The sequence below is a fragment of the Silanimonas lenta DSM 16282 genome (genome assembly GCF_000429065.1).
Lineage (GTDB): Bacteria > Pseudomonadota > Gammaproteobacteria > Xanthomonadales > Xanthomonadaceae > Silanimonas > Silanimonas lenta.
The window spans coordinates 1-57,671 of the sequence record NZ_AUBD01000010.1 but is presented as its reverse complement, the minus strand read 5'-3'; the positions used below and the strand labels follow the sequence as shown (position 1 = coordinate 57,671).

Below are 57,671 nucleotides of genomic sequence, written 5' to 3'. Positions count from 1 at the left end.
CGGCATGCCGCCCGGAGAGCGCCTGCTGGCGGTGCTGGACGAGCCCGTGCCGCCGGTGGGCCGCTTCCACGATGCCGGGCCCGTGGGGGCTCCCCCGGATCCGGTCTTCGTCGTCGGCTTCCCGCGTTCCGGCACCACCCTGCTCGAGCAGCTCCTGGATGCCCACGAGGCCCTCGCCTCTTTCGACGAGCAGCCCTTCCTGCACCGGCTCGTCACCGAGCTCGAGCGCGGAGGAGTGCCGTACCCGGCGGCGCTCGCCGGCCTCGACAGGGCGCTTGCCGGGCGGCTCCGCGGGCGCTACTTCACCGAGGTCGGCCGCAAGCTCGGTGAGGCCGGCGGGCGGCGGGCGGTCGACAAGAATCCGCTCAACCTCGTGCGCCTGCCGCTGGTAGCCGCGCTGTTCCCGCAGGCCCACGTCATCCTCGCGCTTCGCCATCCCTGCGACGTGGTGCTGAGCTGTTTCATGCAGAACTTCCGTTCGCCGGCCTTCGCAGTCACTTTCGCCACGCTGGAGTCCACGGCGGCGATGTACGCGAAGGTGATGGCGCACTGGCAGCGCAATGCCACGGCGCTCGGCCTGCCAGTCCACCTCCTGCGCTACGAGGCGCTGGTGGCCGACGTGGCCGGCGAGGGTCGGCGACTGTTCGATTTCCTCGGCCTGCCCTGGGACGACTCTCTGCTCGCCTTCACCGAGCGTGCCCGGGCGAAGGGCGCGATCAGCACGCCGAGCTACGCCCAGGTGGTACAGCCGGTGAACCGCCGGGCCGTGGGGCGCTGGCAGGCCTACCGCACTGCCTTCGAGTCCTCCGGGGCGTTGCGCCTGCTCGGGCCCTGGATCGAGGCCTTCGGCTACGAGGCATGAAAAAAGCCGCGCAGGTCGCCCCGCGCGGCTTCGGTGGGCATGGCCCCTGCGTCAGAAGCTGACGGTGGCGCTCGCCCAGTAGAAGCGGCCCACGGTGTCGTGGGTACGTTCGTCGATGTTGCCGTTGAGCGAGTTGTTCTGGTACAGGATCGCCGGCTGCTTGTCGAAGGCATTGTCGATACCGAGCATGAAGCGGGTGTTCCAGTCATCGACGCGGTAACCCACCTGGAAGTTGTGGTAGGTGTTGGCGCCGCGGAAGAACACGCAGCCCGCGTTGCCGACGACCGAGCGCCCGGCATTGTCGGCGCAGGGGCCGTCCTCGCGCAGGCTGCCGACCTTGAAGCCATGGACGTAGCGCTGGGTCCACTGCGCCTCCCAGTTGCCGATCGTCCAGTTCAGGGTGCCGAGTGCGCGCCAGCGGCTGTAGTTGCCGAGGCCGCCCTTCGAGGCGGGCAGGAAGGTGCCGGCGTTGAACTGCTGGTCCACCACCACGCCGTTGACGATCACCTTGACGTCGTACTGCGCCACATAGGTGGTGTCGAGGCTGTAGCGGAAGCTACCCCAGTCGGTGTCGAGCGCGTACTTGAAGCCGAGGTCGAAGCCGCGCGTGACCGTGGTGCCGGCATTCTGCTGGCGGTCCTGCACCAGGAACACGTCGCCGGTGGCCGGATTGCGGGTGAACAGGCTGCAGAAGGCCGCGTTGCCGGCGAAGCAGGCATCGAGGATCGGCTGGGTGCCGTAGGTCTGGATGGTGTCCTTCAGGCTCACGCGCCAGACGTCGAGGGTGGCGGAGAAGCCATCGAGCCATTCCGGTGAGTACACCGCGCCCCAGGTCACCACGTCGCCGGTCTCCGGCTTCAGGTTCTCGTTGCCGCCGAGCAGGGCGTTGGTCTGGCCCAGGCCCTGCTGGAAGGTGCCGGGCCCGCTGAGGCCGACGCAGGACAGCGGGCGGCCATTGCAGGGGTCGGAGTACACCGGGTTGGTGATGCGGATGCCGCCGTAGAGATCGGAGATGGTCGGCGCGCGGAACACCTCGGCATAGGTCCCGCGCAGCATCAGGTCGTCGATGACCCGCCACTCGAGACCGAGCTTGCTGTTGGTGGTGCTGCCGAAGCTGTCGTAGTCGGACCAGCGGGTGCCGAGGGTGGCGTTCAGGCGGCTGGCCAGCGGCAGCAGGAACTCGGCATAGAGTTCCTTCACCGTGGAGGCCCCCGAGGTGGGATTGGCGCAGCTCTCGGAGCTGATGCCGCAGCCGAAGGTGCTGCCGTCGCCCTGGATGAACTTGATCGCCGCCGGGCGGAAGGCGAAACGCTCCTTGCGGTATTCGGCACCGATGGCGGCGCCGACCGTGCCGGCCGGCAGCTCGAACAGATCACCGCTGAAATTCAGGCTCAGGCTGCGTTCGGTATTGGTGGTGGTGTCGTTCACCGGCACGCGCAGGGCTTCCAGCGCGGCGATCTGGGCCTGGCCTTCCGGGGTGGCCGGATCGGGCTGGTTGAAGAAGTTGATCGGCGTGCAGTTGGCGATCACGTTGCCGGGCGTGCCGCAGCGCGGCACGTTCTGGGCGTCGCGGAAGGACGGGCCAAGGGCGTTGGCGAGGCGGGCATAATCGATGTAGCCCACGTCCTCGTTGGTCTGCACCAGACGGCCGTAGCCCAGGGTGGCGTCCCAGCGCCAGGAGGTGTTGCCGATGGCCCCCTCGAGGCCGGCGTACATCTGCTTGAAATCGGTCTCGTACTCGTAGCTGCGGTCGCCGAGGCCGAGGATGCGGTAGCGGCCGTTCACGTCGGCGCCGAAGGGGTTGTAGATGCTCTGGCCCGACAGCGGGATGCCGTCGAAGTCGGAGAAGAAGGGCAGCGGGGCGATGATGCCGGCGGAGCGGGTGTTCTGGCCGAGGAAGGTGGCGAAGGCCGTCACCGTCTCGGTCAGGTCCAGCTTGCCGCTGAAGGCGAGGCCGGCGCGCTCCTGCGGCGTCATCACCACGTTGCCGGCGGCCTGGTAGTTGTAGGAATCGGTCTCGCCGCCGACGTAGCAGCGGAAGTCCGAGGGGCTGGTGCCCGAGGTGCCCTCGCGGCGGGTGACGTTGGCGAAGCCGTTGCCGTCGACGCAGGCACCGAGGCCGTTGGCAATGGCGACCGCGGCCGGCAGGGTGTAGCGGCCGCGCGGCGTGGAGCTGGAGCCCGCACGCGAGACCACGCCGGTCGAGAGGTAGAGGGCGAAGGCCGAGAAGTCGCGGTCGGCCGAGGAGATCTTCTCCTGCTTGTTGTAGTTCACCGAGAGGATCGCCGAGCCACGGTCGCCCGACCAGCCGAGCGTCGAGGAGGCGCCGGTGCGCTCGCCGTCGTCGCGCGAGGAGATGCCGTAGTTCACGGTGGCGGTGGCGCCCTCGAAGCCACGCTTGATGATGAAGTTCACCACGCCGCCGATGGCGTCGGAGCCATAGATCGCCGAGGCGCCGTCCTTCAGTACCTCGACGCGCTCGATCATCTCGACCGGGATCGAGTTGATGTCGTCATAGGTGACGCGGCGGCCGTCGAGCAGCAGCAGGGTGCGCTGTTCGCCGAGGCCGCGCAGCGAGACGGTGGAGGCGCCGTCGCCGCCGCCGTTGTTCACCGCCGGGTTGGTGGCGGCGCCGGCGATCGAGGGCGTGGACTGGATGAGGTTGCCGAGCGTGACGGCGCCGCTGCGCTCGATGGTGGCGCGGTCGAGCACCAGCACGGGGCTCGCGGTTTCGGCATCGACGCGGCGGATGCGGGTGCCCGTGACCTGGACGGCATCGAGGGTCTTGGCTTCGGTGCCCTCGGCGGGCGTGCTGCCCTGGGCGAGGGCCTGGCCGGCAAGGGCGGTGCTGCCGGCGAGGCCGAGCGCGAGGGCGCGGCGCACGCTGGCGGCGAGCGAGGTGGGAGCGGTCATGCAGGGGTCCTTCGGAAGTGGCGGGACGGGAAGGCGTCGTGGAGGGAACGTCAAAACACGGTCACGCCCAGATGAAGGCGCGATGACCGTCTTTGACATTTAATGGGTTCTTCACGCCCTGTCCAGTGCCTTCCGGGCGGGCGCGCCCGCCGTTCAGAGCGCGTAGCCGAACTGCTGGCGGAACTGCTCGGCGAACTCGGGATAGTCGAAGCGCTGGTTCTGAGGCCCTAGGTGCTCGATCTTCAGCGCCCCCATCAGGCTGGCGATGCGCCCGGTGGTGGCCAGATCGAGGCCGTTCATGAAGCCGAAGATCAGGCCGGCGCGGTAAGCGTCGCCGCAGCCGGTGGGGTCGACCACCCGCATGGCAGTGGCCGAGGGGATGTGGATCATGCCGTCCGGGGTGTGCACCTCGGAGCCCTTGGGGCCGCGGGTGATGAAGTAGGCCTTGACCTTCTTCGCGATCTCCTGCGCCGACCAGCCGGTGCGCTCCTGCAGCAGGCTCGACTCGTAGTCGTTCACCGTGACGTAGGTGGCCTGGTCGATCATCCGCCGCAGTTCCTCGCCGTTGTAGAGCGGCATGGCCTGGCCGGGATCGAAGATGAAGGGGATGCCGCACTCGGCGAACTCGGCGCAGTTCTGCAGCATGGCCTCGTAGCCGTCCGGCCCGACGATGCCGAAGCTCACCCCGGGCACGTCGCGGACGTGGTTCTCGTAGCTGCGCATCATCGCCCCCGGGTGGAAGGCGGTGATCTGGTTGTCGTCGAGGTCGGTGGTGATGAAGGCCTGGGCGGTGTAGAGGTCGGGGATCTCCTTCACGTAGGTGAGGGGGATGCCCTGTTCCTCGAAATGCGCCCGGTAGGGGCCGAAATCCTGGCCCACGGTGGCCATGGGCAGGGGCTTGCCGCCGAGCAGGTTCAGGTTGTAGGCGATGTTGCCGGCGCAGCCGCCGAACTCGCGGCGCATCCGCGGCACGAGGAAGGACACGTTCAGGATGTGCACCTTGTCCGGCAGGATGTGGTTCTTGAACTGGTCGGGGAACACCATGATGGTGTCGTAGGCCAGCGAACCGCAGATCAGGGCAGCACTCATTGCCGGGGATTCCTCGGGATGGGTCGGCCCGGGCTTGGCCGGGCGGGGCAGGGCAGGGGCCCCGGGCGGGCCCGGGGCGGCCGGCAAGGATACCGGGGGGGGCGGGGGCATGCATCCCGCCGGGCCCGGGGAAGGGGGGGAATTCCCCTGGCAGGACCGCCGCTTAACGGGCTTTTTCCTTGTGGGCCAGGGTGGCCGGTTGCTACCCTGCGGGGCTTGTTTCCCGCCCATTTCACGGCCCTTTCCCCGATGTTCAAGAAGCTCCGCGGTCTTTTCTCCAACGACCTGTCGATCGACCTCGGCACGGCCAACACCCTGATCTACGTCCGCGGACAGGGCATCGTCCTCAACGAACCCTCGGTGGTGGCGGTGCGCCAGGACCGCGGGGTGGGCTCCACCAAGTCGGTGGCGGCGGTGGGCGCGGAGGCCAAGCGCATGCTCGGCCGCACGCCGGGGAACATCACCACCATCCGGCCGATGAAGGACGGCGTGATCGCCGACTTCACCTACACCGAGGAGATGCTCAAGCACTTCATCCGCAAGGTGCACACCAGCCGCCTGCTGCGCCCCAGCCCGCGGGTGCTGATCTGCGTGCCCTGCGGCTCCACCCAGGTGGAGCGCCGCGCCATCAAGGAATCGGCACTGGAGGCCGGGGCGCGCGACGTGTACCTGATCGAGGAGCCGATGGCAGCCGCGATCGGCGCCGGCATCCCGGTGGGCGAGGCTTCGGGTTCGATGGTGATCGATATCGGCGGCGGCACCACCGAGGTGGCGGTGATCTCGCTCAACGGCATCGTCTACTCGCAGTCGGTGCGCATCGGCGGCGACCGCTTCGACGAGGGCATCATCAACTACGTGCGCCGCAACCACGGCACCCTGATCGGCGAGGCCACCGCCGAGCGGATCAAGATGGAGATCGGCTGTGCCTACCCGCAGAAGGAGCAGCGCTCGATGGAGGTCTCGGGCCGCAACCTGGCCGAGGGGGTGCCGCGCAACATCACCATCACCTCCTCCGAGATCCTCGAGGCCCTGCACGAGCCGCTCTCGGGCATCGTCACCGCGGTGAAGCAGGCCCTGGAGCAGACTCCGCCGGAACTCTGCGCCGACGTGGCCGAGCGCGGCATCGTGCTCACCGGCGGCGGCGCGCTGCTGAAGGATCTCGACAAGCTGCTCTCCGAGGAAACCGGCCTCTCGGTACACGTGGCCGACGACCCGCTCACCTGCGTGGCCCGCGGTGGTGGCCGGGCGCTCGAGCTGGTCGACATGAACGGCAACGAATTCTTCTCGGCGGAGTGAACCGCGCCAGCGGAAGCCCCGTTCCTGCGTGATCCAGTCCGGTTCGCCCCCGCCGAAACTCGCCGACGCGGCCGCGGGCACCCTGCCGCTGCTGGCCTCCATCGCGCTCTCGGCGGTGCTGATGGTGGTCGACCACCGCGGCGAGCTGTCGCCGCGGGTGCGTGCTGCCCTTTCGCTGGCGGTGGAGCCGGTCTGGCGGCTGGCCGCCCTTCCGGGAAGTCTCTGGCGCTGGGCCGACACCACCCTGGCGCGGCAGCAGGCCCTGGCCGAGGAGACGCGGCTGCTGCGCCGCGAGCTGCAGCTGCGCGATGCCCAGCTGGCGCGGCTGGAGGCGGTCTCGCGCGAGAACCAGCGCCTGCGCGACCTGCTCGGGGCCAAGGGCGACTTCCAGCTGGCGGTGCAGATGGCCGGCATCCTCGATGTCGACCTCGACCCGTGGCGGCAGCGCATCCGCCTCGACCGCGGCCGGGCCGAGGGCGTGGAGGAAGGCCAGGCGGTGATCGATGCCGGCGGCATGCTCGGGCAGGTGGTGGAGGTCTCCGAGCACGGCGCCACCGCCCTGCTGCTCACCGATGCCAGCCACTCGGTGCCGGTGCAGGTGGTGCGCACCGGGCTGCGCCTGGTGGCGGTGGGCACCGGCCGCAGCGACACGCTGCGGGTGCCGAACATCCCGCAGTCGGCGGATGTCCGGGTGGGCGACCTGCTGGTCACCTCGGGCATCGGCGGGCGCTTCCCGGCCGGGTTCGCCGTGGGCACGGTGCGCGCGGTGGGGCCCGATGACACCCGTCTCTTCCTCGTCGCCGAGGCCACGCCGGCGGCCCGCCTCGACCGCGGGCAGGAAGTGCTGCTGGTGATGCGCGGCGAGATCGATCCCACCGTCGGGCCGCCGGTCCCCGAGGCGCCGGCCACGCCGCCGCCGCCGGCCGCCACCGCGGAGCCATCGCGATGAACCGCGCGCCTCCGCTCTGGCTGCGCCTTGGCAGCCTGGCCCTCGGCCTCGTCTTCCTGGTGCTGGCCCTGCCCTGGCCGCTCGACCTGCTGCGCCCGCACCTGCTCGCCCTCGCCCTGGTCTACTGGAGCCTGGAAGCCCCGGGGCGTGGCGCCATGGCGCTCGCCTGGGGTGCCGGCCTGCTGGCCGACGTGCTGGGCGGCACCCTGCTCGGCGAGCAGGCCCTGCGCATGGCCGTGCTGGTGTTCCTGGTGCAGCGCTTCCGCGCCCAGCTGCGCTTCTTCCCGCTCTGGCAGCAGTCGGCCGCGGTGGGCCTGCTGCTGCTCAACGATCTCGCCCTGATGGCCCTGGTGCGCCTGGTCGCCGGGGCAGGGCTGCCTTCGCCCTTGCTGCTGCTCTCGCCGCTGGTGGCGATGCTCACCTGGCCCTGGTGGTTCCTGCTGCTCGATGCGCTCAGGCTGCGCCACCGCGAGCGGACCCTGCCGCGATGAGGCGTTTCGGCCGCCGTCCGGTGCGCGCGCCGGCCGCCGAGGCCGAGCAGTTCCGCAGGCGGGCACTGTGGGCGGCATTCGGCGTGCTGCTCGCCCTGCTGGCCCTGGCGGCCGGTTATGCCCACCTGCAGATCGTGCAGTACGAGAGCTTCGCCACCCGTTCGGAAAAGAACCGTATCCGGCTGGAGCCGATCGTGCCGGCGCGCGGGCTGGTCTATGACCGCAACGGCGTGCTGCTGGCCGACAACGCCCCGGCCTACCGCCTCGACGTGGTGCCGGAGCGGGTGTCCGACATGGCGGCCCTGCTCGAGGCCCTGCGCCAGCGCGTGGCGCTCTCCGAGGAGGAGATCCGGCGCTTCGAGCAGGCGCGCAAGGGCAGCCGCCGCTTCAAGCCGGTCACCCTGAAATACCGGCTCTCCGAGGAAGAGATCGCCCGCCTCGCGGTGGACCGCCACCGCTTTCCGGGTGTCGAGGTGGTGCCCTATCTCACCCGCCGCTATCCCTTCGGCGAGCTTGCCGCCCACATCGTCGGCTATGTGGGACGGATCGATGCCGACGACCTCGCCGCCATGGAGCAGCGCGGCGAGGGCCGCTTCGCCGCCCTGCCGCACATCGGCAAGACCGGGATCGAGCGTTACTACGAGGCCCGGCTGCGCGGCGACGTGGGCTACCAGGAAGTGGAGACCAATGCCGAGAACCGGCCGCTGCGGGTACTGCGCCGGCACGATGCCAAGCCGGGCCAGGATCTCCATCTCGGCATCGACATCCGCCTGCAGCAGGCCATGGTGGAGGCCTTCCAGGGGCAGCACGGGGCCGCGGTGGCGATCGATCCGGGCAGTGGCGAGATCCTCGCCATGGTCAGCCTGCCGAGCTACGACCCCAACCTGTTCGTGGGCGGCATCTCCTTCGCCGATTACAGGCGGCTCAACGAGGACGTGGCCCGGCCGCTGTTCAACCGCAATGTGCTGGGCGGCTTCCCGCCCGGCTCCACCCTCAAGCCCTTCATGGCGCTGGCCGGGCTGGAGCATGGCCTGATCACTCCGCAGAGCACGGTGTTCTCCAGCGGCGCCTACCGCCTGCCGGGGCAGGACCGCGAATACCGCGACTGGCGGCCCGGTGGCCACGGTACGGTGAACCTGCGCGAGTCGCTGGCGCAGTCGGTGAACACCTACTACTTCGACCTTGCGGTGAAGCTCGGCATCGACCGCATCAGCGAGGATTTCGCGCGCATGGGCTTTGGCCGGCCCACCGGCATCGATCTTGCTGGCGAGGCGGCGGGCATCCTGCCTTCGCGGGCCTGGAAGCAGGCGCGCTTCAAGCAGCCCTGGTTCCCCGGCGAGACGGTGATCGCCGGCATCGGCCAGGGCTACTGGGTGGTCACGCCGCTGCAGCTCGCCCAGGCCACGGCGATGCTGGCCGATGGCGGGCGGCTGCGGCGCCCGCACCTGCTGCGCGCCTCGCAGGCCGGCTTCGGCGCGCCCCGGCTGCCGGAACCGCAGCCGCCGCCGGTGCCGGTGGCAACCCAGGCGCGGCACGTCGAGGCGGTGAAGGACGGGCTCGTGGCCACCATGCACGGCCCCACCGGCACCGCCGCGCGGGCCGCTGCCGGGGCCCCTTACCGCATGGCCGGCAAGACCGGCACCGCGCAGCGGGTGAGCCGCCAGGGCACCGAGCGCCTCGATCCCAACAAGCTGCCCTACCACCTGCGCCACCAGGCCCTGTTCATCGGCTATGCCCCGGCCGAGCAGCCGACCATCGCGCTCGCCCTGGTCGTCGAGCACGGTGGCTCGGGCTCGGCCGCCGCCGCCCCGGTGGCGCGGCGCATCTTCGATGCCTGGATGCGGCTTTCAGGGGCGCTGGAGCCCTCCCCGGCGGTGCCGGAGGCCGGACCATGAACCTGCTCTTCCACTGGCTCCGGGCCTTCGCCTGGCGCTGGCTCGACAAGATCGACCTGCCGCTGCTGCTCGGCCTCCTCGGCATCATGGCCATCGCCCTCGTGGTGCAGGCCAGCGCCTGGGGCGATCCTGCGGCGGCGCTCAAGCACGGCGTCCGCTTCGCCCTCGGCCTCGTGGCCCTGGTGCTGCTCTCGCGGGTCTCGCCGGCCAGCCTGCGCGAATGGACGCCGCTCGCCTATCTCGCCAGCCTTGGCCTGCTCGGCCTCGTCTTCCTCTTCGGCACCGGGCGCAGCGCCAATCTCTGGCTCGACCTGAAGCTGTTCCACCTGCAGCCGGGCGAGCTGCTCAAGCTGAGCGTGCCGATGATGGTGGCCTGGTTCCTGCACCAGGCCGTGCTGCCGCCGCGCTGGGGCAGCCTCGCGGTGTGCGCGGCCATCATCGGCCTGCCTTTCGCCCTCACCGTGCTGCAGCCCGACCTCGGCACTGGCGTGCTGGTGGCGGCCTCCGGGGCCTTCGCCGTGTTCCTCGCCGGCATCGCCTGGTGGCGCATCGGCCTGTTCGCCGGCCTCGGGCTCGCCGCCCTGCCGATCGCCTGGCAGTTCCTGATGCCCTACCAGCGCGACCGCATCCTGGTCTTCCTCGACCCGGAGACCGACCCTTTGGGCGCGGGCTGGAACATCATCCAGTCGAAGATCGCCATCGGCTCCGGTGGCCTTGCCGGCAAGGGCTGGGGGCAGGGCACCCAGTCGCAGCTCAATTTCCTGCCCGAGCACACCACCGACTTCGCCTTCTCGGTCTTTGCCGAGGAGTTCGGCTGGCTTGGCGTGGCAGTGCTCTTCTCGCTCTACCTCTTCGTGGTGCTGCGTTCGCTCTGGCTGGCGACCCAGGCCCGCGACACCTATGCCCGCCTGCTGGCCGGGGCCCTGGCCCTGGCCTTCTCGGTCTACGTGGTGGTGAACGCGGGCATGGTGGCCGGCTTCCTGCCGGTGGTGGGCGTGCCCATGCCGCTGCTGAGCTATGGCGGCACTTCGGCGGTGAGCCTGCTGGCCGGGTTCGGCATCGTGATGGCGGCGGGCAGCTACCGGCGTAGCTGGGGCGGGTAGTCGGCGCGGGTTTCCATTGGCGGCGCCTGCCGCGTGCGGCGTCGGTTGTCACAGGCGAGCCTGCCTGCCTGCTGCGAGCAGACCCTCTCTGGAGCGCCGGCCTCGTGCGGACGGCGGTCGCGGGCGCCTCAGATTCCGCGTCCGGCTCCATATTCGGCGACGCAGGCCATCCTAGGCATCTCCCCACTGACCGCCATCCGCACGGGCGCGGCGCTGAGGGTTCCTCGCGGCGGGGTCAGGAAACGCATGGCTTCGCCGCAGCCATGCCGGAGCGCCGCGCCCGCGGGGAGTGCGCCCCCGTGAGCGAGGCAGGATGCCGAGCGTCCGCGAATACGGCGCTGGACGCAGAGTTTGAGCGGCACGGGGGCGCAGTCACCGCGAAGGCAGGCGCTCCGGGGAGAATCGCTGCGCCCCCGCGCTGACGGCCTTTCCGCGCCCGCGTGCTACATTCCGGCCGTGCGCGGCCGCCCCGCGCGAGGTCCAGATCCGATCCCGATGCGCTTCGCTCCGCTGCTTTCCGCCCTGCTCGCGGCCCTTGCCCTTCCGGCCGCCGCCAAGGCCCCCGATCCCGCCGTCGAGGCGGCCTTCATCGCCGAGGCCGGCGCCAAGTACGGGCTCTCCGAGGTCGAGATCCGCGAATGGCTGGGGAAGGCGAGCTACCGGCAGGGGATCGTCGACCTGATGTCGCGCCCGGCCGAACGGGTGAAGCCCTGGCGCGAGTACCGGCCGATCTTCCTCACCGAGGCGCGCATCGCCGGCGGCCGCCGTTTCCTCGCCGAGCATCGGGAGGCGCTGCAGCGGGTGGAGGACGCCACCGGCGTACCCAAGCAGTACATCGTCGCCATCCTTGGCGTCGAGACCTCGTACGGCCGCATCACCGGCAGCCACCGCGTGCTGGATGCGCTCTATACCCTGGGCTTCCACTATCCCTCGCTCGGCGACCCGGAGCGTGAGGCACGCCGTGCCGCCTTCTTCCGCGACGAGCTCGCGCAGTCGCTGCTGCTGGCGCGCGAGGAGGGTATCGACATCCCCTCGCGTACCGGCAGCTACGCCGGTGCCATGGGCTGGGGGCAGTTCATGCCCTCGAGCTACCGCGCTTACGCGAAGGACGGCGACGGCGACGGCCGGCGCGACCTGTTCAACTCCCTGCCCGATGTCTTCGCCTCGGTGGCCAACTACTTCGTGGCCCATGGCTGGGAGCCCGGGGCCCCGGTGGTGGCGCGCGCCCTGGTGGCCGCCGATGCCGGCTTCGCCCCGCCCGACCTCGAGCCGCGCTATTCGCTGGCGGAGCTCGGCAACCTCGGCATCCGGCCGCTGGAGGCCCTGGGCGAAGACCGCCCGGCCACGGTGGTGAGCCTCGAGGGCGAGCAGGGCCAGGAGACCTGGCTTGGCTTCCGCAATTTCTACGTGATCACCCGCTACAACCGCTCGCCGATGTACGCGCTGGCGGTGCACCAGCTGGCCGAGGCGATCGCCGCCGGCGAGGCGGCGCCCGCGGCCACGGCGGGGGCGATGCCGGCCGGGGTGCCGGCGGGCGGCCGCTGATGCGGCTCGCAACGGCGCTGCTCGCCCTCCTGCTGCTGGCCGGCTGCGCCTCGGCGCCCGGGGGCAAGACGCCGCGTCCCGACCCGTATGCCGGCGAGCCGGGCAGCCGGGCCCGGGCCCTGCGTGAGGCCGGCCCGACCCGGATCGACCCCCTGCCGGCCCCGCCCAGCTGCGTGCCGCCGCGCGAGCACGACGAATCGCTCTACACCCCGGGCGGGCTCTATGCCCCGGGCGTGCCCGACAGTGCGCCGCCGGTGCCGGTCGATGTCTCCCACCTGCCCGAGCCGGTGCCGCGCCGCGAGCCGCGCGCGGCCTACGGCAACCGCGAGACCTACACCGTGCTCGGCCGCACCTACCGGGTGATGGCTTCGGCGGAGGGCTATGTCGAGCGCGGCATCGCCAGCTGGTATGGCTACAAGTTCCACGGCCGCCATACCTCCAGCCGCGAGCGCTACGACATGTGCGCCTTCACCGCGGCGCACAAGACCCTGCCGCTGCCGAGCTATGTGCGCGTCACCAACCTCGAGAACGGCCGCAGCGTGGTGGTGCGGGTGAACGACCGCGGCCCTTTCCACGAAGGGCGGATCATCGATCTTAGCTACGCGGCGGCGGCCCGGCTCGACATGAAGCGCAATGGCACCGCGCGGGTGGAGGTGCGGGCCCTGATGGGGCCGGACGACAGCCTGGTTGCCGAGCGGCCGCCGGCACCGCCTGCGCCTGCCCCGCCGGCACCGCTCCCGCCGCCCGCCCAGCGCACGCCCCCGGCCTCGGCCTCGGTCTCGGTCTCGGCCTCGGCGCCGCCCCCGCCCGCGGCGGTCCCGCCGCCCGGCCGGCCGGCGTCTCCGGTGGCGGGGCCGCAGGTGGTGCAGGTGGGCAGCTTCGGCGACCGGCTGAATGCCGAGCGGCTCGTCGGGCGGCTCGCCGAGGCCGGCCTGCCCGGGGCCCAGCTCGACCACGCCATCGTCGGCGAACGCAGCCTGTGGCGGGTGCGCTTCCCGCCCCAGCCGCTGGAGGCGGCGCAGGCCCTGGCCGAGCGCATCGCTGCCCTCGGTCTTGGCACGCCCGGCCTGCTGCCGGCGCCGCGTTGAGGCCGGCGCCCGGGCCTGAACCCGCCGTTAAGCCGGGCCGCCCTAAGCTTTCCCTTCACGTTTCCGCCCTCATTCCTCGGCCCCGCTCCGGAGTCCTGACCGCCCCATGCCCCGCCTCGCCCCGATCGTGCTGCCCGCGCTCCTCGCCGCCCTTCTCACCGCGCCGCTCTCGGCGCAGGCCCCTGCGCCGCAGCCCGTGCCGCAGCCGGTTCCCCGGCCGGCCGCGCCGGCGCCGGCGACCGCGCCCGCGGCCATTCCACCGGCACCGGCCTCGCAGGGCGCGGCCTGGATCCTGATGGATGCCACCAGCGGGCAGATCCTCGCCGGACACGAGATCGACACTCCGCGCGCCCCGGCCTCGCTCACCAAGGTCATGACCTCCTACGTGGTGGCCGCCGAACTGGCGGCCGGGCGCATCAAGCGCGACGACATGGTGCTGATCTCCGAGCGCGCCTGGCGCGAGGGCGGGGCGGGCACGGCCGGCAGCTACTCCGGCTTCGACGTCAACACCCGCGCGCCCTTCGAGAAGGTGATGACGGGCATGGTGGTGCAGAGCGGCAACGACGCCTCGATCGCGCTGGCCGAGCACGTGGCCGGCTCCCAGGAGGCCTTCGCCGACCTGATGAACCGCTACGCGAAGCAGCTCGGCATGACGAACAGCCATTTCGTCAACGCCCATGGCCTCGATGCCGAAGGCCAGGTGATCACTGCCCGCGACATGGCGATCCTCGCCCGCGCCCTGATCCGCGACTTCCCCGAGGCCTATGCCCTGCACTCCATCAAGGAGTTCACCTGGAACGGCATCACCCAGCACAACCGCAATGGGCTGCTGTGGAAGGATCCGAGCGTGGACGGCATCAAGACCGGCCATACCAGTCGCGCCGGCTACAACCTCGCGGCCTCGGCCAAGCGCGGCGACATGCGCCTGATCTCGGTGGTGCTGGGCGTGGAGACCAGCAACCGCGCCGATGCCTTCCGCATCCGCGAGGGCGACAACCTCGCGCTGCTGAACTGGGGCTTCCGCTTCTACGAGACCCATGCCCTGTTCGATCCCGCCACGCCGCTCGCCACCCAGCCGCTGTACAAGGGCGAGACCGACAGCGTGGCCCTCGGCGTGGCCGCGCCGCTGCTCGTCACCCTGCCGCGCGGCCGCTACGGCGATCTCAAGCCGGTGATCGACGTGCCAAAGCAGATCATCGCCCCGATCAGCGAGGGGCAGACGATCGGTACCGTGCGCGTGCAGCTCGACGGCCAGACCGTGGCCGAGGCGCCGCTCGTCGCCCGGCAGGCGGTGGCCGAGGCTGGCTTCTTCGGCCGCCTCTACGACGAATTCCGTCTCTGGTGGAACGCCGAGTAAGCGGAGTCCGCACGTGTCGATCAAGTCCGACAATCCCGAGCACGGCCTGCAGTTCCCCGGCACCTTCGAGATCTGCGCCATGGGAGCGGCGGGCGCCGGGCTCGAGACCCGGGTGCCGGCGGCGCTCGAGGCCGCCGGCCTCGTGGTGCACCGCGACCGCCATCGCAGCCGCCCGTCCGCCAGGGGCAACTGGGTGTCGATCACCTATGCCTTCGATGCCGGAAGCCGCGCCGAGTACGAATTGGCCCATGCGGCGCTGCGCGCCCTGCCCGAGGTGAAGTGGACGCTCTGAGGCCCTGCGCGGTGCGCTGGCTCGGGCGCCGGCCCTATGTGCCGGTGTGGCGGGCCATGCAGGCCTTCACCGATGGCCGTGGCCCGGAGACCGGCGACGAGCTCTGGCTGGTCGAGCACGAGCCGGTCTTCACCCTCGGTCAGGCCGGCAGGCCAGAACACGTGCTGGCCCCCGGCGACATCCCGGTGCTGCCGGTGGACCGCGGCGGGCAGGTGACCTACCACGGCCCGGGCCAGCTGGTGGCCTACCCCCTGCTCGACCTGCGCCGCCTCGGCATCGGCGTGAAGGCCCTGGTGGAGCGGATCGAGCAGGCGGTGATCGATACCTGCGCCGCCGCCGGCATCGCCACCGTGCGCCGCGAGGGCGCGCCCGGGGTCTACACCGCCGACGGCGCCAAGATCGCCGCCCTCGGCCTGCGGGTCCGCCGGGGCTGCAGCTTCCATGGCCTGGCCTTCAACGTGGACATGGACCTCGAGCCCTTCCAGCGCATCAATCCCTGCGGCTATGCCGGCCAGCCGGTCACCATGCTGGCCGCGCACGGCGGCCCGGCCGGGCTGCGCACCGTGGCCGAACTGCTCGTCCCCCGCCTTTCCTCACATCTCGGGCTGCGCCCGGCATGGCAGGATGGCGCCATCCCCGGCCTCTGACGCCGGCCCCCGACTGCCATGACCAGCCCCAGCAAGACCATTCCCCTCACCGTGCTCGCGCCCGACCTGCCCGAGGCCGGCAGAAAACAGCTCGGCGGCGACAAGATCGGCCGGAGCCCGGTGCAGTTCGGCGAGGCGCCGAAGCTGCGCAAGCCCTCGTGGATCCGCGTGCGCATCCCTTCCGGGAATGCCGTGCAGCAGCTGAAATCGAAGCTCCGCGAGAACGCGCTCGTCACCGTCTGCGAGGAGGCGAGCTGCCCGAACATCCACGAGTGCTTCAGCCACGGCACCGCCACCTTCATGATCCTCGGCGAGGTCTGCACCCGGCGCTGCAGCTTCTGCGACGTGGCCCACGGCCGGCCCAGGCCGCCCGACCCCTCGGAGCCGCTGAAGCTGGCCCGCACCATCGCCGACATGGGTCTCAAGTACGTGGTCATCACCTCGGTGGACCGCGACGACCTGCGCGACGGCGGCGCCCAGCACTTCGTCGACTGCATCCGCGAGGCGCGCGCGCTCTCGCCGGACCTCAGGATCGAGATCCTGACCCCGGATTTCCGCGGCAAGGGCCGGATGGACCGGGCCCTGGAGATCCTCGCCACCGCCCCGCCGGATGTGTTCAACCACAATCTCGAGACGGTAAAGCCGCTCTATCCCAATGTGCGGCCGGGCGCCGATTACGACTGGTCGCTCAAGCTGTTGCGGCGCTTCAAGGCCCAGCACCCCGAGGTACCCACCAAGAGCGGCATCATGCTGGGCCTGGGCGAGACCATGGAACAGGTGCAGGAGTGCCTGCGCCACCTGCGCGCCCATGACGTTGACATGGTCACCATCGGCCAGTACCTGCAGCCCACGCCGCACCACCATCCGGTGATGAAGTACTGGACGCCGGACGAGTTCCGGGAACTCGAGGCCTTCGGCTACGGTCTTGGCTTCAGCCACGTGGCCGCAGGGCCGATGGTGCGCTCGTCCTACCACGCCGACCGTTCGGCGGCCGAGGCGGGCCTCCTCGCCCGGGCCGGAGCCCGTTGAGGTCCTGAAGAAGAATCCCGCCGCCATGCCAAAGCCGCTGCCCCTTCTCCTCGCCGCCCTGCTGCCGCTGGCGCTCGCCGGTACCAGTGCCGTGCCCGCCGCCGCGCCGGCGGCTGCCCCGGCCGCTCCCCGCAGCGCCGCCGCGCCGGCCGCCGCCTTCGCCCCCACGGCCGACCAGATCGGTGCCGCCCGCATGGTGCATGGCGTGCTCTCCGACAGCCGCTACGTCTACGCCCCGCGGCCCCTGGACGCCAAGCTCGGCGCCGTGGTGTTCCGCCGCTACCTCGAGAGCCTGGACCGGCAGAAGCTGTTCTTCCTGCAGGAGGACATCGACCGCTTCAAGGCGGTAGCCCCGCGTTTCGACGAGGCGGTGCGCGGCAATGCCATGCAGCCGGCCTTCGACATCTATGCCCTGTACATGCAGCGCGTGGCCGAGCGGGTGGCCTTCGCCCGCGAGCGGCTGAAGGGCGAGTTCGACTTCGATACCGACGAGGTCTGGCACTACAAGCGCGAGGACGCCCCCTGGGCGCGCTCCAGCATCGAGCTCGACGCGCTCTGGGCGAAGTACGTGAAGAACGACTGGCTGCGGCTGAAGCTGGCCGGCCGTTCGCCCGAAGAGATCCGTCGCACCCTCGACCGCCGCTACGCCCAGCTCGGCACCCGGGTGGCCAAGCTCAAGCCCGAGGATGCCTTCGAGACCTTCCTCAACGCCTACACCACCTCGCTCGACCCGCACACCAGCTACATGGGGCCGCGCAGCGCCGAGAACTTCAACATGTCGATGCGGCTCTCGCTGGAGGGCATCGGCGCGGTGCTGCAGACGCAGGACGACTACGTGGTGGTGCGCACCCTCGTGCCCGGCGGCCCGGCGGCGAAGTCGGGGCGCATCAGCGTCGGCGACCGGATCGTCGCCGTGGGCCAGGGCGATGGCCCGATGGTGGACGTGATGGGCTGGCGCATCGACGACGTGGTGCAGCTGGTGCGTGGCCCCAAGGGCACCCGGGTGCGGCTCGACATCATCCCTGCCGCCCATGGCCTCGACGGCGAGCACGTGCTGGTGGAGCTGGTGCGCGAGCGGGTGAAGCTCGAGGAGCAGGCGGCACGCCGCCAGCTCATCGAGGCCGATGGCCGCCGCATCGGCGTGATCCGCCTGCCCACCTTCTACGCCGATTTCGAGGCCAAGCGCCGCGGCGATCCCGACGCCCGCTCCGCCACCACCGACGTTGCCCGCCTGCTTGCCGAACTGAAGGCGGAGAAGGTCGACGGCGTGGTGGTCGACCTGCGCGGCAACGGCGGTGGCTCGCTCACCGAGGCGGTGGAACTCACCGGCCTGTTCATCGATACCGGCCCGGTGGTGCAGGTGCGCGAGGCCGGCGGCCGGGTGAGCGTGGAGGCCGACGACCGTCCGGGCGTGGCCTGGGATGGCCCGCTCGCCGTGCTGGTGGACCGCAGCTCGGCCTCGGCCTCCGAGATCTTCGCCGCCGCCATCCAGGACTACGGACGCGGCCTCGTGCTCGGCGAGACCACCTTCGGCAAGGGCACGGTGCAGAACCTGATCGACCTCGACCGCTTCCAGAACAGCCGCCAGCCGCGCTTCGGCCAGCTGAAGCTCACCGTGGCGCAGTTCTTCCGCATCAGCGGCGGGACTACCCAGTTCAACGGCGTGGTGCCCGACATCGCCTTCCCGGTCACCCTGGACGCCGACGAGTTCGGCGAGAGCACCTACGAGAACGCCCTGCCGGCCACCCGGATCGCCCCGGCCGAGCACCGCAGCTACGGCAACTTCGCCCCCCTGCTGCTGCCGCTCGCGCAGCGCCATGAGGCGCGCATCGCCAAGGACGTCGAGATCCAGTGGTGGAAGGAAGACGTGGCGCAGTTCCGCGCCGAGCGCGAGCGCGGCACCATCTCGCTCAACGAGGCCGAGCGCCGCGCCGAGCGCGAGCGCGCCGAGGCCAGGCGCCTGCACCGGGAAGCCGAGCGCAAGCGGCTTGGCCTCAATGGTCTGCCGCCCACCCGCGCCGACGACGGCCTGCAGGCCGACGAGCGTGACGTGGCGCAGCAGGTGGAGGAGGAGAAGGCGGCGGAGAACCTGATCGACCCGCTGCTGCGCGAGAGCGCCTTCGTGCTTTCGGATGCGATCCACCTGCTGTCCCGGGATGCCCGGCTCACCGCCCTGGTGCTGCCGCAGGGCGGCAAGCCCACCCGCTGGGCCGACTGATTCCCAGCGCGATGGCGCCGTCCGACCTGCATCCGCCGCTCGGCGGCTCGCGCCTGTCGGTGGCGCCGATGATGGACTGGACCGACCGCCACTGCCGGGCCTTCCACCGCGTGCTGGCGCCGAAGGCCCTGCTCTACACCGAGATGGTGCATGCGCAGGCGGTGATCCATGGCGACCGCGAGCGCCTGCTCGGCTTCGATCCCGCCGAGCATCCGGTCGCCCTGCAGCTCGGCGGCAGCGATCCTGCCCTGCTTGCCGAAGCCAGCCGCATCGGCGCCGGATGGGGCTATGACGAGATCAATCTCAATGTCGGCTGCCCCTCCGACCGCGTGCAGGCCGGACGCTTCGGTGCCTGCCTGATGCGCGAGCCGACCCTGGTGGCCGAGTGCATCGCCGCCATGCAGGCCGCCGTCTCCGTGCCGGTCACGGTGAAATGCCGTCTCGGCGTGGACGAGCAGGAGGACTACGAGGTCTTCCTCGCCTTCGTCGACACCGTGGCCGCCACCGGCTGCCGGCGCTTCATCGTGCATGCCCGCAAGGCCTGGCTGCAGGGGCTCTCGCCGAAGGAGAACCGCGAGATCCCGCCCCTGCGCTACGACTGGGTGTACCGCCTCAAGCGCGAGCGCCCCGATCTCGTGGTGAGCCTCAACGGCGGCCTGCGCGAGACCGACGACCTGCGCGCCCAGCTCGCCCGGGTCGACGGGGTGATGATCGGCCGCGCCGCCTACCACGAGCCCTACCGCCTGCACGAGTACGCCGTGGCCTTCGACGGCGAGCCCCGACGACCGCGCGCCGCCCTGCTGCGGGCCTGGTTCCCCTACGTCGAGCGCCAGCTCGCCGCCGGCGTGGCGCTGAAGCATCTCAGCCGGCATGTGCTCGGTCTGTTCCATGCCCGCCCAGGCGGCCGCGCCTTCCGCCAGATCCTGAGCGAGGGGGCGGCGAAGCCCGGCGCCGGCATTGCCCTGCTGGAGCGGGCACTGGCCGCCACCGAGGCAAGCCCGGAGGCGGCGTGATCACCCGCGACCCCGAGGCCTTCTTCGCCTTCGCCGCCACCCGCCCGCCCGAACCGGCGCGGGCGCTGCCCAAGGCGGTGTTCCTGGTGGCCCCGGAGGGCCTGCGGCTGGCCGAGGAATCGGCGCAGGACAACCGCTACATGGCGCTGGGGCAGGGCATCGACGCAGAGCGGGCCTTGGCCGAGCACCGGGCGCTCGCCCGCGCCCTGTCGGCGCATGTCCCGGTGATCACCTTCCCCGGCGACCCCGCCACCCCCGATGCGGTGTTCCCGAACAATGTGTTCGCCACCGCGCCTGGCCGCCTCGTGGTGGGGCATATGCGCCATGCGGTGCGCCGCCGCGAAGCCGGGCGCGCCGACATCCGCGCCTTCTTCGCCCGCGCCGCCGGCTATGCCTGCCTCGATCTTTCCCGCCAGCCCGGCATCTGCGAGCTCACCGGCTCGCTGGTGATCGACCGCGCCCGCAACGTGGGCTACTGCGGCCTGTCCGAGCGCTGCGACGAGGCCGGGGCCGCCGCCATGCACGACGCCTTCGGCCTCGATGCCACCCTGGTGTTCGAGCTCGCCGCGGGCGAGTACCACACCAATGTGCTGCTGCAGGTCTATGCCGGCCGCCTCGCCGTGGCCTGCCCCGATGGCTTCGCCGACCCGGCGCTGGCCCGGGCCATCCTCCGGTTCTATGCCCCGCACGCCCTCGCGCTCGGCACCGAGGCGCGCCTGGCCTATGCTGGCAATGGCATCGCCGTATCCGCCGATGCCGCCTTCCTCAGCGCCCGGGCCGAGGCGGCGCTTGGCCCTGCCGAGCGCGAGGCCTTCGCCCGTGCCGGCTTCACCCTGCATGCCGTGCCGCTGCCGGAGATCGAGAAGGCCGGCGGCTCGCTGCGCTGCTGCGTGGGGGAGTGGTTCTAGCCGGTTCGTCTGCCACCTGCGGCATCTTTCTCTCGCGAGTCTTGCTTCAGCCGTGGAGCGCCTGCCTTCGCGGTGATTGCGCCCCCGTGCCGCTCAAACTCTGCATCCAGCGCCGTATTCGCGGACGCTCGGCGTCGTGCCTCGCTCACGGGGGCGCACTCCCCGCGGGCGCGGCGCTCCGGCATGGCTGAGGCGAGCCGCGACGCCGCGGGTGGCGTTTCGCGGCAAGCGAGCCCAAGGATGGCGAGCGCCCGAGTCGGGGCAGGGTGAGGCGCAGGCGCTCTGCGGGCACTGCCCGCAGCCTGCGACGAACGCCCGCTGCGCTGCAGCGGGCCGGGTCGCCCCGACCGAGGGAAGAGCGAAATGCCGCACGCGGCAGGCAGGCTCGCCTGCTGAAATCGCCGGCCGCACCGCACCTCGCGGGAACCGTCCGTGCCGCTGAATGGCAGCGCTACGCCCCCGGCCCGGGTTAAGAGGGAATTCACCCCCGCGGAACCAGACTTCGTCCATCGCTGGCCAGCCCCGCGCCACGCCCGCTATCCTCCGCCCATGCCGATGCTCCGCCCCCTCGCCTTCGCCGCCGCCGTCGCCTGCCTCGCGGGCGAGGGCTTCGCGCAGCAGCGCGACCCGGGGCCCCGCCCGGAGCGCCGCGAGCGCTCGGAACTGCCGGAATCGGTGCTGCGCGCCGAGCGCCAGACCGGGGGCGAGGTGCTGCGCGCCGAATCGATGCAGCGCGATGGCCGCGAGGTCTACCGGCTCAAGGTGCTCACCCCGGATGGCCGCGTGCGCATCATGCGCGACGACCCCCATGAGCGCCGCCGCGAAGCCTGGCGCGAGTCGCGCGGCGAGGCCGGTCGCGCGGCCTTCGACGACATTCGCTCGCAGCGTGAGGAACGCTTCCGCGAGCCTCGCAGCCTGCGGCCGGAGCCGGCCCCGGTGAGCCACCCGGCCGAGCTCGCGGTGCCGGAAACCCTGCCGCCCGCCGAACGCGGCGACCGTTACTGAGGCCGGCCGCGGGCCGGCATCGAGAAGGAGACTCCATGCGCATCCTGCTGGTCGAAGATGAAGCCCCCCTGCGGGAGACCCTGGCCGCCCGCCTGAAGCGCGAGGGCTTCGCGGTCGATGCCGCCGCCGACGGCGAGGAAGGCCTCTACAACGGCCGCGAAGTGCCCTTCGACATCGCCATCGTCGATCTTGGCCTGCCGCGCATGTCGGGCATGGATCTCGTGCGTGCCCTGCGCGCCGAGGGCAAGAAGTTCCCGATCCTGATCCTCACCGCCCGCTCCTCCTGGCAGGACAAGGTGGAGGGGCTGAAGTCCGGGGCCGACGACTACCTCGTCAAGCCCTTCCACGTCGAGGAGCTGCTGGCGCGCATCAATGCCCTGCTGCGTCGCGCCGCCGGCTGGAGCAAGCCCTCGCTGGAGTGCGGCCCGGTGAAGCTCGATCTCTCGGCGCAGACCGTCTCGGTGGCCGACACCCCGGTCGATCTGACGAGCTACGAGTACAAGGTGCTCGAATACCTGATGCTGCATGCCGGCGAGCTGGTCTCCAAGGCCGACCTCACCGAGCACATCTACCAGCAGGATTTCGACCGCGATTCCAATGTGCTCGAGGTGTTCATCGGCCGCCTGCGCAAGAAGCTCGACCCCGAGGGCACCCTGAAGCCCATCGAGACCGTGCGCGGCCGCGGCTACCGCTTCGCCATCCCGCGCAACGAGTAAGCCGCCATGGGCGTGGTGCGCCGCCGCCTCTCGCTGCAGGCGCGCCAGATGCTGGCTGCGGGCCTGGCGCTCGTGGCCTTCTTGGGCCTCACCGGCTACGCCCTCGACCGCGCCTTCGCCGAGGCGGCGCTCACCAGCCAGCGCGAGCGCCTGGAGAACTTCGCCAAGGCCTACCTCAATGGCGCCGAGGTGCTGCGCTCCGGCGCCATCGTGATGCCGCAGGTGCCGCCCGATCCGCGCTTCGACCGCCCGGGCAGTGGCCTGTATGCCGGCATGGTGGGCGAGGGCCTGCGCTGGGAATCGGCCTCCTCGCTCGGGCGCATCCTGCCGCCGCCGGTGCCGGGCAGCCCGGGAGTGGGCCGCTTCGAGGGGCCGCTGCCGGCCACCGAGGCCAGTGGCCGCGGGCTTGCGGTGTACCGCTATTCGCTCACTACCATCTGGGAGACCGGGCGCGGCGACATCGAGCTCACGCTGGCGCTCTACGAGGATGCGGCCTATGTGGGCAAGCAGGTGGCGGTGTACCGCCGCACGCTCTGGGGCTGGCTGGGCGCCGCCGCGGTGGTGCTGGCCCTGGTGCAGGCGCTGGCCCTGCGCTGGAGCCTGCGTCCGCTGCTCGGCGTCGAGAAGGCGCTGGCCGACGTGCAGCAGGGCAGCGTGGCGCGTCTCACCGACGAGCATCCGCGCGAGCTGCAGCCGCTCACCGACAGCATCAACGCCCTGATCGATTCCGAACGCCGCAACCTCGAGCAGGTACGGCGCACCCTGGGCGATCTTGCGCATTCGCTCAAGACGCCGCTCGCCGTGCTGCAGAGCCTGCTCGACGCCGGCGCCTCGCCCGCCGAGCTGCGTGCCGAGGTCCGTACCCAGGTGCAGCGCATGAACGACATCGTCGGCTACCAGCTCTCGCGCGCGGCGCGCTCCGGGCATGTGCTGTTCGCCGCGCCGCTGAAGATCGAGGGACCGGCCGAGGAGATCGTGCAGGGCCTGGAGAAGATCTATGCCGCCAAGGGCGTGCTCTGCGAGTTCGAGATCGATCCCGCGGCGCGCTTCCACGGCGAACTCGGCGACCTGCAGGAACTGCTCGGCAACCTGCTCGAGAATGCCTTCAAGTGGGCGAAGTCGCGGGTGGTGCTGCAGGTCTCGGTGCTGCCGGCGCCCGCCGGCAAGCGTAGCGGCCTGGTGCTGGCAGTGGACGACGACGGTCCGGGCATCCCCGAGGACCAGGTCGAGCGGGTGCTGCAGCGCGGGGTGCGCGGCGACGAACGGGTGCAGGGCCATGGCATCGGTCTGTCGATCGTGCTCGACATCGTCGCTGCCTACCAGGGCGCGCTCTCGGTGGAACGCTCGCCGGAGCTGGGCGGAGCACGTTTCGTGGCGCGCTTCCCGCCGCAGGTCTAGCTGGACGCGGGCAGGGCGGCGGTGTAGCGTCCGGCCGTCTCTTCCCCCCGGATCGAGGACGCTCCCGATGGCCCACCCCGTCATCCCGCGTGGCGCGGCGCTCGCCGCCTTCCTGTCCTGCACTGCCTGCGCTGCCGGAGACGAGGGCGAGATCGGCGGGCGCATCGAATTCCCTGGCGAAGGAGTGCCGGCGATGACCCTGGTGCTGCTCGAGCGCAACGATCCGGTCCCGCGGCGCGTGCCCATCGCGGCCGGGCAGGAGCGCTACTCGCTTCGCGTCGCCCCCGGCACCTACACGGTGTTCGCCATCCCCGAGGAGCGGCCCGACCCGCTGCTGGTGGGGGCGCACACCAGCTACTCCGTATGCAATGCCCGGCAGCGCGTCGGCGGGGAGGCCGATGGGACCTGCCGCACCGGCCCGCCGCGGGAGGTGGAGGTGACGGCCGGGGCGCGCATCGAGGATGCCGACATCGACGACTGGTATCTCGAGGAGTCGGTGGCCTCGGCCCTGCTGGCGCTGGCCGGGAGCGGGGAATGAACCAGAAGGCCGTGCTCTCGCAGTGGCGCCGGATGACATCGGGGGCATGAGGCGCTCCGGGTGAGCGGCCACCTGTTGCTGCTGGTGCTTGCGGTGCCCGCGGGCATCGTCGCGCTGTTCGCCGTCGTGTTCCTGAAGGGGGCGGTCGAGCGGCGGCGGGGGGCGCACGGCCATGACTTCGGCCCTGCCGGGTTCTCGCGCATCCTGCGCCTCCTGGTGACGGGCCGTGCCGGGAGCGCGGCGCGGCGCCCGCCGATCCTCACCGTGGCCGCGGTGCTGGTGGATGGCCGGGGCCACACGCTGCTGGTGCGCAAGCGCGGCTCGGGGGTGTTCATCCAGCCCGGCGGCAAGCGCGAGCCGGGCGAGGCGCCCGAGGCCACGCTGGCGCGGGAACTGGCCGAGGAACTGGGCGTGGCCATGGTGCCGGGTTCGGCGCGCCTGCTCGGCGAATTCGAAGCCGAGGCGGTGAACGAGCCAGGGCGGCGGGTGCGGGCGCTGGCCTTCCAGTGCGCCTTCGAGGGCGAGCCCCGCGCCCAGGCCGAGATCGAGGAAGTGCGCTGGTTGCCGCTCGAAGGCCCGCCCGGCGTGCCGGTGGCGCCGCTCAGCGCCCGGCACATCCTGCCGGCCTACCGGCGGGCCATCGGCGAGGGGCCGTAGAAGCGCTCGAGGTGCGCCGCCACGGCGGGGAAGGCCTCGCGCAGCAGGTCTGGCGCGGTGAAGTGGTACTCGCTGCAGACCGCGAAGAATTCCTCGGGAGCTTCGGCGGCGTAGGGATCGATCGGGGTCTCGGCCTCGGGGTCGGCATCGAGCAGGGCGTTCAGGGCCTCGAAGGCGGCACCGAAATCGCGGGCCCACTCGCGCTGCCAGGCGCGCGGCAGCAGCGGGGTGCCGTCCATCACCCCGTCCACGCCGTCGAGCTTGTGCGCCATCTCGTGCACCACCAGCTGGTAGCCCGGCTCGGGTTCGGCGATCTCGGCGGCGAGGTCGGCCCAGCTCAGCACCAGGGGGCCGCGCTCCCAGCTCTCGCCCTCGCGGTCCTCGCTTCCTTCGTGCACCACCTCGAGGGCGTCGAACTCCCAGGGCGTGCCGTGGCGGCCGTGCTCCACCCGGAAGGCGCCCGGGTGGACGATGACCTGCGACCAGCCGCGCAGGGCGGCGGTGCCGGCCTCCAGCAGCGGCAGGCAGGCATGGGCGGCGAGCGCGAGGCGGTCGGCCCCGTCGAGTTCCAGGCCCTGCACCGGGGTGATGGCCTTGCCATCGAGGAAGCGCGCGGTGAGCCTGCGGAGCCGTTCCGACCGTGCCGGCTCGAGGCCGGCGATCAGCGGGGCACGGCGGACGAGGGCCTGCCAGGCGGCGGGATCGACGGGCGGCGGATCGCCGCCCCAGAAGCGCCACCAGGGCCGGGCCATGCCACCGCGGGCTTTAGCGGAACATGCCCGGCAGCAGGCGGTTCCAGCGCGGCAGGAGGGGGCGGCTGGGGGCCGGATGGCTGGCCGAGGCGGGGCGGGCGGCGGGGGCGTCGGCGCGGCGACCGGCAACGTCGCTGCTGCCGGTGGCGCCGGCGTCCTTGCTGGCCGGGGACTCGCAGGCGCTGGCCTCCGCCGCGGCCGGGCTGGCCTCGTCCTGCACCGATGCGGTCCCGGCGCTGGGCAGGGCGAGCACGAACATCAGCAGCAGGCTGGAGCGCAGCATGGGACCCCCTCGGGCAGTGGCAGGCAAAAAGATGCCGGCCGCGGGAAAACCGTCGCAGCATCATACGCCTCCCGTGAAGGCGGTGCAGGCGGCCGGCTTGCCGCGGCCCATGCTGTCCCGCAGCATGCCCGGCCATGGGCCTTTCCGACAGACTCCGGGCATGACCCTGATCGCCACGCCCCAAGGCGGCCTTCTCGCCGCCGGTTCCGCGCCCGGCCCGATCCGCGCGGCCGCCCTCCGCCAGGCCCTGATCGCCGGTGCCCGGCGGGTGATCGCCCGCCGCGACCAGCTCAACCACATCAATGTGTTCCCGGTGCCCGATGGCGATACCGGGAACAATCTCGCGCTCACCCTGGGCACGGTGCTGAGCGGCGCCCTGCAGCGGCCGGCGGCCGGGGTGGGCACCCTGCTGCGGCGGGTGGGAGATGAGGCCGTCGACGGGGCCCGCGGCAATTCCGGGGCCATCCTCGCCCAGTACTTCTGTGGCCTTGCCGATGCCGTGGGGCAGCGGGCCAGCCTGGATGTGCACGGCCTCGCCGAGGCCGCGCGGGCGGCGGCGCGCTCGGCGCGCGCGGCCATGGCCGAGCCGCGCGAGGGCACCATGCTCAGCGTGATCCATGCCTTCGGCGAGGCGCTGGCGCAGGCCGCCCGCGGCGGCGAGGCGCGCGAACCGCGGCAGTGGTTCGAGGCGGCGCTGGCGCAGGTGCGGGAAGCCCTGCGCCGCACCCCGGAGCAGCTGCCGGTGCTGCGCAAGGCCGGGGTGGTGGATGCCGGCGCGCAGGGCTTCGTCGACCTGCTCGAGGGCATCAACGACTTCCTCGCCCGGCGCACGCCGCCCGAGGAGGCTGCTTCCGATGCGCTGGCGGCGGTGGATCTGCATGCGAACGACCCCGAGGCGGTGGATCCGGCGCACCGCTGGTGTACCGAGTGCCTGCTCTCGGGCGCGGGCCTCGACCGCACCGGCCTGCAGGCGGCGCTGGCCGACCTCGGGGCCGACTGCGTGGTGGTGGCGGGCGGGCCGCACCGGGTGAAGGTGCATGCCCACGTGGCCGAGCCGGCGCGCCTGTTCGCCCGGCTCGCCGCCTTCGGCCGGGTGGACGGCGCCAAGGCCGACGACATGCTGGCCCAGGCCCGCACCACGCAGGGCGCGGCGCGGGTGGTGGTGGCCACCGACAGCTCGGCGGATCTCCCCGAGGGCATGGCCGATGCCCTCGACATCCACGTCATCCCGCTGCGCCTGAACTTCGGCGAGCAGGACTACCTCGACCGCGTGGGACTGGCGCCTTCCGAGTTCTACCGGCGCCTGCGCGAGGACCATTTGCTGCCGCGCACCAGCCAGCCGCCGGTGGGGGATTTCCGCCGCTGCTTCGAGTTCCTGCTCTCGCACCATGCCGACGTGGTCTACGTGGGGCTCTCGCGCGCCGTCTCCGGCACCCTGCAGGCCGCGGAATCGGCCGCGCAGCGCGGGATTCCCGAACGCACCCACGTCTTCGACACCGCCAATGCTGCGGCCGGGCAGGCCCTGCTGGCGATGGCGGCGGCGGAGACGGCCGCCCGCGGGGCCAGCGCCGCCGAGGTGCTGGCCCGGCTCGAGGCCTTAAAGCCGCAGACCCTCACCTTCGCCCTGGCCCGCGATGTCCGTCATGCGGTGCGCGGCGGCCGGGTGCCGACCTGGGCCGGCACGGTGGCCCGGCTGCTGCGCGCCACGCCGCTCGCCCGGGTGCTGCCCTCGGGCCGGCTCAAGCCCTGCGCCGCGCTGTTCGGCACGCAGCGCCTGCCGGAACGCTTCGCCCGCTACGTGGCGAAGCGGCTGCCGCCCGGACGGCGCTGGCGCCTGATCGTGGGCCATGGCGATGCCCGCGCCGAGGGCGACGCCCTGCTGTCCGCCCTGCAGGCGCGGCTGGACGTGGCGCAGGCCTGGCTGGTCGAGACCGGCGCGGCGGTGGGGGCGCACGCCGGCCCCGGCGCGCTGGTGGTGGCCGTGCAGCCGGTGGAGGCGGCATGAGCCTCGACCCCCTGCTGCTCTCGGCGCTGGCCGCCGCCTACCTGCTGGGTTCGATCTCCGGCAGCCTCGTGATCGGCCGCTTCCGGGGCGTCGACATCCGCACCCAGGGCAGCGGCAATGCCGGCGGCACCAATGCCTTCCGCACCCAGGGCTGGGCCTTCGCCCTCGGCACCGTGCTGGTGGACATCGGCAAGGGCGTGGCGGCCGTGGCCCTGGTGCGCCTTGTCGGCGGTGGCGAAATGGCGCAGATGGCGGCGGTGCTGCTGGCGGCGCTGGGCCATGTCTGGCCGCTGTTCCATGGCTTCCGCGGCGGCAAGGGCGCGGCCACCCTGGTGGGCGGACTGGCCTTGCTCTGGCCCACCGCCCTGCTGCCTCTCTTCGCGGTCTGGCTGGGGGTGCTGGTGGCCAGTGGCTATGTCGGCCTTGCCACCGTGCTCGCCGGTCTTGCCCTGCCGCTCTGGGCCCTGTGGGAGGGCCGGGCGCCGGGCTGGCCCGGCTTCGCCCTTCTCGTGGCCGGTCTGCTCGTTTTCACCCATCGCGGCAACCTGCAGCGCCTGCGGGCCGGCACCGAGCACCGCTTCGAGCGGGTGCGCCTGTTCGCGCGGCGGCCGCCTGCCGATGTCTGAGAGCGCGCTTCTGCTTTCGGAGGCGGCGCGGGCGGAACTGGCCGCTTTCGCCCACCGTGCCGAGGTCGGTTCGACCCAGGACTGGGCAGCCGCCGAGGCCCTGCCCGCGCGTGGCTGCGCGGTCTACCTCGCCGACCGCCAGACCGCCGGCCGCGGCCGCCGGGGGCGCGCCTGGCATACCGAGCCGGGCGGGGCGCTGGCCTTCACCGTGGCGCGGCGCTTCGCCCTGCCGCCGCGCGCCCTGCCGCCACTGGCCCTGGTGGCGGGCCTGGCCGTGGCCGAGGGCCTGCATGCGCTGGGGGCCACGGCGGTGCGGCTGAAATGGCCGAACGATCTGTTGCTGGAAGGCGCCAAGCTCGGCGGCCTCTTGGTGGAAGGCCGCGAGGGCGGGGCGCTGGTGGGGGTTGGCCTCAATCTGCGTCTCGGCGATGCCGACGGATCGGCAGGGGAGGGGGCGGCGGCCGGCGCGGCGCCCGAGGCCCTGCCGCGCACCGATCTCGCCGCGGCCGGGGTGCCGGCTGCGGTGCCGGCGGTGCTGGCCGCCGTGCTGGAGGCCCTGCTGCCGGCCCTGGCCCGCTTCGAGCGCGAGGGCTTCGCCCCTTTCCATGCGCAGTGGCCGCGTTTCGATGCCCTGGCCGGCCGCCGCGTGCGCCTGCTGGCCGGCGAGGCCGTGCTGGAGGGCGAGGTGCTGGGCCTCGCCGCCGACGGCGGCCTGCGGGTGCGGCATGCCGAGGGCGAGCGCGTGCACCATGCCGGTGAGGTGAGCCTGCGTGTGGCTGCTTGATCTCGGCAACACCCGGCTGAAGCTGGCCTGGGCCGAGGCGGCGGGTCTCGGGCCGGTGAGCGCGCTCGCCCATGGCGAGCCGGACTTCGAGGCCCGGCTGGCGCGGCTGCTCGCCTCCCGCCCGGCGACGCCGGCCTGCATCGCCAGCGTGGCTCCGGCGGGGGTGCGGCTGCGGGTGGAGGCGGTGCTGCAAAGCCTCGGCATCGTTCCACGGCGGGCCGAGACCCGGGCCGAATGCGCCGGGGTGCGCATCGCCTATGCCGATCCGGCGCGGCTCGGCGTCGATCGCTTTCTCGGCTTGCTTGCCGCCCGCCGCCGGGGCGGCGACTGGCTGGTGGCCAGCTTCGGCAGCGCCCTCACCCTCGACCTGCTCGATGCCCGCGGCCGCCATCGCGGCGGCCTCATCGGCATTGCCGAGCAGCACCAGCGCGCGGCCCTGGTCGAGCGCTTCCCGGCCCTGCAGCGGGGCTTTGGCGAGTCTTCCGTGGCCTGGGCCACCGATACCGCCGACGCGGTAGCGGCCGGCGCGCGGCGGCAGGCACTGGGCTTCGTGATGGCGGCCTGGGACGATGCCTGCGCCGAACTCGGGCACCCGCCGCGCCTGCTGCTGGGCGGTGGCGATGCCCTCCGGCACGCTGACGCCCTGCGCCGGCGCCTGGGCGCCGAGGTCGCGTTGAGCGAGGGCCTGGTGCTGGAAGGGCTGGCGGTGTTTGCCGGGCTGGCGTAGCGTCTCCGCCGTGGCCGGCTTCGTGGAAAGCGGCCGCTACGCCAGCCTGCGCGACCGCTACCTCAGCCGTGCCGCGCAGGGCGGCCTGCCCCTGCGCCTCGACTGCCCGCCGCTCACTCCAGCAGGGCCCTGAGCATCCATGCCGTCTTCTCGTGGGCCTTGAGCCGCACGGTGAGCAGATCGCAGGTGGGCTGGTCGTTCGCCGCCTCCGCCACCCTGAACACCCTGCGCGCGGTGCGGGCGCAGGTGTCGTGGCCCTCGACCAGCTGCCCGACCATGCCGCGCCAGTCGGGCACGCCGCTCTCTTCCTTCACGCTCGCGAGCTTCGCGAACTGCGCTCCGGAGCCGGGGGCGAAGTGGTCGAGGGCGCGGATGCGCTCCGCGATCTCGTCCAGCGCCATCCACAGCTCGTTGTACTGCGTCATGAACATGGCGTGCAGGCTGTTGAACATCGGCCCGGTCACGTTCCAGTGGAAGGCATGGGTCTTGAGATAGAGCGTGTAGGAGTCGGCGAGCAGGGCCGAGAGGCCCTCGGCGAGCTTCTTGCGGTCCTTGGCGGCGATGCCGTTGTCGACCCTGGGGCTGGCGGGCTTGGTCATGGCGGAGTCTCCCTGTGGGGTTTCCCTGCAGGGTAGCGCCCCCCATCGCCCCGGGGCCACCTCACCCCTGCCAGCCGCTACACTGCGCGGCCCATGCGCGAGCCTGCCGAGCACCCCGCCGCGCCCGCGCCCCGCGCCGCGCGCCCCGATCCGCTGGACCGCGTCCTTGCCAAGGACCGTGGCGCCCTGCTGCGCCTGCAGAAGCGGCTGGCGGAGGCCCGGGGCGAGACGAGGACGGCGGCCCGGCAGGCCCTGGAGCAGGCCCTCGAGCGCTCGCGCGCGGCCTACGAGGCGCGGCGCGCGCGCCTGCCCGAGCCGCGCATCGATACCGAGCTGCCGATCGGCCGTGAGGCCGAGGCGATCGTCGGGCTGATCCGAAAGCACCAGGTCGTGGTGATCGCCGGCGAGACCGGCTCGGGCAAGACCACCCAGCTGCCGAAGCTCTGCCTCGCCGCCGGGCGCGGCGCAGCGGGCCTGATCGGCTGCACCCAGCCGCGCCGGATCGCCGCGCGCGCCGTGGCGAAGCGCGTGGCCGAGGAGCTGCAGGTGCCGCTCGGCAGGGAAGTGGGCTGGCAGGTGCGCTTCACCGAGCAGGTGGGCGAGGACACGCTGATCAAGTTCATGACCGACGGCATCCTGCTGGCCGAGATCCAGAAGGACCGCTGGCTGTCGGCCTACGACACGATCATCGTCGACGAGGCGCACGAACGCTCGCTCAACATCGATTTCCTGCTGGGCTACCTGAAGGGCCTGCTGAGGAAGCGCCGCGATCTCAAGCTGATCGTCACTTCGGCCACCATCGATACCGAGCGCTTCGCAAAGCATTTCGATGGTGCGCCGGTGATCAGCGTCGAGGGCCGCAGCTACCCCGTGGAGGTGCGCTACCGGCCGCTGGAGGAGACGACGGCCGACGTCGCCGCCAAGCCGGATGCCGAAAGATCGCTGTACGAGGGCCTGCTGGCGGCCTGCGACGAGATCACCCGCGAGGTCGACTCCGCAGGAGTCGGTCGCGGCGATGTGCTGGTGTTCCTGCCGGGTGAGCGCGAGATCCGCGAGGTGCATCACCTGCTGGAGCGGCGGAAGTACCGCGAGACCGAGGTGCTACCGCTCTACGCCAGACTCTCGGCGAAGGACCAGGACCGCGTGTTCAACCCAGGTCCGAAGCGGCGCATCGTGCTGGCCACCAACGTGGCGGAGACCTCGCTCACCGTGCCGCGCATCCGCTACGTGGTCGACCCGGGCACGGCGCGGGTGAAGCGCTACAGCCCGCGCATGAAGCTCGACCGCCTGCACATCGAGGACATCGCCCAGGCCAGCGCCGACCAGCGCAAGGGCCGCTGCGGCCGCGTGTCCTCCGGCATCTGCTACCGGCTCTACAGCGAGGAGGACTTCAAGCGCCGGCCGCGCTACACCGATCCCGAGCTTCTGCGCTCCTCGCTGGCCGGCGTGATCCTGCGCATGCTCTCGCTGGGCCTCGGCCGGGTGGAGGACTTCCCCTTCATCGATGCGCCGGATCCGCGCGCCGTGGCGGATGGCTGGCAGCAGCTCACCGAGCTCGGTGCCGTCGACAGGCAGCGCCAGCTCACCCCGGTGGGCCGGCAGATGGCGGCCTTCGCCGTCGACGTGAAGCTGGCCCGGATGCTGATCGCCGCGAAAGAGCGCGGGGCCCTGCGCGAGATGCTGGTGATCGCCAGTTTCCTCGGCGTGCAGGACCCGCGCGAACGCCCGGCCGAGGCGCGCGAGGCCGCCGACCGGGCCCATGCGGCCTTTGCCGACGAGCGTTCGGAATTCGTCGGCATCCTGAAGCTCTGGGAGGCCTATCGCGCCGCGCACGAAGCGCTCTCGCAGTCCAGGCTGCGCGACTGGTGCGGGCAACGCTTCCTCAGCTTCCTCAGGATGCGCGAGTGGCGCGAGCTGCATCGCCAGCTGCTGCTCAACTGCGAGGCCCTGGGCTGGGCGCAGAACGAGGCGCCGGCCGACTATGCCGATCTGCACAGGGCCCTGCTCAGTGGCCTTGCACTGCAGGTGGGGCACCGCTCCGAAAAGGGCCTGTACGAGGCCCCACGCAGCCGCAAGTTCGGTCTGTTCCCGGCCTCGCCCCTGGCACAGAAGCCGCCGCCCTGGGTGCTGTGCGCCACCCTGCTCGACACCGCGAAGGTCTGGGGCATCACCGCGGCGAAGATCGAGCCGGAATGGGTGATCGATGCCGTGCCGCACCTGCTCTCGCGCCGGCACTTCGACCCGCACTGGTCGCGGCGGCAGGGGCGGGTGCAGGGCGCGGAGCAGATCGGCCTGTTCGGCCTCGTGCTGCTGCCCCGGAAGCCGGTGCACTACGGTGCCCTGTACCCCGATGAGGCACGCGAGATCTTCGTGCGCCAGGCGCTGGTGACGGGCGAGATCGATACCCGCATCCCGCTGGTGAAGCGCAACCTCGCCACGCTGGCGCGGGCGCAGGAAGAGGAAGCCAAGCAGCGCCGCGCCGGACTCGTCGTCGACGAGGACTGGCAGGCGCGCTGGTACCTCGACCGCCTTCCTCCCGAGGTGCACAACACGGCGGCGCTGGAGGCCTGGTACGGCAGGCTCGATCCGGCATCGAAGAAGGCACTGGAGTGGTCGCTCGCCGAGCTGATGTCGGTGGAAGGCAGTGGCGCGGAGCGCTTCCCCAGCGTCCTGCCGCTCGGCGATGCGCGGCTCGCGCTGCACTACCGCTTCGAGCCGGGGCATGCCGAGGACGGGGTGACGCTGGACGTGCCCCTGCATCTGCTGCCGGCCCTCGATGCCGCGCGGCTCACCTGGCTGGTGCCGGGCCTGGTCGAGGAAAAGGCCGCCGCACTGATCCGGGGGCTTCCAAAGGCGCTGCGGCGCCATTTCGTGCCGGCGCCGGACTTCGCCCGCGCCTTCGCCCTCGCCTATCCCGACGGCGATGCGGACAGCCTCATGGGCGCCCTCGCCCGTTTCCTTGCGAGGGCGACGGGCATCGAGATCTCGCCGCTCGACTTCGACGAGGCTGCGCTCGAGCCGCATCTGCGCATGAACCTGCGCGTCGGCGAAGCAGAAGCGCTGGAAGGCCTGCCCGCCGGCGCCCAGGCCCGTGATGCGCGCGCGTCGCGCTTCCGGGTGCTGGGCCAGTCGCGCTCGCTCGACGAGCTGAAAGCGCGGTTCGGCGTCGAAGCCGAGAGGGCTTTCGCCGCGCGGGCAGGCGAGCGCCTGGTCCGCGAGGGCCTGCGCGAGTTTCCTGCCGAGCCAATCCCGCCCGAAATCCCCGGGGCCGGCGGCCTGCCGGCCTTTCCTGCGCTGGTGCCCGAGGGCGAGGGCGTGGCCCTGCGCGTCCTCGCCGACCGCGAGGCCGCCGCCGTCGCGCACGCCGGTGGCGTGCTGCGCCTCGCCGAGATCGCGCTCGCCGATACGGTGAAGCAGGCCCGCCGGCAGCTGCCGCTGAATCCGAAGACGGCCATGGTCTACACCGCCGTGGCCACGGCCGAGCAGCTGCGCGCCGATCTCGTCGAAAAGGCGCTGGCCGCCCTGCTGGAGGAGGGGCAGGGCGGCATGGCGCTGGCTGCGATCCGCGACCGCGAGGCTTTTCAGAGGGCCATTGGCACGGTGCGGCAGAAACTGTTCGGCGAGGCGATGGCGCGGCTGAAGATCGCCGAGGCCGCGCTCGGCCAGTACGCCGAGATCCGCCCGAAGCTGGAGGCGCCGGTGATGGGCTGGGCGAAGGCGAACCTCGACGATCTTCGCGCCCAGCTGGCCGGTCTCGTGCATCCCGGCTTCGTGAGGGAGACGCCGCCCGAGGCCTTCACCGAGCTGCCGCGTTACCTGAAGGCGCTGGCCCTGCGCGCCGAGCGCGCCCTGCGCGACCCTGCGCGCGACCAGCAGCGGATGCTGGAGCTCAAGCCTTTCGTCGAGGCGCTGGACGAGGCGCGGCGCCGCGGGCTCGCGGGCCGGCCTGGCTGGCAGGCCCTGCGCTGGGACCTCGAGGAGCTGCGCGTCTCGCTGTTTGCCCAGGAACTGGGCACGAAGCGGCCGGTTTCCGCCAAGCGCCTCGCAAAGCAGCTCGAGGCGCTGCGGGCAGGGGGAGGCCTTACTTGACGCGCTCGACCCGCGCCGAGCTGTTGTAGCCCTGGAACTTCATGATCCAGCCACCGATGAGCCCGGGGCGGATCTCGACCACCGGATTCACCAGGCGGACGCCCCCGAAACTGCCACTGGTGTCGGTGACCCGCCACACTTGACCATTCTCGAGTTCGATGAGGGTGCCCAGGGTCCAGCCAGTGCTCTCGCCCACCAGTCGCGAGACGATCGGGGCGTTGTTGCGCGCCGAGCTGCGACGGAAGCCGCGCAGGTCCTCTCCAGCGGCCGCTACGGCCACCGCCCCCGACCCATGCCGCTGCAGCCAGGCGTTCAGCGCGGCCAGTTCCTCCTCGCTCAGCTTGTCGAGGCCGGCGCGCTTGAAGTCGGCTGCGCTCATGCGCTCCTCCAGGGTGGAGGCCTGCTGGGCGCCGGCGGCGAAGGGCAGCAGGGCAACGGCCAGGGCGAGGGCAAGAACGGGTGGCCGCATGGCGGAATCCTCGGTATCGGTTGTGGCGGGAAAGGCCCCAAGTCTACCCTCGGCCGTCGTGAAAGCCGCAGTCTCCCGTGCCATCGATCCTGGGCAGGCCCTCGCCGAGTGGCCGGCGCTGGCCGCGCGCGTCGCCCTCGCGGATGCGCCGGCGCTGGCCGCGCGCCGGGCCCTGGAGGTGCTGGCGGCCCTTTCCCCCGATCGCGAGATGCAGTGGGCAACGGCCCTTGCGGCCCTGGGCGAGGCCGCACCGCCGCTCGATTCAGCCCCGGCGACGGGGCGCCTGCCGGCGATGCTGGAGGGCATCCGCGCCGCCGAGCAGGTCTGGGCCCTGCATGCCCGGCCGGAAGGGCGGGCCAATGCCGAGGGGCTGCGCCGCCTGCTGCTCGCCATCGTCCGCGACCTGCGGGTGGTGCCGGTGCTGCTCGCCCTGCAGCTCGCCCGGCTGCGCGCCGCCGCCGCCCTGCCCGATGCCGAACGCCTGGCGCTCGCCCGGCTGGCCGCCGATCTGCTGGCCCCGCTCGCCAACCGCCTCGGCATCTGGCAGCTGAAGTGGGAGATCGAGGATCTCGCCTTCCGCCACCTGCAGCCCGAGACCTACCAGCGCATCGCCCGCCTGCTCGACGAGAAGCGGGTGGCGCGCGAGCAGTACATCGAGGAGGTGAAGCGGCAGCTGCGCGAGGCCCTGGCCGCCGCCGGCATCGAGGCCGAGGTGGCGGGCCGGCCGAAGCACATCTACAGCATCTGGAAGAAGATGCAGCGCAAGGACGTGCCCTTCGGCGAGCTCTACGACATCCGCGCGGTGCGGGTGCTGGTGGCCGACGTGGCGGACTGCTATGCCGCCCTCGGCGTGGTGCACCAGGTCTGGACGCCGATCGCCCGGGAATTCGACGACTACATCGCCCGCCCCAAGGGCAATGGCTACCGCAGCCTGCATACCGCGGTGATCGGCCCCGAGGGGCGCACGGTGGAGGTGCAGATCCGCACCCGCGACATGCACGAGCAGGCCGAGCTCGGCGTGGCCGCGCACTGGCGCTACAAGGAGGGCGGCGGTGCCGATGCCAGCTTCGAGCGCAAGATCGCCTGGATGCGCCAGCTGCTCGAGGCCAGCGAGGGCGACGAGCAGGCCCTACAGGCCGGCCTGCGCACCGATCTCGTGGAGGACCGGGTCTATGTGCTCACGCCGCAGGGTAAGGTGATCGACCTGCCGCGCGGGGCCACGGTGCTCGACTTCGCCTATGCCGTGCATACCGAGGTGGGCCACCGCTGCCGCGGCGCCAAGGTGAACGGCCGCATCGTCACCCTCGACCACGCCCCGGCCACCGGCGACGTGGTGGAGATCCTCACCGGGAAAGAGGCCGCGCCGCGCCGCGACTGGCTGCTGCCGGCCAACGGCTATCTCGTCACCGGGCGGGCGCGCGACAAGGTGCGCGCCTGGTTCCACAAGCTCGACCGGGCGCAGAACCTCGCCGAGGGCCGCGAACTGCTGGACAAGGAGCTGCGCCGCCTCGGCCTCATCGGCGCCGATCTCGCGCCGGTGCTGCCGAAGCTGCGCGTGGCCACGGTGGACGACCTGATGGTGGCGCTCTCGCTGGGCGACATCGGCCCGGCCCAGGTGAGCCGTGCCCTGCACGAGGCGCAGCAGCCCAAGGAGCCGAACCCGCTGCCGCCGGTTCCGGCCGCGGCCGCGCGCGACCGGGTGGGGGCGCGGCACGACAGTTTCGTGGTGGAGGGCGTGGGCAACCTGCTCACCCAGCTCGCGCGCTGCTGCCAGCCGGTGCCGGGCGATGCCATCGCCGGCTACCTGACACGCGGCCGCGGCATCAGCGTGCACCGCGCCGACTGCGCCGCGCTCGCCCGGCTGCTGGCCCGCGATCCGGACCGGGCGATGCCGGTGGCCTGGGGCCGTGCCGGTGGCACCTATGCCGTCGATGTCGCCATCCAGGGCTTCGACCGCAAGTCCCTGCTCAAGGACATCACCACCCTGATCGCCCAGGAGGGCGTGCACATCCATGCCATCGCCTCGCGTGCCGACGATGGCCGCGGCCTCGTCGACCTCCGGCTGACGCTCAAGGTCTCGGATTTCGGCCAGCTCTCGCGCCTGCTGGCGCGGCTCGCCGGCGTGCCCGGCGTGCGCGACGCGCGGCGGGTGGGCTGATGCACCGGCGTCTCGTCCTGCTGGCCCTGCTCGGCGGGCTGCTGGCGGCGATCCTGCTGCTGCGCGGGCCGCTGGGCCGCTGGCTGTACCCGGATGCCGCGCTCGACGGCCTTCTGGCGGCGGCCGATGCGGCGATGGCCGAAGGCGATGTGCTGCGGGCCGCGACCCTGCTGCAGGCGGCCGCGGCGCGTAGCCCCGACCATCCGCGCCTGCCCGTGGAGCGGGCCGAGGCCGTGGGCATCGCGCTGGCTCGGGTGGACACGCTGCTCGGCGGGCCGCCGCCGGGCCCGCCGCTGGCGGCGGCAGCCCGGGCCGAGATCGAAGCCCTGCTGGCCGCGGCCGCGGCGCTCGGCGCGCCGGGCGATGCCCTCGAGCCGCGGCGCCGGCATCTCGCCGAGCGCGCCGAGCCCTCGATCGAGGTGCTGCTGCAGCGGGCTCTCGCGGCGGAGCAGACGGACCCCGAGGCGGCGCTGGCCGACTATCTCCGGGTGCTTGCGCGTGAACCGGGGAACACCCTCGCACGGCATGGCCGGCAGCAGGTGCTTTCGGCCTGGCTGGGCCTGGCGGTGGCGGAGATCGAGCGCGGCGAGTGGGAATCGGCCCGCCTGCGGCTGCGACGGGTACGCGCGCTCGATCCGGGGCATGTGGACCTGCCGGCGGTCGAGGCCCGGCTCGCCGGACGCCATGGCAGCGCCGCGGAGCCGCTCCCGGATCCGGCCCTGCAGGCCGGACGCTCGCGCGAGGCCCTGCGCTGGCTTGGCCTGGCGGAAGAAGCCCTGGGCCGCGGCGCCCTCGACACCGCCCGGCGCGCCCTCGACCAGGCCGCCCTGCTGGCGCCGGAGGCGCCGGAGCGCGAGGCGCTCGAGCAGCGCTATCGCCTCGCCCTCAGCGCAGCTCGCTGAAGATCGCCCGCAGGGTCTGGCGCGCCCGCTCGGGCGAGAACTCGCGTTCGGTATTGGCAAGCCCTCCGGCCACCAGCCGCTCCCACAGCGGCTCGTCCTCGTAGGCGGCGAGCAGGGTGGCGGCGAAGGACTCGGCATCGTCGGCCACCAGCACGTCCACGCCATGGGAGAGGCCCATGCCCTCCACCGCGCAGGACGTGGCCACCACCGGCAGGCCATGGGCCAGGGCCTGGTTCACCTTGCCCTTCACCCCGGCGCCGTAGCGCAGCGGGGCCACCGAGAAGCGGTGGGCATCGAGCAGCGGCACGAGATCGGGCACGTGGCCGTGCACGCGGATGCCGTCGCGCTCGCCGAGCGCCAGCACTTCGGGCGGGGCCTCGCTGCCGACCAGGCTGAGGTGGATGTCCGGCCGTACGGCGCGCAGCCGCGGCAGGATCTCGCAGGCCAGCCACAGCGCCGCATCGACGTTCGGCGGATGCCGGTAGCCACCGACGAAGAGCAGGCCGGAGCGCGCCGCCATGCCGGGGCCGCGGCCGCGCACGCGGTGGATGTTCGACACCACGTCCACCCGGGCCTGCGGCAGCTCCTTGGCCAGCAGGGCCTGCTCCACCGGGCTCACCACCCAGGTGCGGTCCACGCTCCGCATCAGCGCCAGCTCGGCCTCGCGGGTGCGCTCGGCATGGCGTTTGAGCACAGGGTCGCGGCGTTCCTCGGCCTCGCGCAGCTCGCGCAGGTGGTGCAGATCCACGGTGTCGAAGACGATCCGTGCCTGTGGCGCATGGCGTCGCAGCAGCGGCAGCAGCGGCGAGAGCACGTAGTGCCGGCTGACGATGATGAGCTGGAAGCGGGCGCCGTGCTTCGCCAGCCAGTCCGGCACCGAGCCGAGCCAGGGCTGGGTCCAGGCCTCCACCCCGAGCCCGCGCAGGGCCTGGGTGTAAGGGCCGTCGTCGAGGCCGTTCTCCGGGAAGAAGCTGACCGCGCAGCCCTCCTCCACCAGCAGGCGCAGCAGCTCGAACAGCCGCACCGAGCCGGAGTCGCGGTCGGGCATGGGCGTGGTGGCGTCGATCACCAGCACCCGGGCCCGGGCCCGGTGCTGGGCGGCATAGTGCGGCGCCTGGGTGGGCGAGGGGTGGCGGCGCTGCAGCACCTCGCGCCAGCGCTCGAGGAAGCGCTGCTGGTTGCGCACCTGGTAGGCCTTCACCCCGCTCGCGGTATCGGTGCCGGCGGTCACGCCCTCGTGGTGCACCACCACCGCGGCGGGCTGCACCCGCACCTTCAGCCCGGCCTCGCGCACCTTCATGGCGAGGTCGGTGTCCTCGTAGTAGGCCGGGGCGTAGCGCTCGTCGAAGCCGCCCAGGCCCTCGAACAGGGCGCGCGGCAGGGCGATGGCCGCGCCCGAGCAGTAATCGGCCTCGCGGACGAAGGTGTAGGCCGGGTGCTGCGGATCCTCGAAGCGGCCGTAGTTCCAGCCCGAGCCATCAGAGAACACGATGCCGCCGGACTCCTGCAGCCGGCCGTCCGGATAGACCAGCAGGGCGCCGGCAAGCCCGGTGTCGGGGTGCTGCTCGAAGGTGGCGAGCAGGGCCGTGAGCCAGCCCGGCCGCACCGTGGTGTCGTTGTTGAGGAAGACGAGGTAGTCGCCACGCGCCAGCGCCGCGCCGGCATTGCAGCTGCCGACGAAGCCGAGGTTCTCGCGGTTGCGGTGGTAGCGCAGGCCGGGGATGCGCGGCAGCACCTCGCCGCTGGCATCGGGCGAGGCGTCATCGACGACGATCACCTCGGCCTCGTCCCCGAGGCCGGCCGCGATCAGGCTGCGCAGGCAGGCCAGGGTGAAATCGAGCTTGCCGTGTACCGGGATGACGATGCTGGCGCGCAGGGGGCCTGCCGCATGCGGGAAGCACAGCGGGGCCTCGGCCACGGGAGCGGCGTCTTCCGGCGCGGCGGCCGGGCCGCCGAGGAAGCGCCGCCTGGCCGCCGCCAGGGTGGCGGCCAGGCCGCGCTGGCGCAGGCTGCGCAGGCCGCGCCGGCCGAGGTCGAGGCCATGCAGCAGGTGGTAGCGCAGCACCAGGAGGGCATCGGCCAGTCGCCGCCGCAGCTGCCGGGGCCAGCGCACCCAGGGGTGGGCGACGATGGCCTGCAGGCGCGCCAGTTCGGCCTGGGCGGCGTCGCGCTGGGCGAGGGCCACGTCGCGCTGGCGGATCAGGTCGGCGGTGTCGCGCTCGTAGAAGGCATAGGCGCGGTCGCGTTCCTCGGCCAGCTGCCGGGCCTCGGTCCTTGCCCGCTCGGCTTCGGCCTGCGCAAGCCCGGCCTCGGCCCTGAGGCCACTGATCTGCTGCTCGAACGCCTGACGCGCATGTTCGGTCTCCTGTTCGATGGCAAGGACACGGCGGCGGGTTTCTTCGAGCGCTGCGTCGAGCCGTCCGGCCTGCTCGCGCGCCTGGGTCAGGTCCTGCATCAGGGTCTGGGTCTGGGTGACGGCGATGTCGCGTTGGCGGATCAGGTCGGCGGTGTCGCGCTCGTAGAAGGCATAGGCGCGGTCGCGTTCCTCGGCCAGCTGCCGGGCCTCGGTCCTTGCCCGCTCGGCTTCGGCCTGAGCAAGCCCGGCCTCGGCCCTGAGGCCACTGATCTGCTGCTCGAACGCCTGACGCGCATGTTCGGTCTCCTGTTCGATGGCAAGGACACGGCGGCGGGTTTCTTCGAGCGCTGCGTCGAGCCGTCCGGCCTGCTCGCGCGCCTGGGTCAGGTCCTGCATCAGGGTCTGGGTCTGGGTGACGGCGATGTCGCGTTGCTGGATGAGATCGGCGGTGTCCCGGTCGTAGGCGCGGTAGGCCTCGTCGCGCTCCTGCGCAAGATCGCCGGCAAGACCGATCAGCATGCCCTGCTCGTGTTGCAGCAGGGCGACGGGATCTTCCGCCCGGGCACGCGGCCGGGGCGGTGCCAGGGGCTGCAGCTGCTGCCAGGCCGCGAGGCTGTCGGCCAGCCCGGGCGGGGGCGGGGGCCTGCGCGGCAGGGCTTCGGGCCGGCCCGCCCAGTGGGCCAGCGTCGCGGCGAAGGCTTCGGCGTTGGGGGGCAGGGGCCGCAGGCCCTCTGGGGCGCCGGCGAGGCGTTCGGCATAGGCCCCCACGGCCGCGGCCAGCACTGGCACGCCCAGGGCCTGCATTTCCGAGAGCACGTAGCCGAAGGTTTCGGGCAGTAGGGAGGGCAGCAGGGCAAGATCGGGGTCGAAGGCCGCCACCAGGGCCGGCAGTTCGCTGGCCGTGTAGTCGGCCAGGGCCCGCCCGCCGGTTTGGGCGGCGAAACGTCCGGCCCGCTCTCCGCCGCCAGCGAAGTACCAGGCGATGCCCGGCGGGGCGAGCGGCAGCAGGGCCTCGAGCAGGCGTTCGCCCTTGCCTCCGGCCAGCCGGCCGGGCACCAGCACCCGCAGCGGGCCGGGGCGGCGGTCGGTCGGTCGGGGCGTTGCGGGCAGGGCGAGCCCATGCGGCAGCACCCGGATGCGCTGGCGCAGGGCCGCGGGCAGCAGGGCTTCCAGGCGCGCAACGGCCGCCTGAGAGGGCGCCACCAGGCTGATGCCGGGCGCCCCCAGCGCCGCGATCGCGGCCGCGCTCCAGGCCCGCCAGACCTCGGGGTCCTGCTCGCGGAAGCGGCTGCCCGGGGCGGCAAGGCCGGCGCGCAGCCGGTCCGGGTCGAATGCCGGCTGCGGCGTCTCGTCGTCGAGCAGGGGCCAGAAGGGGAAGGCGTCGTGCAGCACGAAGGCGGTGGGCAGCCCGGTGCGCAGCACGTCGAGGCTGCTGCCGATCAGCGAGGAGACGCGCAGGGCGCAGACGCCGAAGTCCGCCAGGGTCTCGGCGAGGGCGGCAGCCACCCCGGGATGGCGGTCGGCCATGTCGCCCACAGCCGGCTCGCAGGCCCAGACCCGGAGCGGCGGCGCGTCGAGATCGGCGTGCAGGGCCAGGGATTCGCCGAAGGCCCGGCCTTCGCGGCCCCGGCTGAGCAGGGCGATGTGGGTGGCGCTGCCATCGTGGCGCATCTGGTCGCGGACGAAGCGCTCGACACCTCCGCCCCAGTCGTGCAGCACGTGCAGCACCACCGGCCGGCCGTCGCGGCCGGCAAGGGTGGGCCGGGGGCGGCGGCGCGCCCGCCCGCCCGGGCACCAGCCCCGGCGCAGCAGCGGGGACAGGCCGGGCAGGGGCGGGCCGAGTTCGAGGGCGAGATGGGGCAGGCGGGCGCTGGCAAGCCGTGCCTGCGGGCCTTCGCGCAGCAGGCGTTCGGCGGCGCTGCGCCGCCACAGGGCGCAGCGCGGGTCGAGCGGGCCCGCCAGGGCCTGGTGCGGGGCGAAGCTCCAGGCAAAGGCCGCGGCCTCCTCGTCGGCCGCGAGCGCCCAGCTGGCGCGCACTTCGGCGGCATCGGCCGGGCTGAGCGCATCGAGCCCCGGCAGCCCGGACAGGGCCTCGTGCAGCAGATGGAGGCTGCCTGCATCCGGCACCAGGCCGGGGGCCACCAGCAGGAGCCGCTCGCCGGCATCGGCGGCCAGGGCGGCGCGCAGGCGGGTGGACCAGGGCAGGGCAGGGTCGCTGGCGTGGAGGGAGAGGTCGCCGTCGCGGTGCGGGGGCAGCGTCGCGGTGTTCAAGGGGGAGGAATCCGGGCTGCGCTAGACTGCGCGGAGCGCATTATCCCTTGGTTCCGCCTTGCATTTCCGCCCGCCCCCCGTGCCTGCGGCCTTCCCGGTTCTGCCCCGGCCCTGCCCCCGGTGTCTGCTGGAATCGTGCTCCCGCCATCCGGCGGACGGCACTCCGGAGGTGACATGGCGATGAGGCGGCCCTGGCGGCTCGGCCTGTGGGCGGGGGGCTTCCTCCTCGCCGTGGCCCTGGGCTTTGGCGTGCCGGTGATGCTGGTGCTCGACCGCGAGGTGCGGGCCGAGTTCGCCGCGCTGGACTGGCAGATCCCCACCCGGGTCTTCGCCCGGCCGCTGGTGCTGGCGGTGGGCGAGCCGCTCACCGCCGAGGCCCTGCTGCAGGAACTGGAAGCGGCGGCCTTCGCCGAGGGTGATGGCGTGGTGCCCGGCACCTATCGCCGCGAGGGGGGGCGCTTCCTGATCGCCACCCGTGGTTTCCGTGATGTCGATGGGCCGGTGGACCCGGCCCGGGCCGAGGTGCTGCTGGCTGGCGGCCGGGTGGCCAGCGTGAAGCGCCTGGACGGCGGTGGCCCCGGCTTCATGCTCGACCCGGCCAGGATCGCCACCCTGTACGGCGCCAAGCAGGAGGAGCGCGAGCTGATCCGCCTCGAGGACGCGCCGGTGCTGCTGGTGGCCGGCCTGCAGGCGGTGGAAGACCGCAACTTCAAGCACCACATCGGCATCGACCCCTGGGGCGTGCTGCGGGCGATGCTGGTGAACGTGCGCGAGGGCGAACTGGAGCAGGGCGGCAGCACCCTGACGCAGCAGCTGGTGCGCAGCCTGTTCCTCAGCAATGCCAAGACCGCCTCGCGCAAGGCGAAGGAGGCGGCCTACGCCCTCATCATCGAGGCCCGCTTCGACAAGCGGCGCATCCTCGAGACCTACCTCAACCAGGTCTACCTCGGGCAGCAGGGCGGGCAGGCCATCCACGGCGTGGCCGCGGCCTCGCGCTTCTGGTTCGGCCGCGAGGTGTCGCGCCTGCGCCCGCACGAGATCGCCCTGCTCATCGGCATGATCCAGGGGCCGTCCCTGTACGACCCGCGGCGCTTCCCGGAGCGGGCGAAGGCCCGCCGTGATCTCGTGCTCGGGGTGTTCGCCGAGACCGGCCTGCTCACCCCCGCCGAGCGGGATGCCGCCCGCGCCCAGCCGCTCGGCGTGCTGGCCCGCCCCGGCCTGGCCCGCAACCGCTACCCGGCCTTCCTCGAGCTGGCACGCCGCCAGCTGGCCCGCGACTATCCCGCCGACGCCCTCACCGGCGCCGGGCTGGTGGTGCACACCACGCTGGCGCCCTCGGCCCAGCGCCAGGCCGAGCGGGCCGTCACCACCACTCTGGCCGGGCTGGAGCGTCCCGGCCGGCCGCCGCTGCAGGCCGCCCTGGTGCTCACCGACGCCCGCAATGGCGACGTGCTGGCGATCGTGGGTGACCGCGATCCGTCTCAGCCGGCCTTCAACCGCGCCCTCGATGCCCGCCGCCCGGTGGGCTCGCTGCTGAAGCCCATGGTCTACCTGCTCGCCCTGGCCCAGCCCGGGCGCTGGTCGCTGGCCTCGCCGGTGGACGATGGCCCGGTGCAGGTGCGCCTGGCCGACGGCAAGCTCTGGGCGCCGCAGAACGCCGACGGCCAGAGCCATGGCGTGCTGCCGCTGATGGATGCGCTCTCCTTCAGCTACAACCAGGCCACGGTGCGCCTGGGCATGGACGTGGGCCCCGGACGTCTCGCCGCCCTGCTGCGGGCCCTGGCCGAGGTGCGGGCCGAGCCGAACCCCTCGCTGATCCTCGGCAGCGTGGACCTGCCGCCGCTGGCAGTGGCCCAGCTCTACCAGTTCCTCGCCTCCGGCGGGCGCATCCAGCCCCTGCGCGCGGTGCGCGGCGTGCTCGATCCCGAAGGCCGGCCGCTGGCGCGCTACGACGGCCGCAAGGACGAGGCCCAGCCCGGCGATGCCATCGCCGCCCGCCTCGTCACCCTCGCCCTGCAGGATGCGGCGAAGCGCGGCACCGCGCGGGCCCTGGCCTCCGGCCCCACCGCCGGGCTGGCGGCCGCCGGCAAGACCGGCACCAGCAACGATGGCCGCGACAGCTGGTTCGCCGGCTACACCGGCCGCCATCTCGCCGTGGCCTGGGTGGGCAACGACCAGAACGAGGCCACCGGCCTTTACGGCGCCACCGGCGCCATGCGGGTCTGGTCCAGCCTGTTTTCCGGCCTGCCGAGCCAGCCCCTCGTTCCCGGCGAGGAGGGCATCGAATGGACCTATGTGGCCCAGGGCGAGTTCGCCACCACCGAGGCGGAATGTCCGGGCGCCCGGCGCTATCCTTTCGTCGCCGGCTACCTGCCGGCCGAGCACCTGAGCTGCACGCGCCGCAGCCTGCTCGATTTCTTCGGTTTCGGATCGACCCGCGAATGAGCGTTCTCCGCTTCCTCGCCCCGGCCCTGCTGCTGGCCGGATGTGCCACCGTGCCGGCGCCGGTGCCGCCGGCCGGACCGCCGCCGCCCAGTGCCGCCGAGATCCTCGCGGCGGTGCGCGAGGCTGGGCGCGACGGAGTGGAACTGGTGGTGGCGCCGCTGGTCGATCCGCAGGTGGCCGATCTGCGCGAACGCGCCGCACGCGCCGAGGCCGGGGGCCGCTTCGCCGAGGCCGAGGCCGATATCGCCCACGCCCTCGCGCTCTCGCCCGGCGATCCGGACCTGCTGCAGTGGCGGGCCGAACTGCTGCTGATGCTCGGACGGCGCGAGGAAGCCGCGGCCTCGGCGCAGGAGAGCGCCCAGCGCGGCCCGCGCTCAGGACCGCTGTGCCGCCGCAACTGGACTCTGCTCGCCTATCTGCGCGAGGGCTGGGGCGAGGCCGAGAATGCCGCCTCGGCCCGCGCCATGGGCGAAGCCTGCACCATCGCCCCGCCGGTGCGGATGTGAACCGGGAGACCGCCAGCGGCGGCCCGGCACGGGCCCTGCCGGCGCTCACCGCCCGTGCCCTCGATGCCGGCGGCGCGCTTGCCGGCAGCCTGCCCGGATTCGTGCCGCGTCCGGCCCAGCAGCGGCTCGGCGTGGCCATCGCCGAGGCCATGGCCGACCGCGCCGCGCTGGTGGCCGAGGCCGGCACCGGCACCGGCAAGACCTTCGCCTATCTCGTGCCGGCCCTGCTCTCCGGCCAGCGAGTGATCGTCTCCACCGGCACCAAGGCCCTGCAGGACCAGCTCTACCACCGCGACCTGCCCCTCGTGCGGCAGGCCCTGGGCCTCGGCCTGCGCACCGCCCTGCTCAAGGGGCGGGCGAACTACCTCTGCCTGCACCGCCTCGCGCTGGCGCAGGGCAGCCCGGTGTTCAGCGACCGCGATCAGATCGCGCTGTTCGAGCGCATCGTGGCCTGGAGCCGGCGCACCCGCCGCGGCGATCTTGCCGAGGTGGAGGGGCTGCCCGAGGACTCGCCCGTGCGCGGCCTCGTCACCTCCACCGCCGAGAACTGCCTCGGCAGCGACTGCCCGTTCTGGCAGGACTGCCACGTGGTGCGCGCCCGCGCCGAGGCGCAGGCCGCCGATCTCGTGGTGGTGAACCACCACCTGCTGCTGGCCGACCTCGCCATCAAGGAGGAGGGCTTCGGCGAGATCCTGCCCGGGGCCTCGGCCTTCGTGCTCGACGAGGCCCACCAGCTGCCCGACCTCGCCTCGCAGTTCTTCGGCGAGAGTCTTTCGGCGCGCATGCTGGTCGATCTCGGCCGCGACGTGATCGGCGCCTGCGCCAAGCTGGCCGGCAGCCTGGCCGCGCTCTCGCCGCCGGTGCGGGCGCTGGAGCTCGCGATCAAGCAGCTCAGGGCCGACTGCGAGGGCCTGCCGCAGCGCGGGGCGCAGACCCTGCTGCTCGCCCACCACCCGGAGATGCCGGCTAGGCTGCGCGGCCTCGCCGAAGCGATGGCAGTGCTGGCCGGGGCGCTCTTGCCGGTGAAGGAGGCGGCGCCCGAGTTCGCCGCCGCCCTGGCCCGGCTGGAGCTGTTCCAGCAGCGCCTGCGGCACTGGGGCGAGGGCGCGCCCGGCCTGTTCGAGGGCGGGGCGGATTCCCCCGGTGCCCTGGCCGGGGAAGACGACGGCGATGAGACGCCGGCCCCGGTGGCGGGCGAGACGCAGGGCGAGGTGCGCTGGTTCGAGCTGACCCAGCGCGGCTTCGCCCTCTCGGTGACGCCGCTCGACGTGGCCGGGCCGTTGCGCCGCTACCGCGAGCAGAGCCGTGCGGCCTGGATCTTCACCTCGGCCACCCTCGCCGTGGGCGGCGATCTGCGCCACATCGCCTGGAAACTGGGCCTCGACGCCCCGCGCCTGCTGCTCGAGGAAAGCCCCTTCGACTGGCCGCGGCAGGCGCTCGCCTACCTGCCGAAGGGCCTGCCGGAACCGGCGGCCCGCGACTACACCGCCCGCGTGGTCGAGGCCGTGCGCCCGGTGCTGGAGGCCTCGAAGGGCCGCGCCTTCCTGCTCTTCACCTCGCACCGTGCCCTGCGCGAGGCCGCCACCCTGCTCGAGGGCGGGCCCTGGCCGCTGTTCGTGCAGGGCACGGCGCCGCGCGCCGCCCTGCTCGAGCAGTTCCGCGCCAGCGGCAATGGCGTGCTGCTGGGCGCCGCCAGCTTCTGGGAGGGCGTGGACGTGGCCGGCGAGGCCCTGAGCGTGGTGGTCATCGACAAGCTGCCCTTCGCCGCTCCCGACGATCCGGTGCTGGAGGCGCGGCTGGAGGCGGTGCGCCGCCGCGGCGGCAACCCTTTCCTCGCCGAGCAGGTGCCGGCCGCCGCCATCGCCCTCAAGCAGGGCGTGGGCCGGCTGATCCGCCGCCACGACGACCGCGGCGTGCTGGTGCTCTGCGACCCGCGACTGCTTGGCAAGCCCTACGGCCGGGTCTTCCTCGCCAGCCTGCCGCCGCTCACCCGCACCCGCGAGCTGGCCGAGGTGCTGGCCTTCCTCGCCCCCGGCACTGCGCCGGCCCATGACGAGACCCGCCGCCATGCCGTCTGAGCCCATCGCCATGCCCGCGCCCTCCGGTCCGACCCTGCTGGCCTTCGAGCTGGCCACCGAGGCCTGCTCGGTGGCCTTGCTGCATGGCGGCGAGCTCTTCGCCCGCCATGCGCCGGCGCCGCGCCGCCACGCCGAGCTCGCCCTGCCCTGGGCCGAAGCCCTGCTGGCCGAGGCCGGCCTCGGCAAGTCGCGCATCGACGCCCTGGCCGTCGGCATCGGCCCCGGGGCCTTCACCGGCGTGCGCCTTGCCATCAGCCTCGCGCAGGGCATCGCCCTCGGCCTCGGGCGCCCGGTGCTGCCGGTGTCCACCCTCGCCGCGCTGGCCGAACCCTTCCTCGCCGGCGGGCCGGTGCTGGCCGCCATCGATGCGCGGATGGGCGAGCTGTATCTGGGCGAGTACGCCGCCGACGCCGAGGGGCTGCCGGTCGCCCTGGAGCCGGAATGCCTGGTCCCGGTGGGCGAGGCGGCGACCCTGCTTCAGGCCCGCTGGGCGGCGCGGCCCGGACGGGACGGTGCTTCCGCCGGCCCGCGCTTTCGGGTGGTGGGCAGCGGCGCTGCGGCCGCCGGGGGCGCCTGGCTCGCATCGCTGGCGGACCGGCTTTCCGGGGCCGAGCCCGAGGCCCTGCCCACGGCCGCGGCCGTGGCCCGCATCGCCCGGCGCGATTTCCTCGCCGGCCGCGTCCTCGCCCCGGAACGGCTCGAGCCGCGCTACCTGCGCGACAAGGTGGCGCTCACCGCCGCCGAGCAGGCCGCGGCCCGCGCCGCCCGCGCGCTCATTCCTCGCTGCTCACCCGGCCGTTCTTGAACTCCCAGGTGCGGGTGATGTGCAGCACATCCACCCGCTCGCCGGCCTGCGGCACGGCGGCGAAGGGCGCAGCGAGGCCGACGATGCGCCGGGCGGCCTGGTTCAGGGTCTCGTGGCGGCTGGGCTCGTTCAGGGTCACCGACTCCACGCTGCCGTCGCGGCGCACCGCCACCGTCATCACCAGCCGGCCCTCCAGCCGCTCGGCGCGGGCGCGCTCCGGGTAGTTGGCATTGCCCACCCGCTCCACCCGCTCCACCCACTGCCGCAGGTACTGGGCGTAGGCGTACTCCTGGGTGCTGGCCGAGACGAACTTGCGCTTCGGCCGCTTCGCGTACTGGGCCTGGCGGCGCTCCACCTCGGCGGCCAGCCGGGCCATGGCGACCTGCTGCTCGAGGAACTGCTCGCCGAGCGGCAGCGGGGAGGGGGGGGTCTCCGGGCGCGGCGGCTGCGCTGGCGCGTGCTCGGCGGCCTCGGCGGTGGTGGAGAGCAGCGGCATCGGGGCCTCCGCCTGCGGGCGCGGAGCCTGGGCCCGGACCGGCACCGGGGCCACCCCGTCCTCGAGCTTCGGCACCGGCGCGCTCACCGTGTCGCGGGGGCGCAGGGCCTCCTCGTGCTCGCCACCGCCCTGCTGGCTCGCCTGGGCGAGGAAGTCGGCCCGCGTGGGCGGGGTATCGCTGCGGGTCTCGGTCAGGATCACGTCGAGGGTGGGGGTGATCGGCGCAGCATCGTCGCGGCCGAAGCTCACCCCCAGCACTACGATGCCGATGAGCACGCCGCCCAGCAGGGTGGTGGCGGTGAGGCGTTGCGCAGGCCCGATCTCGGGAACGGGCGCCGGGGTGGCCGGGGACATGGGGCGCCGCTCAGGGGCCGTCCGGGGACGCCTCGAGGGCATCGAACAGCAGGCCGGCGATGTTCAGCCCGGTCCCGGCGTCGATCTCGCGGATGCAGGTCGGGCTGGTCACGTTCACCTCGGTGAGGCAGTCGCCGATCACGTCGAGGCCGACGAAGCGCATGCCGCGGCGGCGCATCTCCGGGCCCACCCGGGCGGCGATCTCGCGGTCGCGCTCGCTGAGCGGCCGCACCTCGCCGCGGCCGCCGGCGGCGAGGTTGCCGCGGAACTCGCTGCCCTGCGGGATGCGGGCGAGGCAGTAGGGCACCGGCTCGCCGTCGATGAGCAGGATGCGCTTGTCACCCTGGGCGATCTCCGGCAGGAAGCGCTGCGCCATGGCGAGGTGCCGCCCGTTTCCGGTGAGCGTCTCGAGGATCACGTTGAGATTGGGGTCGCCGTGGCGGCTGCGGAAGATCGAGCGCCCGCCCATGCCGTCCAGGGGCTTGAGCACGATCTCGCCCTGCTCGGCGGCGAAGGCCCGGAACTCGGCGGCCTCGCGGCTGACCAGGGTGGGCGGGATGCAGTCCGGGAAGAGCAGGGCGGCGAGCTTCTCGTTGAGGTCGCGCAGGCCTGCCGGGGCGTTCGTCACCCGCGCCCCTTGCGCCTCGGCGGCACTGAGGACCTGGGTGTCGTGCAGGTAGTCGGCATCCACCGGCGGGTCTCGGCGCATCAGCACCTGGTCCATGGCGGCCAGGGGGCGCCAGACCGGCTCGCCGAGCGTGAACCAGCCGGCCGGGTCGTCGCGCACCGAGAGCGGCGCGAGCCGGGCGCCGGCCTCGCCGCCGCGCAGCCCGAGGCTGCCGGGCAGCACGTACTGCAACGTCCATCCGCGACGCTGGGCTTCCAGCAGCATGGCGAATGTGGAGTCCTTCACGATTTTGATCGACCCGATCGGGTCCATGACGACGGCGAGCTGCCGGGGCATCCGCGGGCGTTCCGGAATGGGACAATGTGAAAGAGCGTAACAGGGGAGGGCCGCAGGTGCCGAACGGGGAATCGCTTGGCGCGGCGCGGGCTTGACACGTTTTGTTGACACTGGGATATAGCTTGCATTGCGGTGCGTCACGGCCCCGGCCGCCGGCCGCCCGCTGGAACTTCCTTGGGGAATGCAATGACTGAGAGCAACGAGTCCGGCGGTTTGGCGGGGCTGCGGGTCATGGTGATCGACGACTCGAAGACCATCCGCCGCACGGCGGAGACCCTGCTGAAGAAGGAGGGCTGCGACGTCTTCACCGCCAACGACGGCTTCGAGGCCCTCGGGAAGATCGCCGAGGTGCAGCCGCAGGTGATCTTCGTCGACATCATGATGCCGCGCCTGGACGGCTACCAGACCTGCGCGCTGATCAAGTCGAACCAGCTGTTCCGCAACACCCCGGTGATCATGCTCTCCTCGAAGGACGGCCTGTTCGACAAGGCCCGCGGCCGCATCGTCGGCTCCGAGCAGTACCTCACCAAGCCCTTCACCCGCGACGAACTGCTCGAGGCGGTGCGTCGCTACGCCCCGGCGGCATGAGCATGGGCACGCCCAAGGCCGAGGCCCGCGCCCCCGACCCCTTCGAGCTGCTGCTCGACTACGAGCGCCGCTCGCTCGCCCACCAGCCCGGGCGCCCGGAACTGGTCGAGGCCCCGGGCCACTGGCGCGGCGTGGGTTTCCGCGTCGGCCGGCACCGCCTGGTCGGGGCCTTCGGCGACGTGCTCGAGATCATCAACCTGCCGCCGCTCACCCCGGTGCCGGGCGCCCAGCCCTGGATGCTCGGGCTGGCCAACGTCCGCGGCAGCCTCTATGGCGTGGTCGACCTCAAGCAGTTCCTCGAGGGCGAGCGCAGCGCCGTGAACGAGGGCCAGCGCGTGCTGCTGGTGCGCCAGCCCGGCGGCAACGTGATCCTGCTGGTCGACGAGCTCTACGGCCAGCGTGCCTTCAACGATGCCCATCTCGTCGAGCGCCCCGAGCAGTTCGACGGGCGCTATGCCAGCGTGGTGAGCCGCGCCTACCGGCTCGGCGACACCACCTGGGGCGTGCTCGACATCCCCCTGCTCTGCCGTACCCCCGAATTCCGCCAGGCCGCCGCCTGATCCCGCCACCGCCCAGGCCCGCACCGTTTCCGATCCGAGGTCGTAACGTAATGAGCGCTTCGAAAACCACCTTCCAGGACCGCCTGACCAAGATCGGGCTCCGCGTCTGGGCCTTCCTGCTCGCGATCTCGGCGATCCTGTTCCTCGTGAACTTCCTCGCCGCCGCCTACTACGGCGGGCAGATCCAGAGCGCCTCGCAGCTCAGCTTCCGCCTGCAGGTGGACGCACAGAAGCTGGGCCGTTACGCCACCGAGGCGATCAATGGCCGCGAGGAGGCCTTCAACGAGCTGCGCAGCACCCGCCAGGGCATCGAGGCCGCGGTGAGCGCGCTCAACGACGGCACCGGCGACTTCGGCGTGCCGGGCTACCGCGGCAGCTTCCAGATGCCGCAGGTGAGCGCCTCGCTGGAGCAGGTCACCAACACCTGGACGCGGATGGCCGCCGACGCCGACCGCATCCTCGGTGCCGAGACCGAGATCCTCTCCCTGGCCCAGACCGCCGACCAGTTCACCGGCCGCATCCCGCGCCTGACCGCCCGCCTCGACGAGGTGGTGCGCGCGATGTCGGATGCCGGTGCCCCGGCCTCGCAGATCAACATCGCCAACCGCCAGATCGTGCTTGCCAACCGCATGGCGCAGCGCGTGGCCGAGATCCGCGCCGGCTCCGACCAGTCCGACGCGCTCTCGCGCGACGCCGCGGTGTTCGCCCAGGTGCTGCTCGGCCTGAAGCAGGGCAATGCCGACCTCGGCGTCTCGCCGGTCACCACCGCCGCCGCCCGCGCCGCGGTGGAGGCGGTGGAGGCGCAGTACGCCGATGCGCAGAAGGAGATCGACAGTATCCTCAGCGCCGCCCCCAACCTGTTCGCCGTGCAGTCGGCCGCCGAGGTGCTCTCCGGCGACGCCGAGGTGCTGGGCGAGAACAGCGCGGCGCTGGCGAACGCCTTCGCCAACGCCAACGTCACCCGCATCTTCCCCAACAACTGGTGGGCGATCGGCGGCGGCGTGGGCCTGGTGGTCGGCCTCGTCGGCCTGCTGTTCACCATCTTCACGGAAGGCCGCCGCCGCGAGCGCGCCGCCACCGAGCTCAACCAGCGCAACCAGGAGGCCATTCTCCGCCTGCTGGACGAAATGGGCTCGCTCGCCGAGGGCGACCTGACCGCCAAGGCCACGGTGACCGAAGACATCACCGGCGCGATCGCCGACTCGATCAACTTCGCCATCGACCAGCTGCGCACCCTCGTCGGCACCATCAACGAGACCGCCGTGCAGGTGGCTGCCGCCGCCCAGGAGACGCAGGCCACGGCCATGCACCTCGCCGACGCCGCCGAGCACCAGGCGCAGCAGATCACCTCGGCCTCGGCAAAGATCAACGAGATCGCGGCCAGCATCGACGAGGTGTCGAAGAACTCCGCCGAATCGGCCGACGTGGCCCAGCGCTCGGTGCAGATCGCCGCCAAGGGCGCCGAGGTGGTGCGGCAGACGATCCAGGGCATGGACAACATCCGTGACCAGATCCAGGAGACCTCGAAGCGCATCAAGCGCCTGGGCGAGAGCTCGCAGGAAATCGGCTCGATCATCGAGCTCATCAATGACATCTCGGAGCAGACGAACATCCTCGCGCTGAACGCCGCCATCCAGGCGGCCTCGGCGGGCGAGGCGGGCCGCGGCTTCGCGGTGGTGGCCGACGAAGTGCAGCGACTCGCCGAGCGCGCCTCCAACGCGACGAAGCGGATCGAAGCCCTGGTGGCGACGATCCAGAGCGATACCAACGAGGCCGTTTCCTCGATGGAGCAGACCACCGCGGAAGTGGTGGCGGGTGCCCGTCTCGCCGAGGACGCCGGCCTCGCCCTGGTCGAGATCGAGAAGGTGTCGAACGACCTCGCCGACCTCATCCAGAACATCTCGGAGGCCTCGCGCCAGCAGTCGGCCGCGGCGACCAACATCACCGCGACCATGACCGTCATCCAGGAGATCACCACGCAGACCTCGCAGGGCGCGAGCCAGACCGCCGAGTCGATCGGCAACCTGGCTCAGCTGGCCGCAGACCTGCGCCGTTCGGTCGCCGACTTCAAGCTGCCGGACTGAACCCGCGCTCCCGCGGCCGCATGGCCGCGGCGTGACCCCGAACCCTGAGAGCGCACGATGCGTCTGCAAGACCAGAACGACTACACCACGCTGACCTGGGTCAAGCCGGAGATCGACGAAACCCTCAAGCTGGCCCGCCAGGGCCTCGAGGACTACGTCGAGAACGGCCAGGACCCGGCCCGGCTCGAACTGTGCGCCAACGGCCTCGGCCAGGTGCACGGCGCACTGCGCATGGTCGAGCTCTACGGGGCGGCGATGGTGGCCGAGGAGATGCACGCGCTGGCCCGGGCCCTGCTGGCCGGGAGCGTCGGGGACCGCGATACCGCCTACAGCGCGCTGATGCGCGGCATCATGCAGTTGCCCGACTACCTCGAGCGCCTGCAGAGCGGTTTCCGCGACATCCCGCTGGTGCTGCTGCCCCTGCTCAACGAGCTGCGCGCCGCGCGCGGCGAGAAGGGGGTGTCGGAGGCCATGCTGTTCTCGCCCAACCTCGGTGTGGAACTGCCGGCCATCGCCCGCGGGCCGGCAGCACCCCTGCCCGCCGAGCAGGTGAAGCGTCGCGCCGAGGTGGCGAGCCAGCTGTTCCAGGGCTCGCTGCTGAAATGGCTCAAGGACGCCGATCCGGTGTCGGCCCGCGATCTTGCCGATGTCTGCCTGCAGCTCGTCGAGTTCACCAGCGCCGAATCGGCGCGCCGCCTGTTCTGGATCGCCTCCGCCCTGCTGGATGCCGCGGCCCGTGGCGTGTTCCCGATGGAGCGCAGCCACCAGCAGGCCCTGGCCCGGGTGGAGCGCGAGATCCGCCGCCTCGCCACCGATGGCGATGCCGCCTTCCGCACCCAGCCGCCGGTCGAGCTGACCCGCCAGCTGCTGTATTTCGTGGCCCATGCACCGGAGAAGTCCGGGCGCCTTGCCGAGGTGCATGCCACCTTCGAGCTCGAGCGCTACATGCCGAGCGAGCGCGAGGTGGAGCATGCGCGCAGCGCCATGGCCGGCCACAACCGCGCCCTGCTCGCCACCGTCACCAATGCCATCAAGGAAGACCTGCTGCGGGTGAAGGACGCGCTCGACCTGCACATGCGCGCTCCCGCCGGCGTCATCGCCGATCTCGGGGCGCAGATCGAGACCCTCGACCGGGTGAAGGAGACCCTCGGGGTGCTCGGCCTCGGCGTGCCGCAGCGGGTGGTGCGCGACCAGCTCGCCACCATGCAGGCCATCGCCGGGGGGCAGCGCCAGCCCGACGAGGCGGTGCTGCTCGACATCGCCGGGGCCCTGCTCTACGTCGAGGCCATGCTGGATGACCAGGTGGCGCGGCTGGGCGAGGGCGAGGCGGACGCGGCCGCGCCGCAGCCCCTGCTGCCGGCCGCCGAGGCCCGCGCGGTGCTCGATGCCGTGGCCAAGGAGGCCCTGGCCAACTTCGGCAATGCCCGTGCCTGCTTCGTCGCCTTCGTCGAGACCCACTGGGACCACGAGCGCCTGCGCGACGTGGCGCCCCTGCTCGGCGAGGTGGCCGGTGCCCTGCGCCTGCTCGAGGTGCCCTCGGCCGTCGACCTGCTCACCGGCATCGCCCGCTTCACCACCGAAGAGCTGATCGCCAGGCGCCGGGTGCCGAGTGGCCAGCAGCTCGACCGCCTCGCCGATGCGCTCGCCTCGGTCGAGTACTTCCTCGAGGCGGTGCGCGACCGCCGCCCCAATCCCGAGCAGGTGCTCGGCATCGCCCGTGAAAGCCTGGCCGCGATCGGCTACTGGCCGCTGCCGGCGACGCCCGGGCCGGCAGCCGCGCCGCCGACCACCCCCGGTGCCGTTCCGCCTGCCGCTGTTGCTCCGCCGCCTGTTTCTGCTGCCGGGGCCGAGCCGCCGGCGCCCGCGGAAACTCTGGCCACGACACCGGCGCCGGCCCTGGAGGCGGCGCCCGAGGCCGTATTGCCGGAGTCCGCCCTCGATGCCGGCGCCGACGCGGACGGTGGTGCCGGCATCGAGGCGGTGCCGCCTGCTTCCGGTGCCGGAGCCGAGCCTCCGGCGCCCGCCGAAGCCCCGGCCATGGCGTCGGCCATGGAGGCAGCGCCCGGGCCCGCCGTGGACGAGGCGGCGCCGGTCGCCCCGGCCGCAGAGCCGGTTGCGGCCCTGGTCGGCGAACGCCTGCCCGGCTATGACGCTGCTTCCAGCGACGAGGTCGATGCCGAGATCCAGGAAGTCTTCCTCGAGGAGTTCCAGGAGGAGATCGACAATCTCGCCACCCTGATGCCGGCCTGGGAGGCGAAGCTCGACGATGTCGACGTGCTGCGCCCGATCCGCCGGGTGTTCCACACCCTCAAGGGCAGCGGCCGCCTGGTGGGCGCCAAGGCGCTCGGCGAGTTCAGCTGGAAGATCGAGAACATGCTGAACCGCGTGCTCGACGGCACGCGCCCCCCCACCGCGGCCGTGCACGCGCTCGTCGCCGAGGCCACCCGCCTGCTGCCCGATCTGCGCGCCGCGCTGGCGGGCGAGGTCCGTTACGGCGATCTCGAGGGCATCAAGGCGGTGGCCGACCGCATCGCCGCCGGCGAGGAGGCGCGCTATGTCGCGCCGGCGCCGGTGCTCACCCCCCCGGTGCCGCCGCCCGCGGCCCCGGTCGAGCCGGTGGCCGATACGGCGGCCCCGGCCGGGCCGCCGCCCGCCGCCGTCGAGCCGCCACCCCGGCCCGAGACTGCCCCGGCCACTGCCCCGCGCGCGCCCAGCGCCTGGCCCATGCTGCCGGACTACGAGGCCGCGCCCGAAACCGTGGCCTTCGCCCTCGATCCGGTGCTGCTGGAGATCCTGCGCCCGGAGGTGGAAGGGCATCTCGAGACCGTCGATGCCTGGCTGGCCGGCTGCGAGGCGCGAGGCCCGCAGGCGGTGGAAGACCGCCTGCTGCGTGCCGTGCACACCATGAACGGCGCCTTCGCCATGACCGAGGTGAATGCCATCACCGGCGTCACTTCCCCGCTGGAGGGCTTCCTCAAGCGCGCACTGGCGGCCCAGGCCCTGCCCAGCGCCGACGAGGTGGTGCTGGTGCGCCAGGCCACCCTCGCCGTGCGCCAGACCCTCGAGGCCCTGGCCGAGCCGGAGGCGCGGCTGCCGCAGTTCCCGGCGCTTGCCCGGGCCCTGCAGGCGGCGAAGGATGCCCTGCCCGAGCCCGGCGCTCCGGTCATCCGCCTGCCGGAGGAGGACGAGCTCGTTCCGGTGGATCTCGGCAGCATCGATACCGGCGAGGTGCCGCGCTTCGATGCCGCGGTGGCCGACGCCCCCGCCGAACCGCCGTCCGCCCCCGACGCGCCCGAAACCGCCGAGGCCGGGGCCGGCCTCGAGCCGGCCACGCCCGAGGATCCGGAGCGGCTCACCCTCGAGTCCTTCCTCGAGGCCCCCATGCCGGTGACCTTCGACATCGTCGATGCCGCGCCGGTGGGCGAGGCGCTCGAACCGGCGGGCGACGAGGCCCCGTCCGAGACCGGGAGCAGCGGCGATGGGACCGGCGAAACGCCGGCGCAGGGCCCTGCCTTCACCATCGCCCCCGACCTCCCGCCTGCCGACGAGCGCGAAGCCGAAGCGGCCTACACCGCGCAGCAGGCCGCCCTGCAGGCCGCCGCCGAAGCAGAGCGTCTGGCGGAAGAGGCGGCCACCCGGCGCGCCGAGGCCGAGGCAGCGGCACGGCTGGCCGAGGAAGCGCGTCTGGCCGAGGAAGCGCGTCTGGCCGAGGAAGCGCGTCTGGCCGAGGAAGCGCGTCTGGCCGAGGAAGCGCGTCTGGC

The 57,671-nt window shown here is 72.7% G+C and carries 45 protein-coding genes (1 of these 45 running past the window's edge); 36 read left to right on the top strand and 9 right to left on the bottom strand.

All coding sequences use genetic code 11. From position 1 onward, the window contains the following. Window positions 1–862, top strand: partial view of a tetratricopeptide repeat-containing sulfotransferase family protein gene (locus G408_RS15410; RefSeq protein WP_028770433.1) — the 3' end only. 941 nt of this gene lie to the left of the window's left edge; the window shows 862 of its 1,803 coding nt (coding positions 942–1,803); its start codon lies beyond the left edge, outside the window; the stop codon is at window positions 860–862. A gap of 51 nt (window positions 863–913) precedes the next feature. Here the strand turns inward: G408_RS15410 and G408_RS0106400 are convergent, their stop codons facing one another. After that, window positions 914–3,775, bottom strand: coding sequence for a TonB-dependent receptor plug domain-containing protein (locus G408_RS0106400; RefSeq protein ID WP_028770432.1), 2,862 nt, complete (start codon window positions 3,773–3,775; stop codon window positions 914–916). Window positions 3,776–3,928: 153 nt separating this feature from the next. Then, the gene (locus tag G408_RS0106395) at window positions 3,929–4,864 is read right to left on the bottom strand and encodes a carbohydrate kinase family protein (protein ID WP_028770431.1); all 936 of its coding nucleotides are present in this window, start codon (window positions 4,862–4,864) and stop codon (window positions 3,929–3,931) included. 249 nt (window positions 4,865–5,113) lie between these two features. Between G408_RS0106395 and G408_RS0106390 the strand changes: the two genes are divergently transcribed. The 19 genes from G408_RS0106390 (at window position 5,114) to G408_RS0106300 (ending at window position 25,009) form a co-directional block, all read left to right on the top strand. Then, window positions 5,114–6,160 (top strand): rod shape-determining protein, encoded by a 1,047-nt coding sequence (locus tag G408_RS0106390; RefSeq protein ID WP_028770430.1) that lies wholly within the window; start codon window positions 5,114–5,116, stop codon window positions 6,158–6,160. 28 nt (window positions 6,161–6,188) lie between these two features. Next, a complete protein-coding gene (mreC, locus tag G408_RS13465) occupies window positions 6,189–7,109 on the top strand; it encodes a rod shape-determining protein MreC (RefSeq protein WP_051282685.1) in 921 nt (306 codons plus the stop codon). Continuing rightward, entirely contained in the window at window positions 7,106–7,600 is a 495-nt protein-coding gene (mreD, locus tag G408_RS0106380; RefSeq protein WP_028770429.1) for a rod shape-determining protein MreD, read from the top strand. The genes mreC and mreD overlap by 4 nt, the downstream gene beginning before the upstream one ends. Continuing rightward, window positions 7,597–9,495, top strand: coding sequence for a penicillin-binding protein 2 (mrdA, locus tag G408_RS13460; RefSeq protein ID WP_051282684.1), 1,899 nt, complete (start codon window positions 7,597–7,599; stop codon window positions 9,493–9,495). Before mreD ends, mrdA begins: the two co-directional genes overlap by 4 nt. Next, window positions 9,492–10,598: a rod shape-determining protein RodA gene (gene rodA / locus G408_RS0106370; RefSeq protein ID WP_028770428.1), complete on the top strand. Its 1,107-nt coding sequence runs from the start codon at window positions 9,492–9,494 to the stop codon at window positions 10,596–10,598. Before mrdA ends, rodA begins: the two co-directional genes overlap by 4 nt. A gap of 495 nt (window positions 10,599–11,093) precedes the next feature. Next, a complete protein-coding gene (mltB, locus tag G408_RS13455; RefSeq protein WP_051282683.1) occupies window positions 11,094–12,143 on the top strand; it encodes a lytic murein transglycosylase B in 1,050 nt (349 codons plus the stop codon). Beyond that, window positions 12,143–13,231 carry a septal ring lytic transglycosylase RlpA family protein gene (locus G408_RS15675; RefSeq protein ID WP_028770427.1) on the top strand — a complete coding sequence of 363 codons (1,089 nt, stop codon included), beginning with the start codon at window positions 12,143–12,145 and terminating at the stop codon, window positions 13,229–13,231. The genes mltB and G408_RS15675 overlap by 1 nt, the downstream gene beginning before the upstream one ends. 106 nt (window positions 13,232–13,337) lie before the next feature. Further along, a complete protein-coding gene (locus G408_RS0106355) occupies window positions 13,338–14,588 on the top strand; it encodes a serine hydrolase (protein WP_037412587.1) in 1,251 nt (416 codons plus the stop codon). 13 nt (window positions 14,589–14,601) lie between these two features. After that, complete coding sequence (locus tag G408_RS0106350; protein WP_028770425.1) at window positions 14,602–14,880, top strand: DUF493 family protein; 279 nt, start codon at window positions 14,602–14,604, stop codon at window positions 14,878–14,880. Further along, window positions 14,829–15,527: a lipoyl(octanoyl) transferase LipB gene (gene lipB, locus G408_RS0106345; protein ID WP_028770424.1), complete on the top strand. Its 699-nt coding sequence runs from the start codon at window positions 14,829–14,831 to the stop codon at window positions 15,525–15,527. The genes G408_RS0106350 and lipB overlap by 52 nt, the downstream gene beginning before the upstream one ends. Before the next feature lie 18 nt (window positions 15,528–15,545). Beyond that, a complete protein-coding gene (gene lipA, locus G408_RS0106340) occupies window positions 15,546–16,556 on the top strand; it encodes a lipoyl synthase (protein WP_028770423.1) in 1,011 nt (336 codons plus the stop codon). Window positions 16,557–16,581: 25 nt separating this feature from the next. After that, window positions 16,582–18,774 carry a carboxy terminal-processing peptidase gene (locus G408_RS0106335; protein ID WP_084628099.1) on the top strand — a complete coding sequence of 731 codons (2,193 nt, stop codon included), beginning with the start codon at window positions 16,582–16,584 and terminating at the stop codon, window positions 18,772–18,774. Window positions 18,775–18,785: 11 nt separating this feature from the next. Then, entirely contained in the window at window positions 18,786–19,787 is a 1,002-nt protein-coding gene (gene dusA / locus G408_RS0106330; RefSeq protein ID WP_051282682.1) for a tRNA dihydrouridine(20/20a) synthase DusA, read from the top strand. Then, window positions 19,784–20,695: an arginine deiminase-related protein gene (locus tag G408_RS0106325; protein WP_028770420.1), complete on the top strand. Its 912-nt coding sequence runs from the start codon at window positions 19,784–19,786 to the stop codon at window positions 20,693–20,695. Before dusA ends, G408_RS0106325 begins: the two co-directional genes overlap by 4 nt. 549 nt (window positions 20,696–21,244) lie before the next feature. Beyond that, window positions 21,245–21,700 carry a PepSY domain-containing protein gene (locus G408_RS13450; RefSeq protein WP_037412585.1) on the top strand — a complete coding sequence of 152 codons (456 nt, stop codon included), beginning with the start codon at window positions 21,245–21,247 and terminating at the stop codon, window positions 21,698–21,700. 35 nt (window positions 21,701–21,735) lie between these two features. Further along, window positions 21,736–22,416: a response regulator transcription factor gene (locus tag G408_RS0106315; RefSeq protein WP_028770419.1), complete on the top strand. Its 681-nt coding sequence runs from the start codon at window positions 21,736–21,738 to the stop codon at window positions 22,414–22,416. Window positions 22,417–22,422: 6 nt separating this feature from the next. Next, window positions 22,423–23,814 (top strand): ATP-binding protein, encoded by a 1,392-nt coding sequence (locus tag G408_RS0106310; RefSeq protein ID WP_028770418.1) that lies wholly within the window; start codon window positions 22,423–22,425, stop codon window positions 23,812–23,814. A 67-nt stretch (window positions 23,815–23,881) separates the two neighbouring features. Further along, window positions 23,882–24,352, top strand: a complete 471-nt coding sequence (locus tag G408_RS0106305) for a hypothetical protein (RefSeq protein ID WP_028770417.1) — start codon at window positions 23,882–23,884, stop codon at window positions 24,350–24,352. Window positions 24,353–24,616: 264 nt separating this feature from the next. Then, window positions 24,617–25,009: an NUDIX hydrolase gene (locus G408_RS0106300; protein ID WP_084628114.1), complete on the top strand. Its 393-nt coding sequence runs from the start codon at window positions 24,617–24,619 to the stop codon at window positions 25,007–25,009. Here the strand turns inward: G408_RS0106300 and G408_RS13445 are convergent. Next, a complete protein-coding gene (locus tag G408_RS13445; protein ID WP_156890073.1) occupies window positions 24,979–25,761 on the bottom strand; it encodes a M90 family metallopeptidase in 783 nt (260 codons plus the stop codon). The two genes, G408_RS0106300 and G408_RS13445, sit on opposite strands and share 31 nt — an antisense overlap. Window positions 25,762–25,774: 13 nt before the next feature. Next, entirely contained in the window at window positions 25,775–26,044 is a 270-nt protein-coding gene (locus G408_RS15475) for a hypothetical protein (protein ID WP_156890072.1), read from the bottom strand. 160 nt (window positions 26,045–26,204) lie between these two features. Between G408_RS15475 and G408_RS0106290 the strand changes: the two genes are divergently transcribed. Genes G408_RS0106290 through G408_RS15670 form a run of 5 tightly spaced genes read left to right on the top strand, consistent with a single transcriptional unit; the run spans window position 26,205 to window position 30,319 of the window. Beyond that, on the top strand, window positions 26,205–28,049 hold the full coding sequence (locus G408_RS0106290) for a DegV family protein (protein ID WP_028770415.1): 1,845 nt from the start codon (window positions 26,205–26,207) through the stop codon (window positions 28,047–28,049). Then, entirely contained in the window at window positions 28,046–28,675 is a 630-nt protein-coding gene (plsY, locus tag G408_RS0106285) for a glycerol-3-phosphate 1-O-acyltransferase PlsY (protein WP_037412582.1), read from the top strand. Before G408_RS0106290 ends, plsY begins: the two co-directional genes overlap by 4 nt. Beyond that, window positions 28,668–29,459, top strand: coding sequence for a biotin--[acetyl-CoA-carboxylase] ligase (locus G408_RS13440; protein ID WP_051282681.1), 792 nt, complete (start codon window positions 28,668–28,670; stop codon window positions 29,457–29,459). Before plsY ends, G408_RS13440 begins: the two co-directional genes overlap by 8 nt. Further along, window positions 29,446–30,186: a type III pantothenate kinase gene (locus tag G408_RS0106275; protein WP_028770413.1), complete on the top strand. Its 741-nt coding sequence runs from the start codon at window positions 29,446–29,448 to the stop codon at window positions 30,184–30,186. The genes G408_RS13440 and G408_RS0106275 overlap by 14 nt, the downstream gene beginning before the upstream one ends. A 10-nt stretch (window positions 30,187–30,196) precedes the next feature. After that, entirely contained in the window at window positions 30,197–30,319 is a 123-nt protein-coding gene (locus G408_RS15670) for a hypothetical protein (RefSeq protein WP_281168685.1), read from the top strand. Here the strand turns inward: G408_RS15670 and G408_RS0106265 are convergent. After that, complete coding sequence (locus G408_RS0106265; protein ID WP_028770412.1) at window positions 30,300–30,785, bottom strand: Dps family protein; 486 nt, start codon at window positions 30,783–30,785, stop codon at window positions 30,300–30,302. The genes G408_RS15670 and G408_RS0106265 overlap by 20 nt on opposite strands. 93 nt (window positions 30,786–30,878) lie before the next feature. On the opposite strand from G408_RS0106265, the gene hrpA reads away from it, so the two are divergent. After that, window positions 30,879–34,874 (top strand): ATP-dependent RNA helicase HrpA, encoded by a 3,996-nt coding sequence (gene hrpA / locus G408_RS0106260; RefSeq protein ID WP_084628097.1) that lies wholly within the window; start codon window positions 30,879–30,881, stop codon window positions 34,872–34,874. On the opposite strand, the gene G408_RS0106255 is transcribed toward hrpA, so the two are convergent. After that, complete coding sequence (locus tag G408_RS0106255) at window positions 34,867–35,343, bottom strand: hypothetical protein (RefSeq protein ID WP_028770410.1); 477 nt, start codon at window positions 35,341–35,343, stop codon at window positions 34,867–34,869. The genes hrpA and G408_RS0106255 overlap by 8 nt on opposite strands. On the opposite strand from G408_RS0106255, the gene G408_RS0106250 reads away from it, so the two are divergent. Both G408_RS0106250 and G408_RS0106245 read left to right on the top strand, forming a co-directional pair. Then, complete coding sequence (locus tag G408_RS0106250; protein ID WP_051282680.1) at window positions 35,342–37,501, top strand: RelA/SpoT family protein; 2,160 nt, start codon at window positions 35,342–35,344, stop codon at window positions 37,499–37,501. The two genes, G408_RS0106255 and G408_RS0106250, sit on opposite strands and share 2 nt — an antisense overlap. Next, entirely contained in the window at window positions 37,501–38,403 is a 903-nt protein-coding gene (locus G408_RS0106245; RefSeq protein WP_028770408.1) for a tetratricopeptide repeat protein, read from the top strand. Before G408_RS0106250 ends, G408_RS0106245 begins: the two co-directional genes overlap by 1 nt. On the opposite strand, the gene G408_RS0106240 is transcribed toward G408_RS0106245, so the two are convergent. Next, window positions 38,387–40,498 (bottom strand): glycosyltransferase, encoded by a 2,112-nt coding sequence (locus G408_RS0106240; RefSeq protein ID WP_425423341.1) that lies wholly within the window; start codon window positions 40,496–40,498, stop codon window positions 38,387–38,389. The two genes, G408_RS0106245 and G408_RS0106240, sit on opposite strands and share 17 nt — an antisense overlap. A gap of 2,706 nt (window positions 40,499–43,204) precedes the next feature. Here G408_RS0106240 and mrcB point away from each other — a divergent pair. Genes mrcB through tsaB form a run of 4 tightly spaced genes read left to right on the top strand, consistent with a single transcriptional unit; the run spans window position 43,205 to window position 48,864 of the window. Beyond that, window positions 43,205–45,475 carry a penicillin-binding protein 1B gene (gene mrcB, locus G408_RS13435; RefSeq protein WP_245584275.1) on the top strand — a complete coding sequence of 757 codons (2,271 nt, stop codon included), beginning with the start codon at window positions 43,205–43,207 and terminating at the stop codon, window positions 45,473–45,475. After that, the gene (locus G408_RS15570; RefSeq protein ID WP_037412580.1) at window positions 45,472–45,981 is read left to right on the top strand and encodes a tetratricopeptide repeat protein; all 510 of its coding nucleotides are present in this window, start codon (window positions 45,472–45,474) and stop codon (window positions 45,979–45,981) included. Before mrcB ends, G408_RS15570 begins: the two co-directional genes overlap by 4 nt. Then, window positions 45,978–48,059: a DNA repair helicase YoaA gene (gene yoaA / locus G408_RS13430; protein ID WP_245584274.1), complete on the top strand. Its 2,082-nt coding sequence runs from the start codon at window positions 45,978–45,980 to the stop codon at window positions 48,057–48,059. The genes G408_RS15570 and yoaA overlap by 4 nt, the downstream gene beginning before the upstream one ends. After that, on the top strand, window positions 48,049–48,864 hold the full coding sequence (tsaB, locus tag G408_RS0106220; protein ID WP_245584273.1) for a tRNA (adenosine(37)-N6)-threonylcarbamoyltransferase complex dimerization subunit type 1 TsaB: 816 nt from the start codon (window positions 48,049–48,051) through the stop codon (window positions 48,862–48,864). Before yoaA ends, tsaB begins: the two co-directional genes overlap by 11 nt. Here tsaB and G408_RS0106215 read toward each other — a convergent pair. Then, a complete protein-coding gene (locus G408_RS0106215) occupies window positions 48,833–49,714 on the bottom strand; it encodes an energy transducer TonB (protein ID WP_028770404.1) in 882 nt (293 codons plus the stop codon). The two genes, tsaB and G408_RS0106215, sit on opposite strands and share 32 nt — an antisense overlap. 10 nt (window positions 49,715–49,724) lie before the next feature. Further along, window positions 49,725–50,678 carry a glutathione synthase gene (gshB, locus tag G408_RS0106210; protein WP_028770403.1) on the bottom strand — a complete coding sequence of 318 codons (954 nt, stop codon included), beginning with the start codon at window positions 50,676–50,678 and terminating at the stop codon, window positions 49,725–49,727. Between the two features lie 186 nt (window positions 50,679–50,864). On the opposite strand from gshB, the gene pilG reads away from it, so the two are divergent. The 4 genes from pilG to G408_RS0106190 form a co-directional block, all read left to right on the top strand. After that, on the top strand, window positions 50,865–51,266 hold the full coding sequence (gene pilG, locus G408_RS0106205; protein WP_028770402.1) for a twitching motility response regulator PilG: 402 nt from the start codon (window positions 50,865–50,867) through the stop codon (window positions 51,264–51,266). A gap of 2 nt (window positions 51,267–51,268) precedes the next feature. Beyond that, on the top strand, window positions 51,269–51,826 hold the full coding sequence (locus G408_RS0106200) for a chemotaxis protein CheW (protein ID WP_051282678.1): 558 nt from the start codon (window positions 51,269–51,271) through the stop codon (window positions 51,824–51,826). Window positions 51,827–51,876: 50 nt separating this feature from the next. Continuing rightward, complete coding sequence (locus G408_RS0106195; RefSeq protein ID WP_028770400.1) at window positions 51,877–53,910, top strand: methyl-accepting chemotaxis protein; 2,034 nt, start codon at window positions 51,877–51,879, stop codon at window positions 53,908–53,910. A 57-nt stretch (window positions 53,911–53,967) separates the two neighbouring features. Continuing rightward, window positions 53,968–57,671, top strand: a 3,704-nt coding sequence (locus G408_RS0106190; protein WP_028770399.1) for a FimL-related protein, incomplete at its 3' end; no start/stop codon positions are given.

Coding starts and splice junctions, on each gene's coding strand:
- G408_RS0106400 (WP_028770432.1), bottom strand. CDS start 3,775: ATGACCGCTCCCACCTCGCTCGCCGCCAGCGTGCGCCGCGCCCTCGCG.
- G408_RS0106395 (WP_028770431.1), bottom strand. CDS start 4,864: ATGAGTGCTGCCCTGATCTGCGGTTCGCTGGCCTACGACACCATCATG.
- G408_RS0106390 (WP_028770430.1), top strand. CDS start 5,114: ATGTTCAAGAAGCTCCGCGGTCTTTTCTCCAACGACCTGTCGATCGAC.
- mreD (WP_028770429.1), top strand. CDS start 7,106: ATGAACCGCGCGCCTCCGCTCTGGCTGCGCCTTGGCAGCCTGGCCCTC.
- mrdA (WP_051282684.1), top strand. CDS start 7,597: ATGAGGCGTTTCGGCCGCCGTCCGGTGCGCGCGCCGGCCGCCGAGGCC.
- rodA (WP_028770428.1), top strand. CDS start 9,492: ATGAACCTGCTCTTCCACTGGCTCCGGGCCTTCGCCTGGCGCTGGCTC.
- mltB (WP_051282683.1), top strand. CDS start 11,094: ATGCGCTTCGCTCCGCTGCTTTCCGCCCTGCTCGCGGCCCTTGCCCTT.
- G408_RS15675 (WP_028770427.1), top strand. CDS start 12,143: ATGCGGCTCGCAACGGCGCTGCTCGCCCTCCTGCTGCTGGCCGGCTGC.
- G408_RS0106355 (WP_037412587.1), top strand. CDS start 13,338: ATGCCCCGCCTCGCCCCGATCGTGCTGCCCGCGCTCCTCGCCGCCCTT.
- lipA (WP_028770423.1), top strand. CDS start 15,546: ATGACCAGCCCCAGCAAGACCATTCCCCTCACCGTGCTCGCGCCCGAC.
- G408_RS0106335 (WP_084628099.1), top strand. CDS start 16,582: ATGCCAAAGCCGCTGCCCCTTCTCCTCGCCGCCCTGCTGCCGCTGGCG.
- dusA (WP_051282682.1), top strand. CDS start 18,786: ATGGCGCCGTCCGACCTGCATCCGCCGCTCGGCGGCTCGCGCCTGTCG.
- G408_RS13450 (WP_037412585.1), top strand. CDS start 21,245: ATGCCGATGCTCCGCCCCCTCGCCTTCGCCGCCGCCGTCGCCTGCCTC.
- G408_RS0106315 (WP_028770419.1), top strand. CDS start 21,736: ATGCGCATCCTGCTGGTCGAAGATGAAGCCCCCCTGCGGGAGACCCTG.
- G408_RS0106310 (WP_028770418.1), top strand. CDS start 22,423: ATGGGCGTGGTGCGCCGCCGCCTCTCGCTGCAGGCGCGCCAGATGCTG.
- G408_RS0106305 (WP_028770417.1), top strand. CDS start 23,882: ATGGCCCACCCCGTCATCCCGCGTGGCGCGGCGCTCGCCGCCTTCCTG.
- G408_RS13445 (WP_156890073.1), bottom strand. CDS start 25,761: ATGGCCCGGCCCTGGTGGCGCTTCTGGGGCGGCGATCCGCCGCCCGTC.
- G408_RS15475 (WP_156890072.1), bottom strand. CDS start 26,044: ATGCTGCGCTCCAGCCTGCTGCTGATGTTCGTGCTCGCCCTGCCCAGC.
- G408_RS0106290 (WP_028770415.1), top strand. CDS start 26,205: ATGACCCTGATCGCCACGCCCCAAGGCGGCCTTCTCGCCGCCGGTTCC.
- plsY (WP_037412582.1), top strand. CDS start 28,046: ATGAGCCTCGACCCCCTGCTGCTCTCGGCGCTGGCCGCCGCCTACCTG.
- G408_RS13440 (WP_051282681.1), top strand. CDS start 28,668: ATGTCTGAGAGCGCGCTTCTGCTTTCGGAGGCGGCGCGGGCGGAACTG.
- G408_RS0106265 (WP_028770412.1), bottom strand. CDS start 30,785: ATGACCAAGCCCGCCAGCCCCAGGGTCGACAACGGCATCGCCGCCAAG.
- hrpA (WP_084628097.1), top strand. CDS start 30,879: ATGCGCGAGCCTGCCGAGCACCCCGCCGCGCCCGCGCCCCGCGCCGCG.
- G408_RS0106250 (WP_051282680.1), top strand. CDS start 35,342: ATGGCGGAATCCTCGGTATCGGTTGTGGCGGGAAAGGCCCCAAGTCTA.
- G408_RS0106255 (WP_028770410.1), bottom strand. CDS start 35,343: ATGCGGCCACCCGTTCTTGCCCTCGCCCTGGCCGTTGCCCTGCTGCCC.
- G408_RS0106245 (WP_028770408.1), top strand. CDS start 37,501: ATGCACCGGCGTCTCGTCCTGCTGGCCCTGCTCGGCGGGCTGCTGGCG.
- mrcB (WP_245584275.1), top strand. CDS start 43,205: ATGGCGATGAGGCGGCCCTGGCGGCTCGGCCTGTGGGCGGGGGGCTTC.
- G408_RS15570 (WP_037412580.1), top strand. CDS start 45,472: ATGAGCGTTCTCCGCTTCCTCGCCCCGGCCCTGCTGCTGGCCGGATGT.
- tsaB (WP_245584273.1), top strand. CDS start 48,049: ATGCCGTCTGAGCCCATCGCCATGCCCGCGCCCTCCGGTCCGACCCTG.
- G408_RS0106215 (WP_028770404.1), bottom strand. CDS start 49,714: ATGTCCCCGGCCACCCCGGCGCCCGTTCCCGAGATCGGGCCTGCGCAA.
- gshB (WP_028770403.1), bottom strand. CDS start 50,678: ATGCCCCGGCAGCTCGCCGTCGTCATGGACCCGATCGGGTCGATCAAA.
- pilG (WP_028770402.1), top strand. CDS start 50,865: ATGACTGAGAGCAACGAGTCCGGCGGTTTGGCGGGGCTGCGGGTCATG.
- G408_RS0106200 (WP_051282678.1), top strand. CDS start 51,269: ATGGGCACGCCCAAGGCCGAGGCCCGCGCCCCCGACCCCTTCGAGCTG.
- G408_RS0106195 (WP_028770400.1), top strand. CDS start 51,877: ATGAGCGCTTCGAAAACCACCTTCCAGGACCGCCTGACCAAGATCGGG.